We start from the raw sequence: 55,581 nt of genomic DNA, 5'->3' as shown, positions 1-55,581 counted from the left end.
TAGATCAACCCCTCAGGCAGCGAGAAGCGCTCGCGGAAACGAGCCAAGCTGTCGTTTTTGTCGGCCGCCTGCAAGCTTGCACGGTCGGTTCGAAGGGTGTGGGTGCTCATGGAGATTGTTGCCTTTCTTGACGTATCGAAAGGCCTGGCTCAAGCCGCAACCCCTCAATGCTGTTGGCTAATCATAGAATTATTCACCAATACATTGGTAGCGTGGTGAATAAGTGCTCAGATTCTAAGGAGAATTTCGTGTTGAATTCGGGAAGCATCAAGAACCATCACCGACAACAGAATACTGTTCGGCTCGACGACGCCGATCTGATCATCCTTCAGGAACTCAGCAAGGACGCGCGGACCCCCAACAACCTGCTGGCTTCCCGGGCAGGGATTGCCGCATCGACGTGCCTGGGTCGAGTCCGTGCGCTACAGGACGCTGGTGTCATTCGAGGGTTCCATGCAGACATAAACCCCCGACTACTGGGATTGCAGGTAACAGCAATGGTGTCAGTCATGGTTCGCCCCGACGCGCGGAACGAAATGCTGGAAGCAGCCAGGGCCTTGCAGGCGTTGCCGGAGGTGCAGGACGTTTTTGTTCTGGGTGGAACGCCGGACATTCTTGTCCACGTCATCTGCCAGTCGGTTGAAACCTTGCGGGATTTCGTTGCCCAGCACCTCGGGGCCAAGGCGGCGTTCGCCTCAACCCAAACCAATCTCGTTTTCGAGCATCTTTCCCCTGAGGGGTGACGGCGTCCCAACAAAAGCAGAACGCCTCGGCTTAGGGCGCGGCCTCCGCATAGATTCGCAGCGCCTTCAGGGTTCCGGATTCCGAATCGGCAATCGCGGCGAGTAGCTCGCCAACCTCATCCTCGAGTTCGGCCGCGGCTTCAACACTTACCAGGAGCCGAACCGTGGTTTGCCCCGATCCCTCCGAAAGCTCGTAGCTGTAAAGAACGCTGACGTCACCGCTGCCGGTCGCCAGCGTAATGGATTGCCCATCCTCCAACTCGGTGATAACGAGCTGACGTTCATGCTCCCCGGAGCGGTAATCAAGTACCGTCCCAGGGGTCGTCGTGAGCTGTTCAGCCTCCATCGAGTCGACGCCGGGCATCCATTTCGGTGCGGCCACCCAATCCGTGAGCAAGAACCAGACCCGTGTAGCGGGAACGTGAATCGACTCCTGAACGTCCAAAGCCTGAAAGCGTGTCATGGCCGAATCGTGCCACGAAGCGGCCGGGAATGAAACGCTTATCGTAAACGAAACTTCGCCCTCAGGATCGACCAATGGCTGACCAGACGGAATCCAGCGCGAACGATTTAAGGCCCGGCCAGCGCCGTTACCGAAACTCGCTGGCCCTTAACCCAAAAGTTGTCCGTGCAAACGCGATGTTTGCACGGACAACTTTCATGGCATTGCCGGCGAAAGGCTACTCGGCTTCGATGGCGGCAACCGCCAGCGGGTCAGAGTCGTTGAGGAAGCGGCCGATACGGTCGACTTCCTCGGTTTCGCCAATGGCTGCAGCGGCACGCTGCAGCGCGTACAGCGAGCGCAGGAAGCCGCGGTTGGGTACGTGGCGCCACGGCACTGGACCCTGCCCGCGCCATCCGGACTTGCGCAGGGAGTCCAGGCCGCGGTGGTAGCCAACGCGGGAGTATGCGTAGGACTCGACAAAGCGGCCCTCAGCGTGCGCCTCGTCGGCCAGCAGGGCCCAGCCCAGCGAGGAAGCCGGGAAGGCAGCGGCAATGTCCACTGCCTCGTCGCCGGCGGCCAGACGTGCGTTGACCTCTACCTCTTCGGGCAGCAGGGTTTCGGGGATGCCCAGCAGGTTTGCTCCAAGATCGGCCATGGTTACTTCAGGCTCTTTCCTGCAGAACCAAGCTGAACCGCGGCAGCGGCGATGCGGGCGGCCATCGACTCCTCGGCCTTGGCACCCCAGACGCGCGGGTCGTAGGTCTTCTTGTTGCCGATTTCGCCGTCGATCTTCAGCACGCCGTCGTAGTTGGCGAGCATGTGGCCCGCCACCGGGCGGGTGAAGGCGTACTGGGTGTCGGTGTCGATGTTCATCTTGATGACACCGTAGGAAACCGCATCGGCGATTTCCTTGTCGCTGGAACCCGAGCCGCCGTGGAAGACCAGGTCGAACGGGTTGGCCTTGCCGAGCTTGGCGCCTACCTGCTCCTGGATGTCCTTGAGGATCTCCGGGCGCAGCTTCACGTTGCCCGGCTTGTACACGCCGTGCACGTTGCCGAAGGTCAGTGCGGTGATGTAGCGGCCGTTTTCGCCGGAGCCGAGAGCGGCAACGGTGGCAAGGGCGTCCTCAACGGTCGAGTACAGCTTGTCGTTGATGGCGTTTTCGACGCCGTCCTCTTCGCCGCCGACAGCGCCGATTTCGACCTCGAGGATCTGCTTTGCCGCGGCGGTGCGCGGCAGCAGCTCGGCCGCGATGCGCAGGTTCTCTTCAAGGGTTTCGGCGGAGCCGTCCCACATGTGGGAGTTGAAGAACGGGTTGCGGCCGGCCGCGACCTCTGCCTCGGATGCTGCAAGCAGCGGGAGCACGAAGTCATCGAGCTTGTCTGCCGGGCAGTGGTCGGTATGCAGGGCGATGTTCACGCCGTAGCTCTTGGCTACTTCGCGCGCGAAGGCGGCGAAGGCCAGGGAACCGGTGACCATGTTCTTAATGGAGGCACCCGACCAGTAGGCTGCGCCACCGGTGGAGACCTGAATGATTCCGTCGGATTCTGCTTCCGCGAAGCCACGAATTGCGGCATTCAGGGTCTGCGACGACGTCACGTTGACTGCGGGGAAGGCGTATCCGCCGGCCTTCGCAGAATCAATCATGGCGTTGTACTGTTCCGGGGTTGCGATGGGCATACTGACTCCTGTGTAGATAAGGAATTGTGGGGAGTAGACCTCGTTGGCTACACCCATCCTATCGACACGTGACGTTGATCGCTTACGACATGACGGGTTGCGCCCAGTCATGTCGCGCAGGGCCGCCTCTCGGAAGCCGCTGCGAGCCTTTCCCGGCGCCCCCTTCGCTAGTCCAACTTGGCGGCGCGCCTGACTTGTTCCTCCAGAAGTGCGGCGATTCTTGCAGCCGAGAGCTTTTCCCTTTCCTTCAGAAGCGTTGCGATTTCCTCGTTGGAAAGCGCAGCGATTTCCTCGCTTGCCGCGCCGGCCGGAACCACAGGCTTGGCTTCGGGTTCGGGAACAACTTCTGCCGGCTTCTCGGCCGGCGGGCTGGACGGTCGCTGTGGCGCCACTTCCTTCTCCGGAGGTGCCGAAGTGGTTGGCGGAGCAGGGGCTGTGGTCTCCTTCGGAGTCTGCGTGGTTGAAACCGGCGGCTTCGTCGGAGTCTGCGTGCTCGAAGCCGGTGGCGTGGTCGGTGGCTTCGTCGGCGTTGGGCTTGGTGTTGGCTTCGGAGTCGTCGAAGGCTTGGTCGAAACCGGTGGCTCAACCGGCGGCGGCGTCGGCTTGACGCTGGGCTTGGGCGACGGAACGGGCGATGGCTTGGTGTCAGGCTTCTTTGTCGGCTTCTTTGTCGGCTTCTTGTCGTGGTCCTTCGCCGGCGGCTTTGGCTTGGATCCGGCATCCGGTGAAGCCTCATGAGGCTTCTTGGACGGTGCGTGCACAACGGGCTCCGGCGGCAAATCGATTTCCAGGTCGTGCCCGTTCTCGATCCCGTAATGAGGCGCACCGGTATTGCGGATCGGCTCGGCAGTGATCCTCGTATCGTGCGAATCAAACAACGGATTGGGCTGCCCCGGAATGCCGGGCAGGAAATTTCGGGGATCGTTCCACTGGCCATTCACGATGACTTCGAAGTGCACGTGGCAACCTGTGGAATTCCCGGTTGTTCCGCTCAACGCAATGATTTGGCCCTGCTTGATCTGGTCGCCGACCTTGGCGATCAACCGGGAATTGTGGCTATAGCCGGTCCTCACGGAATTCCCGTGGTCTAGGGTCACTCGCATTCCGGAATGGCCGGCCCATGCGGATTGAACCACGGTGCCGTCTGCTGCCGCGTAGACCGGGGATCCGCATGCGATTGCGTAGTCCTGGCCGATATGGACCTGGGTGCCGGCTCCGGTCGGATTGTGGCGCCACCCGTAGGGGCTGGTGATGTTCCTGGAGGTAACCGGGTGGATCAGCTGAAGCTGACCGGGCAGTATGCCCCGCACACCCAGGCGTTGTCCCGCCAGCATGAGGGTGCTTTGCCCACCGGCCCCGAAGACCGGGTTCCCTGCTGATTGGCCGATCTCTGCGCCTGCATTTGGCCCCGAAGCCAGTCCGCTGTCCAGGGCGGTGCTGGTGAATTCCAGCGAATCCCAGCTGATTGCGTCAACATCGCTGAGTAGCGAGACGTTTACGGGTTGAACGTATACGGCCGGGGCAACCGCATTTTTCGAGGAGGCCCCCGCTTCCAACGGCTCATCTGCAAAACCCAGACCGGGGGCGCCCGATAGCGTAACCGCTGCGGCAACAACAATGCCCAGGGTTGAAACCCTGGAAAGCCGGTTTTTTTGTTTGCTCTTCGGGTGCACACCCCGAGCACGATTTATTTGGTGCTTCCTCACGATGAAATCCCCCATCCTCATGTGAAACGACATGCTCAATGCAACGCAAATACAGAGGATGGATCATCGGTCGGAACCAGCCATTGGATCCAGCTTCCCCAGGAACTGAACACTTAGGCATTACCGTATCCGAGGTGCGCGGATCAGAGAATAGCCGGCAGGCCACTCTTTTGCGATTCGCCGGAAGAACAAGGTTTTCCCAAGCTTTAACCGACTTTTTGGTTAAATACGTGGCGACGGATCCAGGCGTGCATGGCGATGCCCGCGGCAGAGGCTGCGTTGATGGAACGGGTGGAGCCAAATTGCTCAATGGACAGCGTGGCCTCGGCCGACTGGTGGACTTCCTCGCTGAGCCCCGGGCCCTCCTGCCCAAAGACAAGCACGCAATTACGCGGCAATTCGTAGGTCTCAAGCTGCACGGAATCCGGGAAGATGTCGATACCGATGATCGCCAGCCCTTCCTCCTTGGCCCATGCCACGAAATCTTCGACTGTGGGGTGGTGGCGGACGTGCTGGTAGCGGTCGGTCACCATTGCTCCCCGGCGATTCCAGCGGCGACGACCGATAATGTGGACTTCCTTGGCCAGGAAGGCGTTGGCCGTGCGCACCACTGTGCCGATGTTCATGTCATGCTGCCAATTCTCAATGGCAATATGGAAGTCGTGGCGGCGCTCGTCCAGGTCTGCGATGATCGCGTCCATGGTCCAGTAGCGGTACTTGTCGGCAACGTTGCGCCGGTCTCCCGCTTCCAGAAGTTCATGGTCGTAGTGCTCTTCGGTCGGCCACTCACCCTCCCACGGGCCAACGCCCACTTCGGGGCGCTCCTCGAATTCGGGAGCGGTTTCGACGGGTACGGATGCGTTCGTTTCAGCGGCAGGAGTCACCACTCAAGGGTAGTCGTTCGCCTGCAGCCCTCGGCATCGCCCAAGTGAGACGGGTGCCAGGGCTCCTCATGCCGCAGGGCCCGGTGATGCCAAGGAACCCGCGGGCGGCACTCGGGCGTCGTGCCACCGGTGAGAGTTTTCGACGCCGTGGTGGCAAACTGGCGACAGCACCAAATTTTTGCGCCGGATATCCATCCGGCCACTGCATCCGGAGGATCCATGCCCATCATTGACAACGCGATCTACGTGCATGGGAAACGGGTCATCCATCCACCGGATTTGAGCTCGACCTTTGAATCGATGAAGGAGACCGGCGGAATGGGATGGCTCGGGCTGTACCGGCCGAACGCCCAGGAAATGCGCGAGGTCTCCGAAGAGCTGGGCCTCCATGAACTTGCCGTTGAGGACACCCTCGCCGGCCACCAACGCCCCAAGATTGACCACTACGGCGACCATCTCTTTGTCGTATTGCGCCCCGCACGCTATCTCGATGACGTTGAAAAGGTTGAGTTCGGGGAGCTCCACGTATACGTCGGGGCCGATTTTGTGGTGACTGTCCGGCACGCCGAATCACCCAATATCGGGGAGGTCCGCAAACGCATGGAAGACGAACGGGAGCTCCTGGCCATGGGGCCCGAAGCCGTTCTCTATGCGGTGATCGACCAAGTAGTCGATGAATATGAACCGGTTGCCGCAGGCCTGAGCATTGACATCGACGAGATCGAGGAGCAGTTGTTTTCCGGCGAGAACAACGTTTCCCGGCGCATCTATGAACTTTCCCGGGAAGTCATTGAGTTCCAGCGGGCCGTCGCTCCGCTCGATTCGGTGATCGAGCGGCTGCGCAAGGACCTCAAGCTCACGGATCTTGCGCCCGATGACGCACTGGAGCTGGACAGGAAATTCATCGACGTGCAGGACCACGCCATTCGTTTGGCCGAACGCGTCGCATCCTTCAGGGCCCTGCTTGCCAACGCGCTCTCACTGTCCTCAACCCTCGCTTCCCAGCAGGCCACCGAAGCCGGGGTGACGCAGAACGAGCAAATGAAAAAGATCTCGTCCTGGGCAGCGATCCTGTTCGCTCCGAGTTTGATTGGCAGCATTTACGGGATGAATTTTGCCCACATGCCGGAATTGCTTTTCACGTGGGGCTATCCCGTCGCACTGGGCCTCATGGTGGTGCTCAGCCTGGGACTGTTCGTTGTTTTCAAGAAAAACAACTGGTTGTGACCTATCCGCTTCACCACGCCGTTTGAACCTGAAAGACTTATCACCTCAGGTATTCCCCGAAAGGACCCCTAAAGTGCCAACGCATGAACCACGCACCGTGAATGACATCAACTGCTGGCTCACGGATATGGATGGGGTGCTGGTGCACGAAAACCAGGCCATCCCGGGAGCCGCCAAGATGATCGGGCATTGGGTCGCCACCGGCAAGCGATTCCTGGTGCTGACCAATAATTCGATCTACACCCCGCGTGACCTGCGAGCGCGGCTGTTGACTTCGGGGCTGGACGTTCCGGAAAAGAACATCTGGACCTCTGCCATGGCTACCGCGGAGTTCCTGCGCCGCCAGCGTCCGGGAGGCCGCGCCTTCGTGATCGGCGAGGCCGGACTGACCACGGCGTTGCATGACGCCGGCTTCATCCTGACCGACCAGGAACCCGACTACGTGGTGCTGGGTGAGACCCGCACCTATTCCTTCGAGGCGATCACCAAGGCGATTCGCCTGATCAGCGACGGTGCACGGTTCATCACCACCAACCCGGACGCCACGGGGCCGTCCCCCGAAGGGTTGCTGCCGGCCACCGGTGCCGTGGCCGCACTGATTACGCAGGCAACCTCCCGTGTTCCCTACGTGGTGGGCAAGCCCAACCCGATGATGTTCCGCTCGGCGTTGAACCGCATCGATGCGCATTCGGAAACCACCGCCATGATTGGCGACCGCATGGACACCGACATCATCGCGGGCATGGAGGCTGGCCTGCTGACTGTCCTGGTACACACCGGCATCACCCAGCCTGAAGATGTTGCGTCGTTCCCGTTCCGCGCGGACCTGGAGTACCCGTCCGTGGCCGAAATCCACGCCGAACTGATCCAGGGCACCAACGAAGACGGTTCCGGGATCGTCGCGGGTTCCAACGAGGACTAGGAAACCTTCTAAACGTCAAACTCTTATTTCTATGGCCGCGTCGGGTGTTCCGGCGCGGCCACGGTTTTTGCCTGAACCGTGGTGGATTTCCCCGTATGGGGATCGGCCACTAACCAATCAGAACCAGCTGGTCCGCAACGACGCGGCCGTCGTGGATGACGGTTCGGTCGTTGCCGCGGTCCATCACCGCACTGGTCACGGTCTCCCCCGCCAGCAGCACCAAGTCCGCGCGATCCCCCACTCGGAATCCCGGCCTGTCGGTCGTCGCACCAAGGCGGGACAACGTCCGGTCCATGATCGTGGCACCGCCCCAGGTCGCAATGGCCGCGGCATGTTCGATCAGCTCGTCCTGCCGCAGCCCGTGGGTGAATGCCAGCTGCCAGGTGCGCGAGAGCAGGTCGCAATCCCCGTAGGGACTCCAGTAGTCACGCTGGCCGTCCTCGCCCAGCCCCACGCGGATTCCCGCCTCGGTCATGGCGGCGAGGTTGAACTGCTTCCCGGAGGTCGTCGGGGCAACCGTCGCCCACGAAATATCCAGCGCGCTCATCCCCTCCATGACCCGCTCGGTCGCGGCGTCGGAGACGTTGCCCAGCTCGTAGGCGTGCGAGAGCGTGACTCGCCCTTCCATGCCCAACGCCCGGGTGCGCTCCATGATCAGTTCGGTGCTGAAATGCGCCAAGTGGCCGGGCTCGTGCAGGTGGATGTCGATATCCGCCTGGTACTTGTCCGCCAGGCCGAAAACGATGTCGAGGTGCCTGACCGGGTCCCGGTCCAGCTGGCACGGATCGATGCCACCCATGACGGTGGCACCCAGCTTCAGCGACTCTTCCAGGTACTGCACCGTCCCGGGCTCGAGCAGCAGCCCGGCCTGCGGGAAGGCCATGATCTGGACGTCGGCGCTTGCTGCGAATTTTTCCTTGGCGGCCAACACCGCCTCGAACTTTTCGAGCTTGCAGTCCGTATCGATCTGGGCGTAGCTGCGCACCCGCGTGGTGCCGCGGGCAATCATGCGCTCCAACGTCCCCGCCACGCGCTCCGGCAAGGAGATTTCGGCGTCCCGCCAGTTGTTTCGGTCGTTGAGCATCATGCCCCAGACGCCCGGTGCGCCGGTGTGTTCACGGAAGGGCAACCCGATCCGGGTGGAATCGAGGTGCACGTGGACATCGGAGAACGACGGCAGTCCCAGGCGTCCACGGCCATCGACGTCACCGGTTCCGGCGAGCGCGGGAACATGTGGAACGACGCGGCCGATGCGGCCGTCGGTGATCTCGATGTCCACCGGGGCCTGACCCCATGGCCGTACGTTGGTGATTAGCACAGTGCGTTCCCTTGTCTCGTCGGCAAACTCGATGTTCGGTAGCGACGCCGCACCGCGGCCACCTCGATGGGCGATGCCATGGAGAACGCGCAGGTGCGTGATCGCACTCCCTTGTCGCGTATTCGTTCCCAACTCTTCCATGCTGACATGGCCTAAGGCAATGCTGGAAAATGATCTCCCTGGCTTCCCGGGCCTCCCCGCGCCAGCCGTTAAAAACGAAAAACGCGTGTTGGTCTCTTCGCCCCCATAGCGAGAGACCAACACGCGTCGCCTTCAGGTGGCATGCTCTCCTCATGCCATGGCCCCGGCGACCCCTGGGAGTTTTTTAGGCGGGGCAATCCTCGTTGGCCGGTGCAGCCTTGGCCGCGGCAGCCGCCGCCCGCCGTTCGCGGATGTCGTAGACGATGCTGGCGTGGACCGCGTCGGTCAGCTTGTAGCGGGACATGACCAGGACAGCGAGGCCGGACATGACCATCGGGATGGCGCCCGCGGCGATCTGGATTCCCAGAATCGCTTGGTCCGACTGGACGGCCGCGGCCCCGTTGTAGCCGCCCCAGGCCAAGGCGTAGGCAGCCAACGCGCCGCCGATGGCCTGGCCGGCCTTGCGGGTGAAGGAGAACAGGGCGTAAACGATGCCCTCGGTGCGAATGCCTGTTTTCCATTCGCCGTACTCGACGGTGTCGGCCTCAAGCGCCCAGATCACGATGCTGACACCCGACAGGCCGAGGTTCACGACGCTGACGCCAACCACCGCCAGCACGCCAGCACCGGCGGGGGCCAACAGCACGGCCAAACCGCCAAGCATCATCACGCCACCGAACGCCATATACACGGTGTGCTTGCCGATCCGGCGCACCAGTCGCGGCATCAGAGCGCTGAGCACCAGTGCCAGCAGCAGCTGGATGCCGGAAGCCGCGGCGTAGAGTCCGACGTTGCCCATGACATCGCGGAAGTAGTACAGCTGCACCGTGCTCAGCGTCATCGAGCCGGCGAGCAGAACCAGCGAGCTGATGCAGAGCATCAACAGCGGAACGTTTCCCTTGAGCGTGGAGATGCTCTGTTTCAGTGAAACCTGGGCCACGTCGCGCTGGACCTGTTCCTTGGCGGTGAAGGCGCAGAACATGTACAGGGCGACGCCCGCCACAAGGAACACCACCGTCAGGGTCGTGAAGATCGGCTGGAGGTCCGTGTCGTTCTTCAGCATCGGGGCCACCACCATGCCCAGGACGGCACCGATCAGGAAGGCACCGATGGTGCGGGCGCTTCCGAGCTTCGCCCGCTCCGACGGATCCTGGGTCATGGCCCCGGCCAGCGAGCCGTAGGGGATGTTCACCAGCGAATAGGCCAGTCCCAGGGCCGCGTAGGAAAGGTATGCGTAGACAAGCGTTGCGTTGGCGCTCCACCCACCGGGCACGTGGAAGACGGCAAAGGTCAGCAACAGCAGCGGCAGCGAGCCAAGCATGATGAACGGGCGGAACTTGCCCCACCGCTTGGAGTAGGTCTTGTCGACCATGCGGCCGGCAAAGACGTCGGCGAAAGCGTCGAAGATCCGCACGACCAGCAACAGGGTGCCGGCCGCGGCGGCAGAAATTCCCGCCACGTCCGTGTAGTACACCAGCAGGAACATGGTTGCCGTGGTGAAGGCCAGGTTGTTGGCGGCGTCGCCGGCACCGTAGCCGATGATGCTGATTTTCTTCAGTGGTTTCATGATGGCTCCTAAGCCGTTTGCGTGTGCCGCAGGGCGCACGCCTGCTCGGTGACGGGAGCGCTCGCCAACAGAAGGCGGGTAGTACTCCGTGAACTTCTTGTGCTGCGGGTTATGCCCGCAGCGACTGGACAAGCTCTCGCTCCAGACTTTCCGCATTCTGGCTCCAGCGTTCACGCAAGACGAAGGCGGCCGCCTTGGGCTTGCGGTCACGGGTGAAGACGCCCTTCTTGTTGCCGTCCACGCGCATGATGCCCACGGAGGTCTGGAAGTCCGCAAAGTTCCAGACGTGTTCCCCGACCATGGATTCCACCCGGTCAAAGACCCGGTGGTACATCCTCAGGAAATCGGCCTGGTACTCCTCGCTCCACGGCGCGGACACCATGGAGTGGTTACCCGCCATCGTGTCCGCACCGTATTCGGTCATGATCATCGGTTTGCCGTGCTTGGCTTCCCAGGCACGCAATTCGGCCTCGAGTGCCTGCTCGGCGGCCTCGAGGTCACCGGTCTGCAGGTACCAGCCGTAGTAGCGGTTGAGCATGAGCACGTCGAACAGGTCGTCGATGGTGCTCTTGTCGGGGGTGTCGAACATGACGTTGACGTAGCCGATGGGTCGGGTCGGATCCAGTTCGCGGGCCAGCGTCGCCAACGGCTCGAAGTAGGCGCGGGCGCCTTCTTCCTGTGCGTTGGGTTCGTTGGCGATCGACCAGATGGCCACCGACGGGCGGTTCTTGTCGCGGCGGATCAGCTCTTCGATGGCCTGGCGGTGGTTGGCCGCGGTGGCCGCATCGACGGCACCCTCGGCATAGGTCGGGGTGGGGCCCCCGCCAAACACCGCACCGAACATGTTGTTCAGGCCCACGGCGGCGGTCTCGTTGATGACCACCAGTCCGTGGCGGTCGGCGTAGTCCATGACCTCTTCGGCGTAGGGGTAGTGCGAGGTGCGGAAGGAGTTGGCACCGGTCCACGCCAACAGATTGAAGTCGGCGACCATCAGGGTGTTGTTGTGGGCCTTGCCGATGGTGATGTGGTCCTCGTGCATGCCGAACCCGGTGAACTTGAACGGTTCGCCGTTGATCAGGAAGCGGTTGCCGTCCACGGCAACCGTGCGCACGCCGAAGTTCTCGGTGTAGGAGTCGACGAGTTCACCGGCGCGGTGGATCTCCACGAGAAGTCGGTACAGGTAGCCGGCGCCCGGCTTCCACAGGGTGACGTTCGGGATGTCCAGGCGACCGGAGGTGCCGGTTCCGGCGGCAACCTCGTTGTCGTCGGCGTCCAGGACCGTCAGGCGCACCTCTTCGGTTCCGGTGGCACCGGCCAGCTCGAGGGTGTAGTCGACGGTTCCGGCGGTTCCGGCGAAGTCTGTCACGATGGTGACGTCGTCAAGTGTGGTTTCGGGGGTCGAGTACAGCCACAGGCTGCGGTGCAGGCCGGAGTAGTTGTAGAAATCGTGCAGGTAGGTCTGTTTGTCCCGCCCGTTGGCGCCGGCCTCGACCTTGCCCGGGGGAATCGTCGCCTGGGTGAGCGTGTTGTTGACGGCGATGGTCAGGCGGAAAGTCTCGCCCGCGGTCACCAGGTCGGTGATGTCCGCACCGAACGGCATGTAGCCGCCAACGTGCGAGACCACCAGGGTGTCGTTGACGTAGACGTTGCCCTCGTGGGTGGCCGAGTCCAGGCGCAGGTTCACACGCTGCCCGTTCCAGCCGCGCGGAATGCGGATCTCGCGCTGGTACCAAACCCAACCCACGTGATCGCGGATTTCCGGTTCGGTGAAAACGTCGTTGTAGCTTCCCGGCACACCCATTTCCAACTCAGTGGAAAGTCGCTCGGCGAACCATTTCTCTGCATGGCCGCTACCCTCGTGGTCGACGCGGAAGGCATAGAGACCGTCCAGGTTGACCAATTCGCGGGTCGGGGAATTCTGCGGCTTAAGCATCGTTGCTTCCTTGCAATTGAGGGGGAAAGTGAGCTGGGCTACACCGAGCATGAGATTGAGTCTAGGAATGCGCAGATGCAGTAGCAATCAATTGCCATATGTTGCCTCGGCCCCCGCAACTATTCGTCATGCGGCTCGATGTGCTGCCATCGGCCGGCATGGATGCGGAGCCGGGGAAGTTGGTGTTTGTTGTTCCGGGGGCGTGGCGGTTCCGGGGGCGCTCAGGCACCAGTGAGGTCCGTTAAATGCTTCACGCCGGCACCCCCAAGGGTGCCGGCGTGAAGCTCGGAAAAGCTAGACTCGTGCGTCGAACTTGCCCTCAGTGACAATCCGGGAGTTCAGTTCGGCCAGGAACTGGTCTTCATCGAAGTCGAGTCCGACCTCGGAGCCGGTCCAGCTGGAGAGGTGGATGGCGTTGGCCAGGCGCACCCCGTTGATGCCGTCGGCGCCGGGCGCCAGCAGTTCGGTGCCGTTGAGGATGTGCTGGGCGAAGTTTTCCAGGACGCCCGCGTGCTGGGTTCCCCACTCGGAGGGGAACTCGATGGTTTCCTTCTCGTAGTAGTCCTCCGGATTCAGGCTCCCCGTGAAGAGCTTGAACACGTCCTCCATGCCCATGGAATCGCTCAGCTCGCGCTCTGGCTTCTTCAGGCGCGTGACGGTCGCGGTCTTGCTGTCTTCGACGACGATCTTGCCTTGGTCGCCCAGGATCTCGAAGCGGTCGGTGCCCGTGAGGTCGTGGGTCGCGGTGATGAAGGTTCCGGTGACGCCGTCGCCGAAGTCTGCCACGGCGGTGACCTCGTCCTCCACGGCAATGTCGCGACGGAAGCCGTAGGAGACCTTGGCGTAGACGGACTTCGGCACGCCGCAGATCCACTGCCACAAATCCAGCTGGTGCGGTGCCTGGTTGACCAGCACGCCGCCGCCTTCCCCGCCCCAGGTCGCGCGCCATTCGGACTGGTTGTAGTAGCCCTGCGGACGCCACCAGGTGGTGATGATCCAGTTGGAGCGGCGGATCGCGCCGATTTCGCCGTTTTCGACGATCTCCTTCAAACGCTGGTACAGCGGGTTGTTGCGCTGGTTGAACATGATGGCGAACGCGACCTGCGGGTTCGCCGCGGCCACCTCCAGCAGCTCGTTGACCTGCCCGGTGTAGACGCCTGCCGGCTTTTCCACCATGACGTTGACGCCTGCGTTGATGGCGTCGATGCCCATCTGCGGGTGCAGGTAGTGCGGGACGCAGGTGACAACCGCGTCGACGGTGCCGCTGGCCAGCATTTCCTCGTGGGTCTCAAACACCGGGATTCCGGGGTAGGTCTCGGCGGCGAACGCGCGGCGTGCCGGGTCGGTGTCGGCGATCGAGCCGATGCCCATGGACGGCACCATGCCGTCGGCAATGAACTTGGCGTACATGCCGCCCTGGGCGCCGAGGCCGATGATTCCCAGGCGGATGGTCTTGTTTTCAGACATTCGAGTATCTTCCTTACGTTGCCGGTTAGGCGGAAATGGTCGAGGTGTTTTCGGCGGCGAACAGCTCGCCGAAGCCGAGGCTGGTGAGGTTGTCGTAGGAGGTCTGCAGGGCTTCCCAGACCGTGCGGCCGTAGAGTTCGTCCTGCTCCACCAGCAGGTATTCGGCGCCGGAGGCGATCGCCGTCGGGATGATCGAGGCGAAGTCGAGGTTGCCCTCGCCGACCTCGGCGAATTGGACGACATTCTTGAACTCGGCCATGAAGCCGGGGAAGTCTCCTGCCTGCAACAGGCCCATGGCCGAGGCCGGCAGCTGGCCGATGCGATAGTCCTTCAGGTGCACCATGGCCGTCTTGCCCGCGTACTTTTCCAGGGTGCGCACCGGGTCGAGCCCGCCGCGCTGGACCCAGTGCACGTCGATTTCCATGCCCATGGCCGGGGAGTTTTCCGCAATGATGTCGAGCATGTACTTGCCCTCAAACTTCGCGAACTCGATGTGGTGGTTGTGGTAGTAGAGCTTCAGGCCCTGCTCGGCGAGGCGCTCGGCGTAGCCGTTGGCGGCCTTGGCGAAGTCGACCACGGCGTCGATCGAGGACATGGCGCCGAAGGGCAGCATGCCGATGCGCAGCAGTTTGGAGTCCAGGCGGTGTGCGTCATCGACGATCTTCTCGAAGTTCGCGGCCAGAGAGTCCCCCGGCATGCCCGGGGGCGTTTCCATGGCGACCGAGAGCGCCGCGATGTCCATGCCCAGTTCGCTTTGCGAACGCTCCAGCTCGGCGACGTTTTCAGCGGTCATGGGGATCTGCGAAATCTCCACCGCGTTGTAGCCGATGTCGCTGACCTTGCGCAGCGTCTCGAACGCCCCGACCTCAGCGAAGCTGTCCTTGAGCATCATTGCCTGTACGCCGATTGTGGCCATTGAGTATTCCTCCGTTGGTTGATGGACCCAGGGCCGGGTCCGGTGTTCGATGGGGGTTTCGCCTGCCTCAGGAGGCGATCGCCCCGGCCTGCTCGTGTTGTTGCCGCTGGATTTCCAGCAGTCGGTGGCGATCGGCCCGGCGTTGCTCCTGGCGGTCCGGGTCGGGCACCGGGGAAGCCAGCAGGAGCCGTTGGGTGTATGGGTGTTCGGGGTTCCGGGTGACGACCTCTGCCGGCCCCTGTTCGACGATCTCCCCGTGGTACATCACGGCCACGCGGTGGCTGATGTGCCGCACGACGTCCAGGTCGTGGGAGACGAAGAGGTAGGAAACCCCGGTATCCTTTTGGATCTGCAGGAACAGGTCCAGCACCCGGGCCTGTGTGGTCAGGTCCAGGGCGCTGACGGGTTCGTCGCAGACGATGAGCTTGGGCGAGAGGGCCAGGGCGCGGGCGATGGCCACGCGCTGGCGCTGCCCGCCGCTGAACTCTCGCGGCAGCCGGTGGATGGCGTCGGCCGGCAGGTTCACCTGGTCCAGCAATTCGCGCACGCGCTTGCGGGCGGCCGCCGGTTCCATACCCTGCACGCTGAGCGGCTCGGCGAGGATGTCGCCGATCTCCAGCGCCGGGTTCAGCGAGGTGTAGGGGTCCTGGAAGACCACCTGCAAATCCCTGCTCAGGGCGCGGCGTTCCTTCCGGGTGGCATGGCCGATGTCCTTGCCTTCCAGCATGATCTTGCCGGCGGTGACCGGGGCGAGCCCCAGCACCGCACGGCCCAGGGTGGTCTTGCCGGAGCCCGACTCCCCCACCAGGCCCAGGGTTTCGCCCCGGCCGATGCTGATGTTGATGTCGGTCAGCGCACGGAACGACTTGCCGCGAAAGCGCTGGCTCGGGTATTCGACCACCAGGTCTTCGACGCTGAGCAGTGGTGTTTCGGATCTTGCGGTCATGGCGTGCGGGCCTTTCCGGCGGACGGGACGAGCATGCTCATCGGTTCCTTGTTCTCCAGCATCGAGGACAGCAGGATCTTGGTGTACTCCTGCGTCGGGGTGCGCAGGATCTCCCGCACCGGGCCTTCTTCGACCAGCCGGCCGTTCTGCATGACCACCACACGGTCGCAGAGGTCCGCAACGACGCCGAAGTTGTGGGTCACCATGATGACCCCGATGTCCAGCCGGTCGCGTAGCTCGCGCAGCAGGTCGAGGATCTCGGCCTGCACCGTCACGTCCAACGCGGTGGTTGGCTCGTCGGCGATCAACAGGTCGGGTTCGCAACTGATGGCGCCGGCGATCAGCACGCGCTGGGCCATGCCGCCGGAAACCTCGTGCGGGTAGGCGCCGAAGGTGCGCTCCGGGTTCACGATGCCGACGTCGCCCAGCAGCTTCAGGGCCCGGGCCTTGGCCTCCGCCTTGGAGATGCCCAAGATCCGCACCATCGGGGTGACCAGCTGGTATCCGATGGTGAAGGCCGGATCCAGGTTGCTCATCGGCTCCTGCGGGATGTAGGAGATGCGCTTGCCGCGCAGCTTGGTCAGCCGGTCCTGGCCCACCGTCGTGTCCCCCGGGGCGACGGTGTAGTTGCCGTCGAACTGGATGGATCCGGCCACGATCCGCGCGGTGTCCGGCAGCAAACCCAGGATGGAGAACGCGGTCTGCGACTTGCCGGACCCGGATTCGCCCACGATGCCCAGTATCTCGCCGCGGTCCACGTGGAAGGAGACGTTGTCAACGACCTTCTTGACGGACCCGTCGGCCTGCGGGTAGCCGACCCCCAGGTTGGTGACCTTGACCAGGTGGTGCTCGGTTCCCGAATCCACTGCCGCAACGTTCTTGCGGTTGGTGCGCACCGGGGTTTCCGTTGGCCCGGTCTTCGGGGCCTGGGGGATGCGGCGGGCCTTGATCTTTTCGCCGTCCTCGAGCGCATCGCGGATGGCGTTGCCCAGCAAAACCAGGCCGCCGATGGTCAACGCCATGGCGAAGGCCGGCCAGAACAGCAGGGTCGGCTTGAGGTAGACGTTCTTGAATCCCTCGCTGAGCATGACGCCCCAGGTGGCCTTGGACGGGTCGCCCAGGCCCAGGAACTCAAGCGCCGACTGGATGGAAATGGCAACACCGGCAATGGCCGCGGTCTGGATGATGATGGGCGCGCGGACCACCGAGAAGATGTGCCTGGCCATGATGCGGCCGTCCGACAGGCCGGAGACCCGCGCGGCGTCGACGTACAGTTCGTTGCGGACCGACTGCACGGCGGAGCGTGTCAGCCGGAAGTAGGACGGGGAGAGCAGCACGCCGAAGGCGATCATGGCCACCCACACCGAGGGGCCGAAGGCCGCACGGATGGTCAACAGCACGATCAGCCCGGGAAGGCTCATCAGGATGCCGACGATCCAGTTGGAGACGCTCTCGAAGAGCCCCGCGTAGTATCCGGCGATCAGGCCCGCGGGCAGGCCGATGGCTATGGCCACGGCCGCGCACAGCAGCGCCGAGAGCAGCGTGAGTTGGCCGCCGAAGAGGAGCCTGCTCCAGACGTCGCGCCCGGCACTGTCGGTGCCCATGATGTTCACGCTGTCCGGTGCGGCCAGCGTCTTGGCGATGTTGGCGTAGTTCTGGTCGAACGGGGCCAGCATCGGGGCCAGCGCCGTGAGCAGCACGACGACCAGCAGGATGGCGATGGCAATGATGCCCATCGGGTTCTTGAACAACCGGCGCAGCGCCGTCGAGCGGACCACCGTGCCGCTCTGGCCCGTGGGTGCCGCTGCCGCCGGGGCTGCCGGGGCAACCGGGGCCAGTTCCTCCGCGGTCTTGACGGATTCACTCATGAGACACGCACCTTCGGGTTGAGCCAGCCGTTGAGGATGTCGACCAGCAGATTCACGATGATCACCACGACGACCGTGTACATGACCACGCCCATGACCACGGGCAGGTCCGATTGGCCGGTTGCCATGACCGCGAGCGGGCCCATGCCGGGCAGCGCGAAGATCTGCTCGATGATGACCACGCCGCCGAGCATGCCGATCAGCTGCAGGCTCAACACGGTCAGGCCGGCGGGGGCCGCGCTGCGCAGCACGTGCTTGAAGAGGATTTCCCTCTCGCCGATGCCGCGGCTTCGCAGCGTGCGGACGTAGTCCTTCTCGAGCTGCTTGATGACGGCGCTGCGGATCTGCTGCGCGCCGCCGGTGACCCCGTTGATCAACAGGGCGATGACCGGAAGGGTCATCGAATAGACCCAGGCTGCGGGGCCCGATCCTGGAGAGATGGTGCTGGTGGCCGGAAAGAGCCCCGCCTGGATTGCCAGGAAAGTGACCAGAATAATGCCAATGACAAAGCCCGGGATCGAATCTCCGATCACGGCGCCGATCTGGACGAGTCGGTCGACCCAGCCCCGCTTCACCGCGGCCAGCACCCCGACCAGGGCCGCGATGATCGCGATGAGGATCATCGCGGTGAACACCATGGTCATGGTGACCGGAATGCGGGTGGCCAACGAGTTGGCCACGGGCTCCGAGGTGAACCAGGATGCGCCCAGGTCCCCGCGCAGGGCGTTCCCCAGCCAGCCGAAGTAGCGCAGCACCAGGGGCTGGTCGAGACCGAGCTCCTGCTCCTTGAGTGCGACCTGCTCGGCGCTGGCTGCATCGCCAAGGATGTTCCTGGCGATGGACCCGCTGGAGACATACAGCAGGACGAATGTCAGGACAGACACGGCGAACAGCACCACCGCTCCGCTGCCCAGTCGTTTGGCAATAAACGTGATCACGATGGTCCTACTTGGCCGGCGAGTAGTTGTAGATCGACGGGACGGCCTGCTGGGTCTGCGGGACCACGTCTACCTTGGCATTGTGGTAGTACATCTGGTTGACGCGGAACAACGGGGCGAACCAGGCGTTCTCCACGACGTACTTGTTGACCTTCTGCGCCAGTTCCGGGGCCTTGTCGCCGCCGTTGCGCACCGCATCGATGTCGGCCTGCAGGTCCGAGGACGTGTTCTTGAACGGGTTGTAGAGCGCCTGGGTGGAGACGATCTGGTCGATGGCCACGGTCGGCTGGCCCTGGAAAAGCGAGAAGTACATGCTTGAGAACTTCTGCGCCGCGATATCGCTGGTGAAGGTGTTCGTCAGGGCGGCACCGACGTTCAGGGTGATGCCCACGTCGGCCAGCTGCTGCTTGACGACGGAGATCTGGGTCTGGAAATCTGGGATGCCGGGGACCTCGAGCGTCAGGCCGTTCTCGTAGCCTGCCTCCTTGAGCAGGGCCTTGGCCTTGGCCGGGTCGTAGGAGTAGTAGTTCTCCAATTCCTCGGTCCAGGCGCCGCTGGCCTTGCCGAACGGCTGGGAGGTCGGGGTGCCTTGGCCGAGCAGGACCTGGTCGAGGATGGTCTTGCGGTCGAAGGCGTAGTTGATGGCCTGGCGGACCCTGACGTCCTTCAGTGCCGGGTTTGCCTTGCCGTCGCGGTCGAAGAGGATCAGGCCCTGCCAGTCGACCTCGTTGGCAGCGAGGATCATCTTGGCACCCTCGGCCTGCTTGCCGGTCTTGGGGTCCAGGAGCGTGGCGTCGACCTGGCCGGAGACCAGGGCGTTGGTGCGTGCGGTCGGGTCGGTCAGGACCTTCAGCGTCAGCTTCTGGTACTTCTGCAGGTCCTTGTTCCAGTAGCCCTCACGGGCGGTGAACACGGCCTGCGAATCCTTCACGGTCGCCGCCTTGTCCATGACGTACGGGCCGGAGCCAACAGGTTCGGTCTTGATGCCCTCGGTGCCGAGCGCCTCCGGGCTGCCCATGAGACCGGCGGCCTGGCTCAGGAAATACTCGAGTGCCGGATCCGCAGCCTTGAGCTCGATGTCGATGGTGTCAGCATCAACGACCTTGACGTCCTCGACGGACTTGAGCTGTGCCATCTGCGGACCGTTGGCCTCGCGGAAGTGGTCGAGATTGGCCTTCGCGGCGGCGGCGTCGAAGACCGCACCGTCGCTGAACGTCACGCCCTCGCGAAGATCGACGGTGAGCTTGGTGTTCTCCGTGTTGTACTTCCACTCCGTGGCCAGCATGGGGCTGAGCTTGCCGTCCGGATCGCGCAGGATGAGCGTGTCGTAGGCCGCCTGGTAGGGCTGGAGAAGATGGCCTACGTGCGCCTGGGCAGGATCCCACGAACGTACGTCCTGGGTCGTTCCGATGGTCAGCGCGGCGGAGGCTGCCTGCGGTGCGGTACCGGAGGCTCCGGCACCGCCGCTGCAGGCCGTAAGCATGAGCGCCGAACCGATGACCGCCGCGGTGGCTGTCGTTTTGGGACCAAACTTCATTGTGGGGCTCCTCTGAGTCCAAATTCCGTTGAGAAAGAAGAAGGGTGATTTAGTGGCGTGCGCCACATCCTGATTCAGCGTATGGAGCACCCATGGGGGTGGCAATTGGTTGGCAAAAGTTTCACTGGACCTGCCGCGATCCGTGTGATGGCGCGGAAAAACACCCCCGCACGACAATGGTCCGCGGGGGTGTTGCCGACCCCGGCCTCACGAGGTGAGTGCGGGATCAAACGAGCTCTGGGAGTAGAGGTCCTTGACGATGCGCAGTGACTTTTCGGCCTCGAAGGCGTCGATCCAGAACGGCTCCGGGCCGTCGAGGTTGGCGTAGAAGTCGGCGATGAGCAGGCCGTGTGAGGCGCCCCAGTAGTCGCGTCCGCCGGAGTCCCCGGCAGCCTCGCGGATGACCTCGACCCGTCCGTCAGCGTGGGTGATCGTCAGGTCCCCGCGCAGCGACAGGCTGGCCGTTTCGGTGACCACGTCAAGGGTGACCGGCGCGTTTTCGGCATTGGCCAGGGTCGCATAGAAAACACTGGCCGCGCCGCCGGCATGGGTGGCGGCGAACTCGGCGGTGTCCTCGACCTCGATCGCCCCACCCAGGGAGCGGTTCGAGACGCTGCCGCTGACCGATTCCACCTCGCCGACCAGCCATTGCAGCAGGTCAACGGTGTGGATGGCCTGGTTCATCATCAACCCGCCACCACCCTCGGCCCAGGTTCCGCGCCACGGACGGTCACGGTAGTATTCCGCCGTTCGGTGCCACATCACCGTTGCCGATGCGCCGCGAACCGCACCCAGCGTGCCGCCGTCCAGCAGGGAGCGCAGGGCTCGGGAGGTCGCGTTGTAGCGGTTCTGGAAGCAGACCCCGAGCTTGGCGTCGCTGCGCCGGGCCGCCTCGACCAGCTTGCGCCCCTCCTCAAGGGTGTGCGCCAGCGGCTTTTCGACGATGACGTTGATGCCCCGCTCGAGCGCTTCGATGGCCATGGCCGCATGCTGGTCGTGCGGGGTGCAGATGTGGACCACGTTGGGCCGCTGCACCTCCAGCAGTTCCCGGTAGTCGGCGTATCCCGGAACCCCGTGCGCATCCGCCGCGGCCCGCAGCCGTCCGTCGTCGGTGTCGCTGACGCCCACCAGCTCGACGTCGAGTCCCTTCAACGCGCCGAAGTGGACGCTGGACACGTCTCCGCATCCGATGACTGCGGCTCTTTTCATGGCTGGATCCTCCGGGTAGGTGCAAGTGGCGTGGGGTGGGTGTGTTACCGGCCTACGGGAACGAAGCTGACGCCGTTTTTGGCGGCCAGGGTCGCAAAGGCACGTGCCGCTTCCCCGAAGGCCACGGGCCCGGAGAATCCACCCAGGTGGTGGGCCTCGGCAAGGTGCGGCTCGAGGGACGCGAATCCGGTGTAGCCGTCGGCGACCAACGCGGCGATGGTCTCGTCGAGCTCGCCGTCCCCCTGGCCGGAGGGAACCACGGTGCCGGTGGCCGCGACGGCGTCCTTGACCTGGAAGTACTCGAGGTACGGGCGCAGCATGGCGTAACCGTCGGTGAACGGCTTGTTGCCCACCTGGACGAAGTTGGCGTTGTCCCAGGCCACGCGCAGCGCCGGGGAATCCACGCCCTGCACGATGTCCAGCACGCGTTCGGGGGTGTCCCCGTAGATGTCCTTTTCGTTTTCGTGCACCAGGATCACTCCGGCTGCCTGCGCTTCGGCGGCCAGGGCGGCCATGCGTTCGATGACGGCGTCGCGGATGTCGTCCTGGCTCTGGTCCTCGCCGCGGTAGAAGGAGAAGACGCGGATATAGGGGGCATCCAGGGCCTTGGCGACCTTGATGATCCGGCGCAGGCGCCCGACCTCGTGCTCGACGGGAAGGGACACGTCGACCTTGCCGATGGGCGAGGCCACGGCCGAGACCTTCATGCCCTTTTCCTTGAGGATCGCGGCCAGCTTGGCCGTCGTCTCGTCGTCGAAGTCGGCGACGTTGACGCCCCAGGCCGAACGGATCTCGATGTGGTGGGCCCCGAGGGCGAGCAACACGGTGGCCTGGACCGAGGGATCGGGGTCGATTTCATCGCCGAACCCGGACAACACCCAGGTTGCTGCGGGGGTTGTGGATTCCGGGGAAAGCTCGGTGGTTGTTGCGGTCATGTCCTGATTGCCTTTCGTGGAAGTTCACGGGGAAAGTGTTCGGTGATGCCAGCGACCCCGCACCCCTGGGTTCGGGGTGCGAGGTCGGGCAAGGGCTCAGGCCGCGGGCAGTCCCGCCAGCCATGCGGAGGCCTGCACGGTGAGGTTCTCCGGGTTCGCGGCGATGTCCAGCACCACGGCCGCCTCGTCGGAACCCAGCGGTTCAAGCGTGGCCAGCTGCGATTCGAGCAGGCCCACCGGCATGAAATGGCCCGGGCGGGCACCCATGCGTTCGGCCAGCAGCTCGGGAGTCCCCTGCAGGTGGACGAAAACCGTTCCGGGCGCTTCGGCGCGGATCAGGTCCCGGTAGCTGCGCTTGAGCGCCGAGCAGGCAATGATCAGTGATCCCTGGCCGTGGGAACCAAGCCGTTGGCCGATTTCACGCAGCCACGGTTCACGGTCCTGGTCGTTCAGGGGGTGGCCCGCCGCCATCTTGTCAATGTTGGCCTGCGGGTGCAGGGAATCCCCGTCAAGGAACACCGCTCCCTCCGCCGCGGCCAGCAGTTCGCCGACCGTGGACTTCCCGCATCCGGAGACGCCCATGACGACGATCTTGTCCGGGATCCGCGCCTCGATCTTCACGGTGGAGTGCCCTGCCGGTTCAATGGTCGGCGCGCTCACCAGTCGTGGACCGTTCCGTCAATCAGGCGATTGTAGGGCAGGTAGGCCTGCTGGTACGGGTGGGACAGCGCTGCTTCCTCGTTGAACTCGACGCCCAGGCCGGGCTTGTCGCCCGGGTGCAGGTAGCCGTCCTTGAACGTCATCGACTGCTCGAAGACCGTGTTGGTGGCGTCGGAGTGCTGCATGTATTCCTGGATGCCGAAGTTGTGGATGGACAGGCCCACGTGCAGCTGGGCGGCGAAGCCCACCGGGGAAATGTCGGTGGGACCGTGGAAGCCGGACTTCACCTGGTACTGCGCGGCGTAGTCCATGACCTTTTTCAGCGGGGAGATGCCGCCGAAGTGGGTGGACGCGGCGCGCACGTAGTCGATGAGCTGTTCCTTGATCAGCGACTGGAAGTCGTAGACCGTGTTGAAGACCTCGCCGATGGCGATCGGGGTGGTGGTGTGCTGGCGGACCAGGCGCAGGGCCTCCTGGTTTTCGCCGGGGGTGCAGTCCTCGAGCCAGTACAGGTCGTAGGGTTCCAGCGACTTGCCCAGCTTGGCGGCCTGGATCGGGGTCATGCGGTGGTGGCCGTCGTGCAGCAGCGGGATTTCGGGGCCGAATTCGTTGCGCACCGCCTCGAAGACGGTGGGCAGGTGGCGCAGGTAGGCGCGGGTGTCCCAGTCTTCTTCCTGCGGGAAGGCGCCGCGGCCGGCCGGCTCGTAGTCGTAGCGTTCGCCCGAGGCCTGGGTCTGGGCGGCGACGCCGTAGACGGCCTTGATGCCCGGGACGGCGGTCTGCACGCGGATGGACTTGTAGCCGAGTTCCAGGTGTTCGCGGATCGAGTCGAAGAGCTGCTCGGTGTCGGTGCCCGAGGCGTGGCCGTAGGCGCGCAGGCCGTTGCGCGAGGCGCCGCCCAGCAGCTGGTAGACCGGCATGTTCGCGGCTTTGCCCTTGATGTCCCACAGGGCCATGTCCACCGCGGCGATGGCGGCCATGGTGATCGGGCCGCGGCGCCAGTACGAGGAGCGGTAGAGGAACTGCCAGGTGTCCTCGATGCGGTGTGCGTCCTTGCCGATCAGCAGCTGGGCGACGTGGTCCTTGAGGTAGGAGGCCACCGCGAGTTCGCGGCCGTTCACGGTGGCGTCGCCGATGCCGACGAGCCCGGATTCGGTGGTGACCTTCAGGGTGACGAAGTTGCGTGACGGGCTGGTGACAAATACTTCTGCCTTGACGATTTTCATGGCTGCCTTTCAGATGAAGCGGTACGGCTGCGTATCGACGAGCCGGAGAAGGGAAGATTTTTAGGCGGTGAATTGCCCACGCAGGGCATGGACTGTGGCGACCAGGGACGTATCGTCCCCGACCCCGGTCTCAAGAACGTCCAACAGCGCCGAGGTCTGCTGCGGGGAGCCGGGACTGATCGCTGGATCCGCCAGGATCTTTTCCAGGGCATCGGCGTTCGCGTCGGCGACCGGGGCTCCTGCGGAGTGCTGCGCTGCCAGCTGGTCGCACCACGCGGCCACCAGCCGCAAGGCCGCATGGCCGTCGCGTCCGGCAGCAGATTCGGCACGGAACACCGGCAGGGCGCGTGCAGCAAGCTTGATGGAACCGTCCGTGGCGATCTGCGCCAGGAAGTGGGCGATGCGCGGGTTTTCGAAGCGTTCGCGCAGGGCACCGCGGTACTCGGGGACCTTGAGCTCGGGCTCGCCCAGGTGTGCCGAGGCGGCGTCCCAGAATTCCTCGACCCAACCGGAGACTGCCTGGTCGGCCAGGGCCTCGGCAACGGTGCTGTGCCCGCGCAGCTGTCCGGCGAAGGACATCAGCGTGTGGGCGCCGTTGAGCAGCCAGAGCTTGCGTCGTTCGAAGGCCTCGAGGTTGTCGACGAATTGGGCCCCGGTCTTTTCCCATGCCGGACGCCCGGCCGGGAAGTCACCCGAAAGGACCCAGGAGGAGAAGGGCTCGGTGACCACCGGGGAGACGTCGCGGAATCCGGTTTCGGCGGCGACGGTGTTGCGGTCGGCCTGCGTGGTCCGCGGGGTGATCCTGTCGATGGAGGTGTCGACAAAGGAAATGTTTGTTTCGATCCAGCGCGCAAGCATCACGTCGACCGCCTCGGCAAAGCCAAGGATGCCGGCGCGGGTCACCGCACCGTTCCCGGGAAGGTTGTCGCAGGAGACGATGGCCAGCGGCCATCCGTCCGCTGAGCGCCGCGCCGCCAGGCCGACCACGAGGCGAGCCGCGGTGGTCGACAGGGCCAGGTTCTGGATTTCGGCAAGGTTCTTCGCAAAGACCCCGGCGTCGTAGCCCGCCCGCAGGATCGCCAGGTCGGCGGACACCTGTTCGTCGGCGAGGTTCAGCGTCGGTTCGGCGCTGCCCGGGGCCATCTTGTAGCCGGCCTCGGTGATGGTCAGCGTGACGATCGCCGTTGACGGGCTGGCCAGAGCGGCGATCAGTGCCGCGGTGTCGGCGCCGTCGTGGGCCTCCACGATGGAGTCGATGACCTCGAAGCTGTCGCCGTCGGCGCCGCGTTCGATAAGGGTGAAGAGCCCGTCCTGGGCCGCGAGTTCGGTGGCGGCTGTGGCGCTGCGCCCGGTGAAGGCGACGATCCCCCAGCCGTCGCCGGCCTTGGCCGTGTACCAGGCCTGGTGGGCGCGGTGGAAGGCGCCCAGCCCGATGTGCACGATCTTGGCCTCGGCGGCGGGTGCGGGGTGGGTGGTGCGGTTCAGTTCCCGGACGGCCACGGTCTCGATACTCACAGCTTGAATGCCCTTCGCGGTGCGCCGTCGACGACGTCCACGATGATTTCGTGGGCGCGTTCCTCGGTGATGCGGTGTTCGGCCACCATGCGGGCCAGGAAGGATGCCTCGATGCGACGCGAGGCGTCGTGCCGGGCGGGGATCGAGCAGAAGGCCCGGGTGTCGTCGATGAAGCCGGAGGAGCGGGAGAAACCGGCGGTTTCGGTCACCGCGGAGCGGAAACGCATCATGGCATCGGGTGCATCGAGGAACCACCAGGGTGCGCCGATGTACACGGACGGGAAGAAGCCGGCCAGCGGGGCGATCTCGCGGGAGAACACGGTTTCGTCGATGGTGAAAGGGATGAAATGGAAGCCCTTGGCGGTGCCGAAGTCCTCGAGCAACGGCTGCAGCCCGGTGGCGAAGTCGACCGAGAAGGGGATATCGTGCCCGGTGTCCGGGCCGAACTTCTTGAGCGTGGAGGTGTGCGTGTTGCGGTGCACGCCCGGGTGCATGGTCATGACCAGGCCGTCCTCGACCGCCATGGCGGCCTGCTGGTACATCATGTGCGCCTCGAATGCGTAGGCCTCGGCCATGCTTGCGGTGCCGGCGATGCCCCTGGCGAAGAGGTTCGCGGCCTCGTCGCGGGAAAGCCTGAGCGTTGCCGCGGAGTGCGAGCCGTGGTCCGAGGACACGGCCCCCTGCTCGACGAAGTAGCGGCGGCGGTTGGCCATGGCGCGCAGGTAGCCGTCGTAGCCGGTGGCCCCGTCGCCGGCAGCCTGGATCAGCGCGTCGGCCTTCTGTGCGAAGCCGGCGCCCCAGAACTTGATGTACGCGTCGGGGCGGAAGGTCGGCAGCACCCGGGAGGTGAAGGTCGGGTCCGCGGCCAGGGCGCGGTGCGCGTCCAGGGTGTCCAGGGGGTCGTCGGTGGTGGCAAGCACCTCGATGTTGAAGGAACCCATCAGGGCGCGCGGGCGGAAGTCCGGCTCGTCGATCCTTGCCTGCAGCGTCTTGAATGTCACCTCCGCGGTTTCCTCGCGGATGTCCAGGTCGTCGAGGCCAAAGACGTCGACGAATTCCTGGCGCAGCCAGTAGCCGGAGGCCGTGCCGTCGAAGAGGTCCCAGTTCTGGCAAAAGGTCTTCCAGGCGTCCAGCGCGGTGACCTCGCTGGTGCCGCCCACCCGGAGTTGCTCCAGGGGAACGCCGTTGGCGTGCAGCAGCCGGGTCACGTAGTGGTCAGGGCTGAGCAGCATGGCCGTCGGGTCGGGGAACGGGGTGTCGTTGGCGATCATCGCCGCGTCGACATGGCCGTGCGGCGAGATGATCGGCAGCGATTCGACGTCCGCATGCAGCTCGCGGGCGATCTGGCGTACGGCTGGATCGGCTGGCAGCAACCGATCCGGATGATTGGCGATGGATGAAGGCATGTTTACATACTGGACAGCGCCCATGCCACCGGCAACAAGTTGCCATGAGTTGCCTCGCCCGCCCACGGCGGGCACCCGGCACCACGGCGCATTTTCTGCTCCCGAATGGTCCCCTTCGGCAGGACTGCAGGGAATGCCCGTCTTGCCGTTGCTCCCGGGCCAGGTAGGGCTGGATTGTGTCGATGACTCTCGATTCAACCGGCAGGAAGGCCGCCCAATTCAACGAGCAGCGTCTGCCTCCACTGGGCCGGGATATCCCGTGGCGGGACCTACCGGAGCATTTCGGGCCTTGGAAGGCCGTGGGGAATCGACGACGCCGCTACGCACCGAGGCACATGGACATGGGACTGCCGACCCAATAAGCAGGCTCTGGTTAAACAACGTGGTGCCGGGCTCAACGAGGTCGTGAGCCCAGCACCAGATTGCAGGTAGTCGGTTTCCTCCCGCGCTACCGCACGGGGGCACCGGGGCCGAGCGGAATACCCAGCGCCCACCATGCGAGGAACAAACCAAGCCACACGACGAACATGATCAACGCACACGGCAACGTGAAGGAGATCAGAGTACCAATGCCCGCCTTCTTGTTCAGCGTCTGGAGATAGCCCACGCAGAGCACGAAGCTGGTGCTCATCGGGGTGATGGAATTGGTGCACGAATCGGCGATTCGGTACAGCGCCATCGTGGTGGCAGGATTCGTCCCGAGCAGCATCATCATCGGGACGATGACCGGTGCCACCAGCGCCCACAGGGCCTGGCCGGAGGTGATCAACAGGTTGAGGACCGCGATGCACACCACCACGATCAGGAACAGGCCCACGCTGTTGATCCCCAGGCCCTGAATGGCATCGGAACCGACCACCGCCACCACGGTGCTGATCTTCGTGAACTTGAACAACGCCAGGAACTGGGACACGGCAAAGAACAGGACGATCAGCGGCGCAATCGAACGAACGCCATCGGCCATGAAGCGGGGGATGTCGGAAGCGGAGTCAAGTTGCCGTGAACCGGCGGCGAAGGCCGTGCCCAGAACCAGAAAGAACAACGACAGGAAGAACGCGATACCGTCCAGGAACGGGGATTCCAGGAACTCCCCGCCCTCGCCGCGCAACGGTGATCCCGCGGGAATGACGGCCGCGGCCAGCAGCGCGAGGAATGCCACCGCCGAGAGTCCGGTGGTTCGCAGTCCACGGCGTTCCTGCTGGTCGGAGAGCAGGGCGCTGGGACCCATGGCGGACATTGCCGCCGTGTCGGCCTGCTGGGTGTCGACCACCAGGGTGTGCTCACGCTTCTTCAGGATCAGCTCGGTGACCAGGGTGACCGTAACCGCCAACACGATGGCGGAGACCGTGGTGAAGTACATGTTGTCCGTGGCGCGAACGGTGACATTCTGATCGATGATGTGGGCGGCTTCGGTGGCTACCTGCGCGAAGACCACATCGCCGGGGGCGATCAGCGGATTGGCATCCCCGGCGGCATTGATCGAGACGAAGGCCACGATCATGCCCAGCATCGGCGAGCGTCCCACGGCCTTGAACGCCACGGCGCCCAGCGGAATCAACACCACGTAGGCGGAGTCGGAGAGGAACTTCGATAGCGCGCCACCCAGTGCCACGGCGAACACCACGGAGCGCGGCGACACATTGCTGAGCGCACGCCGGGCGATGACTTCGAAGAGTCCGGACCTGTCTGCCACCGCGACGCCCAGCATCACGATCAGCACCGTGCCCAGCGGCCCAAAGGTGACGAAGGATTCCTCCGCGCCGGTCAGCAGGGTGCGGATGGCCTCGACACTCAACGCGTTGTTGACCCCGACAGTCTCTCCCGACGCAGGATCCGTGACGTGCACCCCGGCGCTGGATAATATCCAGCTGGCCACGGCGAGCACGCCGAAGAGGATCCAGAACAGCCAGAACGGATGCGGCAGTGCGTTTCCTGCCCGTTCCACTCCGGCAAGCAGACGGAGCCCTAGCGACTCACTGCGTCCTCCGATTTTGGTGATGGTCATGGATCCTCCAGTAGTGCGGTAGCCCTGAGCCATGGGGTACTCAGTGGCGTGGGAATCGATAACCCCACCGGTGATTTGTATTACATGCACTGCATTGCCGGGCGATGATTAGCCAATTTCCGACAATCGTTCCTGAAGTTGCGGTGAGGATTTGGCAACCATCCTCCGGGGCACCTAAGGCCAACGTGATCAGGGCGCGGCAATGGCCCGGCCGGTTTGCCGCCTTTCGGAAGCATTCGGTTGGCGGGCAGAGGTCATCGGGTCAGGGTGGCCAGCAGGTCCGGGCCCATCCTGAGCACCGTGGCGGTGTCGATGCGGTGGTAGACCAGCTTTCCGTGGCGGTCCGAGACCACCAGACCCGCTTCGCGCAGCACCCGCAGGGATCGGGAGATCTGTGCCGCGGGCTGGCCGAGCCTGGCCGCAAGTTCGGAGGTCGTCATGGGCTCAGCCGAGATGTGCCGGAACAGCTCCAACCGGGAGTCGGCACTGAGCGCGCTGAGCCTGTCACGCATCTGCTTGATCTGCAGGAGTTCCTCCTGCCGGGTCTGCGCCGAAAAATGGACGATGACCGGGTACCCGGCATTGTCCTTGACCGTGAGGTGGTTGCCGATCCAACGAGAGGGGATCAGCAGCAGCTCGCGCTGGTCCATCTTTACCCGGCGTTGCTGGAGTTTGTCGAAACGGACCTCAGAGGTTCCAAGGAACGCCTTGGCCGTGACGCTGAGCGAGGCAATCGTCGCGATGGGGTCGGCACGGTTCAGCTTGCCTGCGAGCTGGGCTGCGGCGCGGCCGATGGTGAGGGCGAGATCCTCCCATTCCTTCCTGAAGAACGAACTCCAGCAATCCGAGCAAAATCCGATGATCCTTCGCCTGAACTCCTCCGGATCCTCGAGCAGTTGTTCGGCCAGCTCGAAGCGGCCCAAGGATCGCGACCGGCACGTGTCCAGGAACTCCCGACGGATTTTTTCATCATGCAGCAGTTCCGAGGCTGCCGGGAGGTCCTTGCTGTAGCCGCGGATGGCTTCGGCCGCCATGGAGACGAACACCTCGAGCGGCAGGGCTGCCACGCCAGCGAGTTCACGGTCAAAGGTCTGGTTTGATTCGGTGCCCACCGGGAAGAAGAAGCGTGCGCGGAACCGCGCCCACAGGGGCGAGAGGGCGTTGAACTCCGCGATCATCCGGTCATCCAGATTCCGCGCGATGGCCTGAACTTCTGCGGACGATTCGAAATGATGGTCCGGCTCGGCCCATACGTGGAGTACCGCCATCAGCTCGGCCAGTGGGGAAACCGATACCCGCAGGTTGTTGGTGTCGAATCCGGCAAATTGAAGTGCAATGGCCATGAGTCCTCCTCTGCCATGCCGAATGTGTTGCGAACAATTGGCTCAATTCCGCCAATTGTCGCACGGGGCGCCAGTTCACTGGCTAACTTCTCATGGTGGAAGACTCCGCCGGCGCAACTGAGAGTAACACCGGGAATTGAAAAACTGAGGAATGAGGTCGCAGTTGACTAGTTACATCGATGAGAGATCCTTGCTGTCTGAGGACGCGGGCCATCCGCAGGAAATCATGGTTGAGATGAGTGATGGATTCAGGCTTGCCACCGACGTATACCTGGGCGACGCTCGCGAACAGCCCCGGCCCGTATTGTTGGAGCGCACACCCTATGGGAAGCGTTTACGCCGGGATTCAGACCAGTCAATACATGACCAACCGATACCGCTGCCGTCCGAGATCGCCGATTTTTTCGTCCGACGAGGCTATGTCGTGATCCGTCAGGACTGCCGCGGCCGAGGTAACTCGGAGGGCGAATTCGTCAAATACCTCAACGAGGGACAGGACGGGGCAGACACGATCGCCTGGATCAAAGCCCAGCCCTGGTGTGATGGGCGTGTGCTGATGAATGGGGTTTCCTATTCGGCCCATGTGCAAACGGCTGCGGCGGCCTTGGCCCCCTCCGGCTTGGCCGCCATGTTCATGGACTCGGGCGGATTCTCCTCGGCCTATGAGGTGGGCATGCGCATGGGCGGAGCCTTCGAACTCAAGCAGGCAACCTGGGCTTTTCGCCATGCGGTGCGAAGTCCGGCAGCGGCAGGCGATCCCGTTATCGCTTCCGGGCTGGACGCGCTGAACGTGGCGGACTGGTTCCACCAGACGCCGTGGCGGCGGGGCAGCTCACCTTTGAGCCTGGCCCCCGATTATGAAGGCTACCTGCTGGAGCAGTGGGCCCATGAGAACTTCGACGACTACTGGGCACAGCCCGCGATCTATGCCCGCGGTTCCTACGACAAGTTTCCCGATGTGCCAAGCTTCCACATCTCCAGCTGGTACGACCCCTATATTGCCTCGGCCATCGAGAATTTTCAGCAGCTCGGAGATCGCAAGTCCAGTCCGTCTTACCTGCTGTTGGGCCCCTGGACCCATGGGAAACGCTGCCAGAGCTACGCAGGGGACGTCGACTTCGGCACGGCGGCATATTTTGACGGCAATCTTGCTCCGTCTTATCTGGACTTTAGGGCTGATTGGATGGACGAGGCCCTGGGACGGAACACGGGTGCCGTGCAACGGGCCGCTGTCACCTATTTCCTGATGGGTGGCGGCAGCGGCAAGGCCACGGCCCAGGGCCGACTGGATCATGGCGGCCGCTGGGAACACGCGGCCTCGTGGCCTCCGGAAAACGCGCAAAAAGTCACCCTGTACTGCTCGCCAGAAGGAACTCTGCTTCCCGAACCGGTCGCACAGGACACCTCTATCACCTACGCCTTTGACCCGAACAACCCGGTTCCCACCATCGGTGGCCAGGTCACCAGCGGCGAACCGGTCATGCGCGGCGGGGCCTACGACCAGGTGCCCAGCGACGAAATCTTCGGAGCCAGCCAGCCGCACCTACCACTCAGTGCCCGGCCCGACGTTCTGGTATTCCGCACGCAGCCCCTGCAGGAGCAAGTGAGCATCGCAGGTGAAGTGACCGCGGAGATCTTCCTCTCTTCCTCGGCCAAGGACACCGACCTGACCATCAAGCTGATCGACGAGTACCCGCCGAGCCATGACTTCCCTCAAGGTTTTGCCATGAATCTCACCGAAGGAATCCGGCGGGTGCGTTATCGCAATTCCTTCACCGCACCTGAATCAATGGAGCCCCACCGGGTATACCGCGTCACGGTCGCAGCACCTGCGACCGCAAATCTCTTTGCCGCAGGCCATCGGATCCGCCTTGATGTTTCATCGAGCAACTTTCCGCGCTTTGACGTGAACTCAAATACCGGCGGGACGATTGCCACCGACAGGATCAAGATCGTGGCCGAAAATACCGTTCACATGTCGAGTGACCATCCGACATCGCTCTCCCTGCACGTTGTGTCCAGCTAGGGACATGAAGTGTCGGGCCGTGAGGCTCGGCGGCGCCGGAACCCCCGCTTCATAAGCGTGTGCCGCCATGGAAGCGAATCGTGGGTCGCCGGGCCCGCGCCCGTTCCCGGGAATCCCGGGCGGCTTGCTCTCGTTGACCTACCGCTCGGCGGTGGTCGTGCAGGCGGTTGCCATCCGGAGCGCTGCGATTGCCGCATGAGGAGACACGCCCTAGGCCCGGGGGCGGCCCGTCGATCCCCGCACCGCGAGCCGGGTCGGCAGCACCACGGGGCGGTCGGGCACCGCTGCGGTGCCCTTGGCAATGGCCAGCAGGTTGCGCACGGCCGTGGCACCCAGTGCGTGCAGGGGTGCCGCCACGCTGGTGAGTCCCGGAACCACCAGTCGGGCGTCGCTTGAATTGTCGAAGCCCACGACGCTGATGTCCCCGGGGACGTCGAATCCGCTCGCCTGGGCATGGCGCATGAAGCCGATCGCCAGCTGGTCGTTGTAGGCGAGCACCGCCGTCGACCGCGTCGCCAGCACCTGGTCGGCGATCGCGACGCCGCCGGCCATGTTGGGAACGCCCGGTTCGAAGAGCGTCACCTTCACGCCGAGTTCGGCTCCGATTTCCTTCAGCGAGCGCCAGCGCATGCCGTGCGCCCAGGATGCCTCGGGGCCCGCCAGGTAGGCGATGTCCCGGTGCCCCAGTTCGCACAGGTGCTCCACCGCGCGGCGGACCCCGCGCAGGTTGTCCGTCACCACGCTTGCCACGCCGTTAACGCCGCGGTTCATCACGAGCGTCGGTTTTTGCTTGGCCATGGAACGGATCGCCGCGTCGGACATGCGCGAGCTGCTCAGCACGATCCCGTCAACGATGTCCATAGCCCGTTCGATGGCCTCGCGCTCGATGATTCCCGATTCCCGCGAGTGGGCGAGCAACATGGTGTAGTCGTTCTTGGCCGCTTCTTCCTCGGCGCCGCGAATCATCTCGAAGTACACGGGGTTGGAGATGTCGGCAACCACCAGGGCGATGATTCCATGACGCTTCCGGCCCTCCTCGAGCGGGCGGCGCATTTCAACGGAGCGGTAGCCCAGCTCCTTGGCGACCAGGCGGATCCTCTCCGCGGTGGCGAAGCTGACCCGGCCTGGACGCGCGAAGGACCTCGACACGGTCGATGCCGAGACGCCCGCAACACGGGCTACATCGTAGATAGTGACGGACTGCTTTGCATCCTCGGTTGATCCCATCTTTCCAGTGTCGGACCCCGCGCCGTGTTTTGCGAAGTCCGTGGCAACTCTTGGCAACAAATGCCATCCAGCCCGGAATTGTGCATCCCGCGGCTGGGTCCGCCGCCGGGCTGCCGACGTGCCCTGGCACTTGCCGCTAGGGCTGCGGGTGCTCGGGGTGCAGTGGCGAATGAGGTGCACTCATCTGGTGCAGCAACCGGTGCACCCCCGGGTGGGTGAGGGTCCAGCGGCGGTAGCGGCCGTCCGCCCGCACCACCACGACCCCGGCCTTGTGCAGGACGGCCAGTGCCTGGGTCACGGTGTTCGCGCCCAGGGAGGTTGCCGCGGCCAGCTGGATCACCGAGGAATCCGGGGCCGCGTGCATGGCGATCAGGATCTTCATCCGGGTCGCGTCGGCGCACAGGGCAAAGACGTCGATCCACTCGGGCATCGAATCCTCGGACTGGGCGACGGCCTTGGCCCCGATCTTGCTGTGTTCGGACTCGGGCATTCTCCCCACCCCCTCGGTAGTTTCCGGGTTCACCGGCGTGACACGTCACCGGCGTCATGTGTCTGTTCGGACAGATGTACAGTAGGAGCATCTCCCCCGGACCACCGTTCCCAGAAAGGACCAACGACTGCCGTGCGCAATTTTCGATACGCCATCCCGATGGTGGCGCTCGTCCCCATATTACTTGCCTTGACCGCCTGCGCACCGGCGTCACCCACCCCCGCGAACGATGCCGCACCAGCGGATTCCCTGGCCTTGCTCACCGCGGCGCTGCCGGAAACCTTGAACCCCTTGGCGGGTTTCGACAGCAACGGCACGGGCAAGGTCAACGAATCCCTCTTCACGCTGCAGGGCCCCGCGGACAATCTTCCGCGGATCGTACCCCTGCTGGCGGCGGCCGAACCGGAGCTCTCCGCGGACGCAAGCACGTGGAAAGTGAGGCTGCGGGAGAACATTGCGTTCAGCGACGGTTCGTCGTTCGACGCGGACGACGTGGTTGCCAGCTACCGGGCCATCCTGGACCCGGCGAGCGCATCACCGATCTCCGGAACGCTCTCCAACCTGGAGAGCGTCAAGGCCTTGGACGGACACACCGTCGAGTTCCGGCTGCACGAATCGCAGGTCTCCTTCAAGACGGCATTGCTCATCGGCATCGCGCCCTCCGAAGCGATCACGGAGCACCAGCTCGTGGAGGAATCGGCGTTGAACCGCACGCCGATCGGCACCGGGCCCTACGTGGTGGATTCCTTCAATGCCTCGCGCCTGGTACTCACCGCCAACCCGGAATTCCGCGACGGGGAACCTGCAGTCAAGAAGGTCACCTACGAGGCCGCCCCGGACGACAACGCCCGCGCCCAGCGCATGATGGGTGGCGGATTCGACGGCACGGTGCTGCCGCCCCGGCTTGCCGCCACCTTCGGCGCCAACCCCGACTTCGAGCTGGCCATGGCGACCTCCGCGGACTGGCGCGGGCTGTCCCTGCCCGCGGACAACCCGCTGACCAACGACCCCGCGGTGCGACTGGCGCTGAATCTCGGCGTCGACCGGAAGGCCCTGATCGACGGGGTGCTTGCCGGCGCCGGACGGCCCGCACACACCTTCGTCCCCGCCGAGTACGGCGATGCGTACGATCCCGACGCCGTCTTTGCCTACGACCAGGCGCGCGCCGCCGATCTCCTGACGCAGGCCGGCTGGCTGCCGGGGCATGACTCCATGCGCTCCAAGGACGGCCAACCCGCGGCATTCACCCTCATGTACAACCCGGGCGATACGCTGCGCCGGGACCTGTCCCTGGCGTTCTCCGCGCAGATGCAGCAGCTCGGCATCGACGTGGGCGTCGAGGCCGCAACCTTCGACCAGGCCGAACCGCGGATCGGTACCGATGCCCTCATGCTCGGCGGCGGGGACACCCCGTACGACGTGGACACCCAGCTCTACAAGATGCTGCATTCCTCCTACCCCGCGGCCGGTGCCTACTACGACAACCCCGGCAGGTTCGCGGACCCCGCCATGGACAAGTCGCTGGAGGCCGGCCGCACCTCATCGGATCCGGTGAAGCGCGCCGCCGCCTACCGCGCGGTGCAGCGCCTCTACGTCGCCGAACCGTCCATGGTGCTGCTGGCGTTCATCGACCACAGCTACGTGCAGCGGACCTCCACAAGCCAGGCGTGGCAGGGCACCGGGACGCTGCTTGAACCGCATGACCACGGCACCGCGTGGGGTCCCTGGGTGAAGGTCGGGCAGTGGGTTCCGCGCCCATGAGTCGATCCGGCACCGCTTCCGGAGCCCGGGGTGCAACGGCGACCCTTTCGGCGCGGCGGTCGCGCATCCCGGAGGCCTGGGCACTGGTTTGGCGCCGCACGCTCGTGGCGGTGCCAGCCACGGCGGCCGTCACCGCGGCCGTGTTCTGGCTGGCCTCGATCGCGCCGTTCAACCCGCTGGCTTCCTACCTCGGTTCCCGCTACGAGCAGGCCACGCCCGCCGAAAGGGCCGCGCTGGCCCACGAGCTGGGCCTCAACGATTCCTGGCACGCGGTGTGGGCACGCTGGTTTGCCGATGCCCTGGGCGGGGATTGGGGCACCTCGCGGCTGTATGGCCAACCCGTGTCTGAGGTGATCGCCGAACGCCTTCCCTTCACCGCCCTTCTGGCGGGCCTCGGCCTGTTCACCGCAGTGGTCCTCTCCATGGTGCTGGCCCTGGCCGCCGGACGCCGTCCCGGCGGGATCGTTGACCGGCTGGCCCTGCTGCTGGTCCACATCGCCCAGGCGGTGCCGCCCTTTGTGCTGGGGCTGGTGGCCATCGCCGTCTTCGCCCTCGGCCTCGGGCTGCCGGCCGGCGGCGCCGCGGCAGGCGGCAGCGATCCCACCGTGCGGTCATTGGCCGTGCACCTGATCCTTCCGGTGGGCGTGCTGGCACTGACCCAGTTGCCCTGGCTGGTGCTGAACCTGCGCGCCTCGGTGATCGAGGCCCTGGACTCGGACGCGGTGCTGGCCGCGCGGGGCCGCGGGCTCGGTGAATCCACCATCCTGCGCGCCCACGTGCTGCCCGTGGCGCTGCTTCCCTTCATGACCGTGATCGGGTCCAGGCTGGGCGAGCTGGTCACCGGCTCGCTGCTGGTCGAGGCGGTGTTCTCCTGGCCCGGGTTGGCCTCGGCCACGATTGCCTCGGCGGTGGCCGGCGACTTCCCGCTGCTCGCGGCCGTCACCGCGTTGACCTGTGCGGCGGTCTTTGCCGGGTCGATCCTGGCGGATGCTTCCTACGTGCTGGCGGATCCGCGGGTGCGCGATGTCTAGGCCCAAGGTGCTGCCCCTGGCCTTGCTGGCGCTTGCGGTGCTCTACGCGATCCTGGTTCCGTGGCTGCACCCGCTGGATCCGCGTGCCGTCGACCTTGGCCGGGTGCTGCAGGCGCCCTCAGCCGCCCATCCCTTCGGCACCGACCAATTGGGCCGGGACGTGTGGATCCGTTCGGCCCAGGCGCTGCGACTCTCCCTGCTGCTGGCGCTGCTCGCCTCGGCCTTCTCCACGGTGCTGGGCGTGGGCGTGGGAATGCTGGCCGCATGGCGCGGCGGCTGGGTCGACCGACTGGCCATGCGTCTGGTGGACACCACCAACGCGTTGCCTCACCTGTTGCTTGCGGTGGTCATCGTGGCGCTGTGGCGCGGAGAGTGGTGGGCCATCGTGCTCTCGATCGCCCTGACGCACTGGACCCAGGTGGCCCGCATCGTGCGCTCGCGGTTGGTCAGCGAACGCTGTGCCGACTACGTGGCGCTGGCCAGGGCCTCCGGAGCCGGCACCAGCGCTGTGTGGTTCACGCACCTGCTCCCGGCGGTGGCCCCGCAGGCCGCCATCGCCCTGGTGCTGCAGCTGCCGCATGCGATCTGGCATGAAAGCGCGCTTTCCTTCCTGGGTGTCGGGCTTCCGCCGGAATCCGCGTCGCTGGGACTGCTGCTGGAGGATGCCCGCGGCGGGCTGCTGTCCGGGGCCTGGTGGCTTTTGGCGTTCCCGGCCGGGCTGTTGGTGCTGGTCAGCTGGTCCACCGCCTCCCTGGTCGACGTTGCACGGATCCCGAGGTTCGGCACCTTCCGGTCCTTCCGTGGTTTCCGACCGAAGCCCGGTTCCCCCGTTGTTGCCCGTCCCGGCGCCCCGGCGAAGGGCGGTTCCGCCGCACTGGAGGCCCTCGATCTGGATCTGTGGCTCCCGAACATTGACCATCGGGATTCCAAGGGCCCGGCGCGCACACAAATCCTGCACCGCATCGACTACCGGGCGCAGGACGGGTGCATCAACGTCATCCTGGGCAGGTCCGGGGCCGGCAAGACCATGCTGCTGCGCACGCTGTCCGGACTGCTTCCCGCAGGGGCCGAACACCGCGGAAGCATCCTGGCCGACGGGCGGGAAATGGACGCCAAGGATCTGGCCGCCGCACGCGGAACCACGCTGGCCTACGTTCCGGGTTCGGCGGGGACCGCGTTGAACCCGGTGCGGTCCGTCGCCGCGCAGTTGCGGGAAATCCTCAGGGCGGCCGGCCAGCCGGCGACCGCGGTCCAGATACATGCAGCACTGACCGAGGTGGGCCTGGATCCCGGACTGGCGCAACGCCATGCCCACGAGATCTCCGGTGGCCAGGCCCAACGCGTGGTCCTGGCGCTGGGCCTGGCCACCGGCGCCAACACCCTGCTGATCGACGAGCCCACCTCCGCGCTGGATGCTGCAACCGTACAGGTCATCGAGCGGGTGCTGTGCGCCCGGGCCACGGCGGGTCAAACGATCATCATGGTCACACACGACATCGGGCTCGCTCTGCGCCTTGCCGACCACGTGGCGGTGGTGGAGGCCGGGCGGATCGTCGAGGCCGGCCCGGTGGAGGCCGTGTTCGGCGCACCCACCCACGAATTCACGAGAACGTTGCTGGGGGTCGGCGCATGACACTCGGACTTGAACTTGAAGACATCGCGTTCGTCCACCCGACGGCCAATCCGCGCGGCAGGGCTCCGCGGCGGGTGGCATCGTTGCTGGGCGGGGTTTCGTTGAGCGTGCCGGCTGGGGAATTGGTGGCGCTCAACGCGCCCTCTGGCGCCGGGAAATCGACCCTGCTGCGCATCGCGGCGTTCATGCTTCCCGCGGCGTCGGGAACCGTCGGCATCAACGGCACGGCCTTCGGGCCCGGGGCCAGGGTTCCGGCGGCAACCCGGCGGGACATCGGTGTGGTGCTCCAGTCCCCGCGCGCGGCGGCGGATCCGCGGCTGCGGCTCGAGGCCCTGGTCTGCGCTCCGCTGTCCTTCCGGGACGGGTTCGCCCGTCCGCGGCCCAAGCTCCATGCGGAGCGGCTGGTCGAGCTCGCCGAGCTGGTGCAGCTGGACCCGAGCCTGCTGCGGCGTTTCCCGCATCAGGTTTCCGACGGCCAGCTGCAGCGCGCCATGGTGGCCCGCGCCCTGGCGCTGGATCCCTCGGTGCTCATCTGCGACGAACCCACCGCCCAGCTGGACGCGCACACCACCAGGGCCATCCTTGAGGTGCTGGCCGGGCGGGCCGCCGCGGGGACCGCGGTCCTGTTGGCCTCCCACGACCGCGCCGCCACGGCGAGGTTTGCCACCTCCGAGGTGTCGCTGGGCGACATCAATACAGCGTCCGGCGAATTCGCCTGAGGCCATCGGCGGGAAATCCCGGCGGGAACCCGCAGTGGGGATCCCGCCCTATTGCTTGCGCAGGTTCAGCGGCTTTTGCCCGCGCAGGTGGTGGCGCAGGTCGTCGATGACGGCCTTCATGACGGCGTTGATGGACTCGGTGGAGTTCGACAGCGCGCGCACGGCCACCCCGGGGCCGGGCAGCAGGCTCAGCCCGAGGTGCACGTGGTTCCGTTCGTCCCCCGCCACCCGGTACGCGAGCTCGCGCAGCCGCTCGACGTCGGCCTGGCCGAGGCGCGCGTCGATGGCCAGCAGCATTCCCACGTGGGTGTAGTCCTGCAGGAAGAGCAGCGAGTCCAGGGAATCCTCCCCGGGGCGCACCAGCAGGTTGTCGAGCACGGCCAGCCGCCCGCCGACGCTGACCTCGGTGCGCAGCCGGACCTGGTCGTAGCGGAAGAGCTTGCCGTCCGGGCTCCACCCGGGGGTGAGCACCTCGCAGAGCAGCAGGCTGGCCTCCGGGTCCATGTCGATGCGCGTGTACTGCCGGTAGTCCGCGCCGCGGTAGGCGATCAGCTGGTCCGGCACGTACTCCAGCACCGAGCCGGCCCCCAGCCGCACCACCATGTCCTGGCGCACGTGGGAGCCCGGGGTCTTGTACACCTTGGTCGCCGACTGAGTGGTCAGCAGCAGGCTGGTTTGGTCCTCGACGTTGACCTCGATGCCGTAGCGGTCACCGCCCAGGAATCCCCCGCCCGGGTTCACGATCGTGTAGCAGACCTGCGCCGTGTCATCGAGGTAGTGCGGCCGCAGGATGCGCAGGGCACCCTGGTGGTACTGGCCGGTCGCGATGCCCCGCCCCGTCCGGTTCGCCACCGCGAGGCGCAATTCGCCCACGAGTTTTTCGCCGGCAAAGGGCGAGGCGCCGAGGCCCGGAATGGAGAATCCCGCGGGCACGGTTTCCCCTAGCCCAGGTCAAGCATGAGCACCTCATGCTTGAGCCAGTCGATGACCGCATCCAGTCCCTCGTCGGTCTTGAGGTTCGTGAAGCAGAACGGGCGGTCCCCGCGGAATTCCTTGGAGTCCCGCTCCATGACCGACAGGTCGGCACCCACGTACGGGGCCAGGTCGGTCTTGTTGATGATGAACAGGTCCGACTTGATCATGCCCTGGCCGGCCTTGCGCGGGATCTTCTCGCCCTGGGCCACGTCGATGATGTACACCGAGAAGTCCACGAGTTCCGGGGAGAACGTGGCGGACAGGTTGTCGCCGCCGGATTCGACGAAGATGACCTGCAGGTCCGGGTGCTTGGCCTTGAGCTCCTCGATCGCCGCGGAATTCATCGAGGTGTCCTCGCGGATGGCGGTGTGCGGGCAGCCGCCGGTCTCGATGCCGATGATGCGGTCCAGCGGCAGCACGCCGTTGGCCGCCAGGATCCTGGCGTCCTCGATGGTGTAGATGTCGTTGGTGATGGCGGCCATCGAGATCTCGCCGTCCAAGCGGCGGGTGATGCGCTCGATGAGCTGGGTCTTGCCGGCGCCCACGGGGCCGCCGATTCCAATGCAGATGGGTTCCATTTTGACTCCTTGTGTCGAGTGTCGAGTGTTGCTGAGCCGCGCTGCGGTCCGGTGGCCCGCCTAGGCACGGCCTCAGGACATGAACATGCGGGCGCGCAAGTGTTCGTGGCGCATCTGCGCGATTTCCAGGCCGGGGGCCGCGGCGCCCAGGTCTTCCTCGCCCAGGCCGAAGATCGTTTCCACGGCGTCCAGGACCGGTTGGTGCATGGCCCGCAGCACCCGCTGGCCCGCGTCCTGCCCGATCGGGATGCCGCGGATCGCGTTTTGCGTCATCGAGGTGACGGTGGAAAAAAGGTACCCGGCGATGGTGTCGGCACAGGGCGCGCCGGCCCCGCGGGCGCACAGCGCGAAGGCGATGCCGGGGTGCCCGGAGCACAGGCCCGAGGCCACCTGGTCCCTGTAGCTTTCGACGTCGTCGGTGGGGAACACGCTGGTGGCTACGTGCAGCATGCGGGCACCCATCTTGACCCCGGCCTCGCGGATCTGCCGCGGCACCGCGGCCGCGTGCACCAGCTGGTCCACGCGGCGCACGGCGGCCGCGTCGGTCGCCTCGTAGGCCAGGCGCACGGCCAGCCCGTCGGTGTAGCAGAGCGACTGGGCCAGGAACTTCTCCAGCCAGCGCGTGAAGGTCTCCTCGTCGTGCACCTGGCGGGTTGAGAGGTAACTTTCGAGCCCCATCGAATGGCTGAAGGCGCCGGTCGGCAGCGCCGAGTCGGTCAGCTGCATCAGCGTGAGCAGGTGGCCTGCGGCGCCGGTCCTAGTGGGTGTGTTCGGCATGGCGGAACGGCACCGGCATCACGCGCTCTTGGCGCTGGTAGTGCGTGCCGTGGTGCTTCAGGAAGTCCTCGACGGTGTGGTCGTACTGCACCACCATGACCTCCGCGGCGTAGTCCGAGCCCGCGTCGAAGAACTGGGCCTGCAGGTGCCTGTTGCCCAGGGCGTGGGCCACCTGCCCCATCTCGAAGATGCTGGTCGGGGCGATCACCAACACGTCGGTGGGCAGCACCGAGATCGTGATGATTTCCTTCTCGTTGCGCAGCAGGATGTCCCCGTCGCACAGGTCCGGGCCCGGCGCCAGGCGGATCCCCAGCTCGCGGCCGTGGTCGGTGGTGACGCGCTGGATGCGCTTGACCAGGGCCGAGCTGGGGAGCACCACTTTTTCCTCGTGGAGCTTCTCCAGCTCCTGAACAGGGATGTCGCGCTTGTTGCCGACGAGCTGTTCGATGATCATGAAACTCCTTGTGAAAATGCCGTTTTTAGAAGAGGAAGTAGCGCTGGGCCATGGGCAGCACGGTCGACGGCTCGCAGGTCGCCTCGACCCCGTCGACCGTGACGACGTAGGTCTGCGGGTCCACCTGGATGTCCGGGGTCTCGCCGTTGAACTTCAGGTCCGCCTTGGTGAGCGTGCGGATCCCGTGCACCGGGCGGATCACCTTGCGCAGGCGCAGGCGCTCGGGGACGCCCTCCTCGATGGCCGCCTGGGACAGGAAGGTGATCGAGGAGTGGTGCACCGCGGTGCCCAGGGCGCCGAAGTTCTGCCGCAGCGTGCGCGGCTGCGGGGTGGGGATCGAGCCGTTGGAATCGCCCATGATCGACTGGGCGATCAGCCCTCCCTTGATCACCATGTCCGGCTTCACGCCGAAGAAGGCGGGGTCCCAGAGCACCAGGTCGGCGAACTTGCCCTCCTCCACGGATCCCACGGTGTCAGCGATGCCGTGGGCGATGGCCGGGTTGATCGTGTACTTGGAGATGTAGCGCTTGAGCCGGAAGTTGTCGCCGATCTCCGGGTCCTCGGGGAACTTGCCGCGTTGGCGCTTCATGGCGTCGGCGACCTGCCAGGTGCGCAGCACCGTCTCGCCGATGCGTCCCATGGCCTGGGAATCGGAGGAGGTCATCGAGAACACGCCCATGTCATGGAGCACGTCCTCGGCCGCGATGGTCTCGGCGCGGATGCGCGAGTCGGCGAACGCAACGTCCTCCGGGATGTCCGCGTTGAGGTGGTGCGCCACCATGAGCATGTCCAGGTGCTCGTCCACCGTGTTGACGGTGTACGGCAGAGTGGGGTTGGTGGAGGCCGGGAGCACGTTGGGCAGCCCCGCCATGCGGATGATGTCCGGCGCGTGGCCACCGCCGGCACCCTCGGTGTGGAAGGTGTGGATCACGCGGCCGTCGATGGCCGCGATGGTGTCCTCCACGAAGCCGCATTCGTTCAGGGTGTCCGCGTGGATGGCGATCTGCACGTCGAACTCGTCGGCGATCTTCAGCGACATGTCGATCGAGGAATGGGTGGATCCCCAGTCCTCGTGGACCTTCAGCCCGATCGCGCCGGCACGGATCTGTTCGGCGAGCGGGCCGCGCGCGCTGGCGTGTCCCTTGCCGAGGAACCCGATGTTGATGGGCAGGTTCTCCACGGCCTGCAGCATCCGGGAAATGTGCCACGGGCCGGGCGTCACGGTGGTTGCCTTGGAGGCATCCGAGGGACCTGCGCCGCCGCCGATGAGCGTGGTGACGCCGGAGGCCAGCGCCACGGGGATCTGGTCGGGGCTGATGAAGTGCACGTGGGTGTCGATGGCCCCGGCCGTGAGGATCTTGTGTTCGCCGGCGATGATGTCCGTGGACGCACCGATGGTGATGTTCACGCCGTCGGTGATGTCCGGGTTGCCGGCCTTGCCGATGCGGAAGATGTGGCCGTCGCGCAGGGCGACGTCCGCCTTGTAGATGCCGGTGTAGTCGAGCACCACCACGTTGGTGATGACGGTGTCGGGGACGTCCTGGTCACGGGTCAGCTGCCCGTTTTGGCCCATGCCGTCACGGATGACCTTGCCGCCGCCGAAGACCACTTCGTCGCCGTAGTTGGTGTGGTCGTGCTCGATTTCCAGGAACAGGTCGGTGTCCGCCAGCCGGATGGCGTCCCCGGTGGTCGGCCCGTACATTTCCGCATAGTGCTTGCGGCTCATCTCGAAGCTCATTTGCCACCCTCCGTTTCCTGATCGTCGTGCGCGGCCTCTTCGCTGCCTGCAGCGTCTTGTTCCTCGGCCTCGGCCGCCGCCTTCTTGACGTCCGCGGGGTGCGGCGGGTGTGATTCATCGACCTCGTCGACGCCGAAGTCGGTGTGGAAGCCGACGGACTCCCCGCCGAGGTTCGGCAGGTCGATGTCGTATTCGGCGACCAACTCGGGTTCGGTCTCCGGGTTGATGCCGGCGGTGCCGCCGATGGCTGCGGTTTCCACCACCGGAATCGTTTCGCCGATCGGGCCGTTGACCCTGTCCTGGAAACCAAAGACATGGCGCCGTCCGGCGAACTCGACCAGGTGCACGGTGCGCGCGTCGCCTGGTTCGAAGCGCACGGCGGTGCCGGCGGGGATGTCCAGGCGGAAGCCGCGGGCCGCCACCCGGTCCAGGTCCAGCTGGGGATTGACCTCGGCAAAGTGGTAGTGCGAGCCGACCTGGATGGGCCGGTCGCCATGGTTCACGAGGTTGAGAATTCGGGTTTCAAGCTCCCCATTGCAGACAACGGGCTCGTCACGCAGGATGTATTCTCCCGGTTTCATGGTCACTCCTCGTTAACGAATGGGGTTGTGGACGGTGACGAGTTTGGTTCCGTCCGGGAACGTTGCCTCGACCTGTACATCGTGGATCATGTCGGCGACGCCTTCCATGACCTGCTCCCGGGTGAGGACGGTCGTGCCGAAGCTCATCAGCTCGGCGACGGTGCGTCCGTCACGGGCTCCCTCAATGAGTTCGAAGGTAATGATTGCCACCGCTTCAGGGTGGTTGAGCAATAGTCCGCGGGACTGGCGCCTGCGCGCGAGATCTGCGGCGACAACCACCATGAGTTTTTCGTGCTCACGCGGGGTCAAATGCATCGAGGGCTCCTGGTCTACACAGCTTTTGAATAGTGCACCACCCGTTATCTGCAACCGGCCAATAAGAGCCGGGAGGTCCGTGGATAGGGCAAGAATAGCAGAGGAAAAGGTCCAACAGTCAACCAATTAACCCGCGCAATGTCCGGCTTTCCATACGCCCGCATTTTCCGCAGCGACATGGGGGGAAAGCGGCGATGCAACCCGTCAGGTTTTTGGCAGCTTTTGCGCCAGCAATGACTCCAGCCCGGCAACCCACCGCAGCTGGAAGTTGCTGGTGTGGTTCGCCCGGAAACGGGCCATTCCATCGAGCACGAGTTCGGGTGTCCACATACCGTTCCGAACCAGCGCCAGGATCTGCCGATCGATGCGGTCCTCGCTGGCCGGGTCGACCTGCCAATCGAGCGCCGCGGCCCCGAGCGAGGGCCTGACCTCCGCATCAAAGAGACGGGGCAGCGTGATGGTCGCCAGGTCCGGCGCCGCCGCAAACAGTGCCGCCCGCTCGCGCGGTTTGCTCCAGCGCAGGGTGGAAAGCAGGTTGTTCACGGTGCCGTCGCCGGTGGGGGCCGGGGCATGCCCGCGGGCCACCCAGTCGAACATCACCCCGTAGGGGCCGGTCTTGTCCCAGTTTTTGGGCGCGCGCTGGTAGTTCTCCCCCAGCCGTTCGACGATTGCCGGCAACTGGGTCGGGAAGATCCTGGGATAGGCGTTCTTCAGGACGTCCCGGGGAATCGCCACCAGATCCGCGGCCCGCATGGCTCCAATGCACGCGGCGTGGGCGCAGAGCGCGGCCTCATGGTGCTTCCCGAGTTCCCCGACCCAGTGCCCCTCGGGTGACCGTGCCGCGTGCGGGGCCGCGGAAATCAGCCGAAACAGCCTGCCCAGCTGCTGATTAACCGAAAGGACCCCGGAGCGGTCGGACTCGATGAGTCCGAGCACCGCTTCGAGGTCCCCGCGCCGGACGGCCGCAACAACGGGCTCGTCCGACCATTCCATGGGAAGCAGGCCTTAGAGGCCCAGTTCTTCCTTGCCGAAGACGTAGAGGTACGGCACGCCGGCCTCTTCTTCGATGCGTTCCTTGGAGCCAGTGTCGCGGTCGACGATGACTGCAACGGCTACGACGTTGCCGCCGGCCTTGCGCACGCCCTCGACTGCGGTCAATGCCGAACCGCCGGTGGTGGAGGTGTCTTCGAGAACCACGACGTTGCGGCCCGACACCTCCGGACCCTCGACCTGGCGGCCCATGCCGTAGGACTTCTGTGCCTTGCGGACAACGAATGCGTCGATGGCGCGGCCGGCCTGGCCCGCGGCGTGCATCAGCGCGGTGCCCACCGGGTCGGCGCCCATGGTCAGGCCGCCGGCATTGGTGAATTCGATGCCGGCCTCGTCGAGCATTTCCAGCATGACGGAGCCCACCAGCGGTGCGGCCTCGTGGTGCAGCGTGATGCGGCGAAGGTCAATGTAGTAGTCGGCTTCCTTGCCGGAAGAAAGGATCACCTTGCCGTGTACTACGGCGAGTTCCTTAACGAGTTCAAGCAAGCGGGCGCGAGCGGCAGTGTTGGTCATGGCTCCAATTCTAGTTTGTGGGCAACGATGCTTGCATCCCGCCGCGGCCGCACACCGTGTCCGTGCACGTCACCCGATTCTTCGGCACCGGAAGGCGATCCAGAAACTGGCTACAGACAGGCGAGCGGTTGCGGGGCTAGGCTGAGGCCATGAACGATCTTCGCCCCTTGGGTTACTGGCTCAAATTGGTTGACTCGCTCATTTCTGAGCAGTTCGCCAATTCCCTCGAAGAGCATGGCGTCACGCGCCGCCAATGGCAATTGCTCAACGTCTTGTCCCGTGGCTCCGCCACCGGCGGTGAACTCACCGCCGCGCTCGCCCCGTTCTTCGGGGAGGCGCAGGCCGAAGACGAACCCACAAGTCCCTCGGAGCATCTGGCAGAGCTGGTTGAATCCGGCTGGGTTTCCGAACAGGGCCACACCTTTGCGCTGACCGAACGCGGCGCGGTGTCCCTGGACCGTCTCACGGAAATCGTCGACGGGATGCGTGAGGAATCGAGCGCGGGAATCAGTGCCGAAGACTACGCAATCACCGTGAACTCCCTGCAGCGGATGGCAACAAACCTAGGCTGGGACCCGAGCAAGCCCCCGGCCGACGCCTGACAACGGTTTCCCAAGCCCTGTTGAATCGTGTTGCCGGTTGTTCCGCCGCGCCCGAACCCAAGCACGCTAGGCTAGGTGAATGCGCGAATTACAGGCCCTGATCATCAAGGAAATGGGCGTCAAGCCCCTCATCGACCCTGCTGCAGAGGTGCGCGCCCGCGTCGATTTCCTGAAGGAATACCTGCTTGCCACCGGCACCAAGGGATTTGTCCTGGGCATCTCCGGTGGACTTGATTCGACGCTTGCCGGGCGCTTGGCCCAGCTTGCCGTCGAAGAGCTGCGCGCCTCGGGCGCGAGCGCCAAGTTCATGGCCGTGCGGCTGCCCTACGGCGAACAACTCGACGAGGCCGATGCGAAGGCCGCCATGGACTTCGTGGCGGCGGACGTTGAACGCACACTGAACGTTCAGGCCGGCGTCGACGGGCTCGAAGAAGCCTTCCTTGCCGCCGCTGGCACGCCGATTTCCGATTTCAACAAGGGCAACATCAAGGCCCGCATGCGCATGATTGCCCAGTATGCGTTGGCCGGGGAAGAGAACCTGCTGGTGCTCGGGACCGACCACGGAGCCGAGTCCGTCACGGGGTTCTTCACGAAATTCGGCGACGGCGGTGCGGACATCCTCCCGCTCTTTGGGCTGAACAAGCGGCAGAACCGCGAACTGCTGCGCCACCTCGGCTCGCCCCGGAGCCTGTGGGAAAAGGTTCCCACGGCGGACCTGCTCGACGGCCAGCCGCTGCGCACCGACGAGGACGAGCTGGGCATCAGCTACAAGGACATCGACGACTACCTTGAGGGCCGCGACATCCCGGAGGACGCAGCCAAGAACCTGGAGGGCAAGTTCCTGCGTTCGCGGCACAAGCGGACCACACCCGTCACCATCTTCGATTCGTGGTGGAAGGCCTAGGCCGTCTCGAATCGCGCCTAGGCTAGATGCGTGGAAAACATGGAAAACGCAACAGCTCCCGTGATCTCGCCGGAGGAAACCTTGCCAACGCCGGAACCGGATTATCCCGTTCCGACCGGGGAATTGGTTCAGCCGATCATCTTGTTGGTGGACCGCGAGGATCCATGCGCCGAGGACCAGGGAATCGCCGCGGCCGCACTTGCCTCGGTCGGGGCGCTGCTTGCGAATCCACGCCACCCGTACTGGAAGCCCTGGGCCCAGGGTGCATTTGCCAAGAGCGTCCGCCGGGCGGACGCCAAGATGTTCGCGAAGGTCGCCGGCGAATTCCCCGACCACGCATTGGCCGAGATCGGGGACGCCAAGGCCCTGGGCTTTGCCCCGATGCAGGCGGATTCCTTGCCGAAGCGCTTGGCCAAGCTGCAGGTTTCGGGGACAACACTCCCGGCAGGCGGCACGGGTGACCCAACGAGCGTGCGGATCGCACTCAATGATTCGCTGGGCATGAGCACCGGCAAGGCCGCAGCCCAGGCAGCCCATGCACTTTTCGCCTGGGTGTTGGAAGGAGAACCGCGCGACGTCGATAAATGGCGCGGCGACGGCTGCGGGTTGTCGGTCGAGCGCCTCGGCGCAGCGGAATTCCGGCGCCAGGCACGCGAGGCAACGGGCCCGGTGATCCATGATGCGGGCCGAACCGAGATCGATCCCGGCTCGGCCACGGCATTCGTGAAGATCGGCTAGACGAAGGCAGAAATCCCGGTCACGGCCCTGCCGACGATTAGTGAGTTGATTTCGTAGGTTCCCTCATAGGTGTAGAGGATTTCGACGTCGCCGAACAGCTTGGCCATTTCGTGGTCGGTGGTGACCCCGTTGCCGCCCAGCAGTGCGCGCCCCTTGGCCGCCGATTCCCGGGCCAGCCTAGTGGTGGTCGACTTGGCCATTGCCGCTTGGACCATCTCCAGCTGGCCCTTGTCCTGCAGGCGGGCCACGCCCACCATCAGGGAAAGGCTGGCCATGGCATTGCCCAGGATTTCCGCCAACGGCAGCTGCACCAGCTGGAACTCGGCGATTTGCCGGCCGAACTGCTCGCGTGCCAGCGCATAGTCCCTGGCGATATCGAAGATTCCCAGTTGGACGCCGGCTGCCTGCCAGCCAACCCATGCCCGTGAATGCATTAGCAATTCATTCGCCTTGGCGAAGCTTGTCGCGCCGGGGAGCCTGTTGGTCTCAGGCACGCGGACGGAATCCAATTCGATGTCGGCGTTCTGCATGATGCGCAGGCCGATCTTGTTGCCGATCTTGGTCACGGAAAAACCCGGGCGGTCCGATTCGACGATGAATGCCTTGATCTGGCCGTCGCCGGTGTCCCGCGCCCAGACCAGGGCGAAGTCGGCGATGGTGCCCGACCCGATCCACCGCTTGGAACCGCTGATCACCCATTCCCCGCCCTCACGCGTTGCAGTGGTTGACAGTCCACCGGCGACGTCCGAGCCGTGGTCGGGCTCGGTAAGGGCGAAAGCGCCAAGTGCCGTGAAATTCGTGAGCCTGGGCAGCCACCTTGCCTTCTGCATCTCCGACCCGAACTCGTGGATCATTCCGACAATCAGTTCGTTGTGGATCCCGACCAGCGCCGAGAGCGAGACGTCCGCGCGTGCCGCCTCGACGTAGACCAGGCCCTTGAAGAGGTCGCTGCTTCCGTCGGTCTGGATGCCGCCGAGCCCGAAGGCGGCCATTTCCGGCAGCAGGTGGTGCGGGAATTCCTCGCGGTTCCAATAACCGACGCTTTCCGGGCGCACCCTGTTCTGGAGAAAGGCGCGGATTTCCTCGAGCCGTTCGCGTTCGGACTCCCCCAGCAGTTGCCAGGTGTGCATCAGGTCCGCCTCGGGGTAGGGCAACGGGCGGGTGCGCATCGTGTCGATGCCGCCTGCGTCATGGCCGTGTTCAACGCTCAAAGGCACGGTGGGACTCCCTTGCTTGTTTCCTGTTCGGAGGTTGTCGAGGCACCCTTCCAAACGCTTGGATATCCAAGTATATTTGCGAGTGACGTGAATCACTAGGGCTTCCTACTAATTGCTTTCCGTGCGAAAGGCAGCAATGACAATTACCGAAGATTTCCGCGCCGCACGCGACCAGCTCCTTGGGCTGCGCACCAACTACGAGCTGGCCCGCACGGAATTCCGGTGGCCCAGCTTCACCGAGTTCAACTTCGGCCTTGACTGGTTCGATGCGGTCGCCGCCGATCCCGCACGGGCCGACGCCAACGCACTGGTCATCGTGGAAAAGGACGGAAGCTCAACGCGGCGGACATGGGCCGAACTCTCCTCGCGCTCGAACCAGCTCGCCAACTGGATGAGGTCGATCGGCATGGCCCGCGGCGAGAAAATCATCGTCATGCTTGGAAACCGCGTGGAGCTGTGGGAAATCATGCTGGCCGGAATCAAGCTGGGCGTGGTCCTGATTCCCACCACCACGCAGATGACCCGACCGGACCTGCAGGACCGGGTCGACCGCGGAGACGCCCGTTGGGTCTTTGCCGGCGCATCCGACGCGGCCAAATTCGACGAGGTCGCGGGCGACTACCGGATCGTGCACGTCGACGGAGGCGCACCGGAGGCCGGGTTCAACTACCCCGACAGCCACCGGGCGGACGTCGAGTTCGTGCCCGGGGCGCCCACGCTGGCGGACGAAACCCTGTTGCTGTACTTCACCTCGGGGACCACCTCGAAGGCCAAACTCGTCGAGCACACGCACACTTCCTACCCGGTCGGGCACCTAAGCACCATGTTCTGGATCGGCCTGGAACCCGGCGACGTGCACCTCAATGTTGCCTCCCCGGGGTGGGCCAAGCATGCCTGGAGCAACTTCTTCGCCCCGTGGATCGCCGAAGCAACGGTTTTCCTCTACAACTACGACCGCTTCGACGCCAAGTCGCTCATGGCCCAGATGGACGCCGAGTCCGTCACCAGCTTCTGCGCGCCTCCCACCGTGTGGAGAATGCTCATCCAGGCCGACCTGACAGCCCTGAAGAACCCGCCAGCAAAGCTGGTTTCGGCGGGCGAACCCCTGAACGCAGAGGTCATCGACCAGGTCCACCGGGCCTGGGGGCAGACGATCCGCGACGGGTTCGGCCAGACCGAGTCCACCGTCCAGACGGCCAACCCGCCGGGCATGCCCATCAAGATCGGCGCCATGGGCAGGCCGATGCCCGGCTACGACGTGGTCCTCGTGGACCCGAACACCGGTCAGGAAGGGAACGAGGGTGAAATCTGCCTGCGCCTGGATCCGCGCCCGCTGGGGCTGCTGAAGTCCTACTACGGGGACCCGGAAAAGACCGCCGACGCCTTCAGGGGCGGCTACTATCACACCGTTGACATGGCCGAAAAGGACGAGCAGGGAATCATCACCTACGTGGGCCGCGGGGACGATGTCTTCAAGTCCAGCGACTACCGGCTGAGCCCGTTCGAACTGGAATCGGTGCTCATCCAGCACCCGGCGGTGGCCGAGGCGGCGGTCGTCCTCTCCCCCGACCCGCTGAGGCTCTCGGTGCCCAAGGCCTTCGTGGTGACGGCCGAGGGATACGAACCCTCCGCCGCGTTGGCCGAGAGCATCCTGCGCCACTGCCGGGAACAGCTTGCCCCGTTCAAGCGGATCCGCCGGCTCGAGTTTGCGCAGCTGCCCAAGACCATTTCCGGCAAGATCCGCCGCGTGGAATTGCGCCACAGCGAGGAGCAGCGGCACGGGGCCGACGCTCCGGCGGACTTCCCGGGGATCGAGTACGACGAGCGCGACTTCCCGTCACTAAAGTCCTAGCCGCGACCGGCTTCGGTAAACTTGGGCAACACTTTCACCCCGGAGGGAACATGAGCCAGCCGTTACCGCGCGACCCCATCCTGGACGCCCAGCTCAACTGGGAGCGTCGCGGGTGGGGCGACGTGGCAGAACCCATGGCGGCGATCACCGCGCTGATGCGTACGCAACAGATCATCCTGCAGCGCGCGGAAACGGTGCTCAGGCCCTTCGGGCTGACCTTTGCCCGCTACGAGCTGCTGGCCCTGTTGAGTTTCGCCAGGGACGGCGCGTTGGCCATGAGCAAGGCCAGCGCGCTGCTCCAGGTCCATGCCACGTCGGTGACCAATGCGGTGGACCGGCTCGAGGATGCAGGGCTTGTGGCCCGCACCAAGCACCCCACGGACAAACGCACCACGCTGATCGCACTGTCGGACAAGGGCCGGGAGCTCGCAGCGGCGGCAACCGAGGAGCTCAACAGCCGCGTCTTCGCCGACTCGGGATTCTCCGACCGGGACATCGGGACGCTGATCCGCATTTTTGCCAAGTTCCGCCGCGACGCGGGAGATTTCGGGCAGCCCGAGGAATCCGCGGGCGCCTAGCCCCCTCCGTCGCCGGTCGCCCGTTCCGCTTCACACAGGTCGCTCCTGACCTGCAATTATGCAACTCGATGGCTTAACTCGACGCGCCGAGAAACCCCGCATCCACCCCATTTCGTGACCGCGCTCACATACTTTTACATAGGACATCCCATGTCGTATGTCCTGATCGAATCAGCCCCAAGATGATTCTGTGTGAAAGGAATCCGCACACCATGACACATTCCACCCATCGTTCGCGCGCGTCCCGGAAGGCCGCCTGGCTCGGTTCACTGGCCGCGCTCAGCCTGATCATCCCGGTGTCGACCGCGGGCGCAGCGTTCGCATCGACGGCCATCCCCGGCGCCGACCCCACGGCCGCCCCGGGAAGCTTCACCGAGCAGAACCTCGCCGCCGACCGCACCTCAAACAACTGGTTCTACCGCATCCCCGCCCTCGCCCACCTGGGCGACGGCGTCGTGCTGTCGTCCTGGGACGCGCGCCCCGGAAGCGCGGCGGACGCACCGAACCCCAACACCATCGTGCAACGCCGCAGCCTCGACAACGGCAAGACCTGGGGACCGCTGACCACCATCGCCGCGGGCCACATCGCCGATGCCAGCGGACCCAAGTACGGCTACTCCGACCCCAGCTACGTGGTCGATGCCGAATCCGGCAAGGTCTTCAACTTCTTCGTCTACTCGAAGGACCAGGGCTTCCACGGCAGCGCCTGGGGCAACGACGACGCCAACCGCCAGGTCATCAGCGCCGCGGTCGTCGAATCCACCGACGGCGGCCTTACCTGGAGCGAACCGCGCCTGATCACCGACGTCGTGAAGCCGGGCTCCGGCTCGACGCCCACCGCCGGAGCCGTGCGCAGCATGTTCGCCACCTCCGGCCAGGGCATCCAGCTCACCCGCGGCGAATACGCCGGCCGGCTCATCCAGCAGTACGCGGGCGACGTGCAGCTGGCCAACGGCTCGCGCACCTACCAGTCCTACTCGGTGTACTCGGATGACCACGGTGCCACCTGGCAGCGCGGCGAATTCACCGGCAGCGCCATGGACGAGAACAAGGTCGTGGAACTCTCCGACGGCCGCGTCATGCTCAACTCCCGCGATTCGGGCAACGGCGGCTACCGCAAGGTCGCCATCTCCACCAACGGCGGCGAAAGCTACTCGGAGGTCAAGCAGGACAAGAACCTGCCGGATCCCACCAACAACGCCCACGTCACCCAGCTGGTCCCGGGTGCCGAGGCGGGCAGCAAGGACGCCAAGAAGCTGCTCTACACCGGCGCCAACTCGCAGACCGGACGCGAAAACGTCTCGGCCCGCGTCTCCTGCGACGACGGCGCCAGCTGGCCCGGACTGCGCACCATCCGCCACGGATTCTCCGCCTATTCCTCGTCCACGGCCCTGGCCGACGGCAGGTTCGGCGTGCTCTACGAGGGCAACTACACCGACTCCATGCCGTTCGCGTCCTTCGACGAGGAATGGCTCAACTACGTCTGCGCACCGCAAGCGGCCGCGGACTTCACCGCAGACGCCGGCGCCACGCACAAGCTATCGGTGACCATCACCAACCAGGAAGACACCGCGCTGGACGGCGCGCTCACGCTGGCCGCCACCCAGAAGTTCGCCTCAAACACCGTCGACGTCGCCAACCTTCCGGCCGGCGAATCGCGCACCGTCGAACTCGACGTCAAGGTTCCCGTCACGGCCAACGGCAAGTACCTGCTGCAGACGGTCTTCACCGCCACCGACGGCGCCACCGCCCAGGGCAACGTCCGTGCCACCATCACCGGCAAGGAAGTCACGGGCATCGAGGTCTCCGGCAACCGCACCGACACCGCCCGCGACCTCGCAGCCAACCCCTACGCCGCAGGTGACTTGCTGCCATACGCGTTCAAGGTGGCCAGCGCCTCGAACATCGCCCAGTGGGTGGTGCCCACCGAGGGCAACTTCGCGCCGTTCGCGGCCAAGCCCGTCGGCGAGGCCAGCCCCGCCGGCAACTGCCGCTACGGCAACCTCGGCGCCGGAACCTCATACACCTGCTCCACTCCGCGCCACACCGTGACCGCCGGCGAGGTGGCCGACGGCTTCTTCGTCCCCACCACCAAGTGGACGGTCGGCCGCATCAACGCCAACTACGACGTGGTCAACAGCTACGACGTGGTTGGCGACGAGGTCGACCTGCTGGCACGCGCGCCCCGGCTCGAGGCAACGGCCGGAACCCCGGTCCTGCAGGATGTCGATGCCGACTCCTACGCCTCCGTGGGCGATACCGTGTCCCACGTGGTCACCCTGAAGAACGCCGGCAACGTCAGGCTGACCGACGTTGCCGATGCCGAGCTCATCGCCGGCGAACTGGCCGTGGGTTCGTCCACCGACTACACGGTCAAGCACACCGTCACGGCCGAGGACCTGGCCGCGGGCACGCTGGCCGCGCGTTCGATCGCGTTCAGCGCCGCCAACGGCGCCACCTCCGTCGAGGCATCGGCCGCGCTCGGCGAATTCAAGCTCCCCGTCGCCCCGGAGGAGACCGCAACCAGCGCCCCGGCCAAGGCAGTGCTCTCCCACAACAACGGGCGGGACACCGGCCTGAAGGACGGCGACTTTGTGGTCAGCATGGACCTCCGCGGCGGCAGCAATGCCGCCGTCTTCACCCTGTACGAGAACGGCGTGAAGATCTCCACGCAGAAACTCAAGGCCAACACCCCCGGGGCCCAAAAGGCCACGGTCACGGTCGAGGGCAAGACAAACGGCACCTACCGCTACCGCGGGGAGCTGGCCAACGCCGCGGGAACCACCAAGACCGCCACGCTTGTCGTGAAGGTGAAGGACGCGAATCCCGCCCAGCCGGTCATTGACCTCGAGGGCGCAAAGTTCGCGCAGGACTACACCCTCACCACCAACCTGTGGTGGGGCACCAACGCCACCAAGTACACGCTGTATGAAAACGGCACGGTCGTTGACGAGCAGACCCTGACCGCCGCGACGCCGGCGGCCCAGAAGGCAAGCACGTCCTTCGTCGACAAGGCGCCCGGCACCTACAGGTACACCGCGGTGCTCGGCAACGCGGCGGGTTCCACCGAGAGCAAGACCCTGGTCGTAAAGGTCAGGTAGCCACGGCCCGCGCAACAAAACGAAGCCCGGCTCCGGGGAGGATTCAGCCTCCCCGGAGCCGGGCTTCGCGCGTCCGAACCTACCGCCGGCTAGATGATTGATTCCAAGGGATGACTACGCGGGCAAGGGTGTCCAGACTCGAGGTGTAATCACCAACATTCGAACCTGGAGAGTTCTGATGGAC

Annotated in this window: 48 protein-coding genes and 1 pseudogene; 15 read left to right on the top strand and 34 right to left on the bottom strand. The window is 65.1% G+C overall.

Annotated elements, in window-relative coordinates:
• Nucleotides 1-248 precede the first annotated feature (248 nt).
• Entirely contained in the window at nt 249-743 is a 495-nt protein-coding gene (locus ACIQLF_RS20930) for an Lrp/AsnC family transcriptional regulator (RefSeq protein ID WP_400302888.1), read from the top strand.
• A gap of 31 nt (nt 744-774) precedes the next feature.
• Here the strand turns inward: ACIQLF_RS20930 and ACIQLF_RS20925 are convergent, their stop codons facing one another.
• The 5 genes from ACIQLF_RS20925 to ACIQLF_RS20905 all read right to left on the bottom strand — a co-directional run bounded on the left by ACIQLF_RS20925 (nt 775) and on the right by ACIQLF_RS20905 (nt 5,386).
• Nucleotides 775-1,206: an SRPBCC family protein gene (locus tag ACIQLF_RS20925; protein WP_400302886.1), complete on the bottom strand. Its 432-nt coding sequence runs from the start codon at nt 1,204-1,206 to the stop codon at nt 775-777.
• A 217-nt stretch (nt 1,207-1,423) separates the two neighbouring features.
• On the bottom strand, nt 1,424-1,843 hold the full coding sequence (locus tag ACIQLF_RS20920) for a DUF3151 domain-containing protein (RefSeq protein WP_400302883.1): 420 nt from the start codon (nt 1,841-1,843) through the stop codon (nt 1,424-1,426).
• A gap of 2 nt (nt 1,844-1,845) precedes the next feature.
• The gene (gene fbaA / locus ACIQLF_RS20915) at nt 1,846-2,868 is read right to left on the bottom strand and encodes a class II fructose-bisphosphate aldolase (protein ID WP_400302880.1); all 1,023 of its coding nucleotides are present in this window, start codon (nt 2,866-2,868) and stop codon (nt 1,846-1,848) included.
• Nucleotides 2,869-3,035: 167 nt separating this feature from the next.
• The gene (locus ACIQLF_RS20910) at nt 3,036-4,424 is read right to left on the bottom strand and encodes a peptidoglycan DD-metalloendopeptidase family protein (RefSeq protein WP_400302877.1); all 1,389 of its coding nucleotides are present in this window, start codon (nt 4,422-4,424) and stop codon (nt 3,036-3,038) included.
• A gap of 356 nt (nt 4,425-4,780) precedes the next feature.
• Entirely contained in the window at nt 4,781-5,386 is a 606-nt protein-coding gene (locus ACIQLF_RS20905) for a TrmH family RNA methyltransferase (RefSeq protein WP_400302900.1), read from the bottom strand.
• 291 nt (nt 5,387-5,677) lie between these two features.
• Between ACIQLF_RS20905 and ACIQLF_RS20900 the strand changes: the two genes are divergently transcribed.
• The gene (locus ACIQLF_RS20900) at nt 5,678-6,685 is read left to right on the top strand and encodes a magnesium and cobalt transport protein CorA (protein WP_400302874.1); all 1,008 of its coding nucleotides are present in this window, start codon (nt 5,678-5,680) and stop codon (nt 6,683-6,685) included.
• Between the two features lie 127 nt (nt 6,686-6,812).
• Entirely contained in the window at nt 6,813-7,607 is a 795-nt protein-coding gene (locus tag ACIQLF_RS20895; RefSeq protein WP_400302897.1) for an HAD-IIA family hydrolase, read from the top strand.
• Nucleotides 7,608-7,716: 109 nt separating this feature from the next.
• Here ACIQLF_RS20895 and ACIQLF_RS20890 read toward each other — a convergent pair whose 3' ends face one another.
• The 17 genes from ACIQLF_RS20890 to ACIQLF_RS20810 form a co-directional block, all read right to left on the bottom strand.
• Nucleotides 7,717-8,925: an amidohydrolase family protein gene (locus ACIQLF_RS20890; protein ID WP_400302871.1), complete on the bottom strand. Its 1,209-nt coding sequence runs from the start codon at nt 8,923-8,925 to the stop codon at nt 7,717-7,719.
• Between the two features lie 325 nt (nt 8,926-9,250).
• Nucleotides 9,251-10,633: a glucuronide transporter gene (uidB, locus tag ACIQLF_RS20885; protein WP_400302868.1), complete on the bottom strand. Its 1,383-nt coding sequence runs from the start codon at nt 10,631-10,633 to the stop codon at nt 9,251-9,253.
• 109 nt (nt 10,634-10,742) lie between these two features.
• On the bottom strand, nt 10,743-12,566 hold the full coding sequence (gene uidA, locus ACIQLF_RS20880) for a beta-glucuronidase (protein ID WP_400302866.1): 1,824 nt from the start codon (nt 12,564-12,566) through the stop codon (nt 10,743-10,745).
• Between the two features lie 294 nt (nt 12,567-12,860).
• Nucleotides 12,861-14,033 carry a Gfo/Idh/MocA family protein gene (locus ACIQLF_RS20875; RefSeq protein ID WP_400302863.1) on the bottom strand — a complete coding sequence of 391 codons (1,173 nt, stop codon included), beginning with the start codon at nt 14,031-14,033 and terminating at the stop codon, nt 12,861-12,863.
• Nucleotides 14,034-14,058: 25 nt separating this feature from the next.
• A complete protein-coding gene (locus ACIQLF_RS20870) occupies nt 14,059-14,949 on the bottom strand; it encodes a sugar phosphate isomerase/epimerase family protein (protein ID WP_400302860.1) in 891 nt (296 codons plus the stop codon).
• 67 nt (nt 14,950-15,016) lie between these two features.
• Nucleotides 15,017-15,895 (bottom strand): ATP-binding cassette domain-containing protein, encoded by an 879-nt coding sequence (locus tag ACIQLF_RS20865; RefSeq protein ID WP_400302858.1) that lies wholly within the window; start codon nt 15,893-15,895, stop codon nt 15,017-15,019.
• Entirely contained in the window at nt 15,892-17,763 is a 1,872-nt protein-coding gene (locus ACIQLF_RS20860) for a dipeptide/oligopeptide/nickel ABC transporter permease/ATP-binding protein (RefSeq protein ID WP_400302856.1), read from the bottom strand. The genes ACIQLF_RS20865 and ACIQLF_RS20860 overlap by 4 nt, the downstream gene beginning before the upstream one ends.
• Nucleotides 17,760-18,701: an ABC transporter permease gene (locus tag ACIQLF_RS20855; RefSeq protein WP_400302853.1), complete on the bottom strand. Its 942-nt coding sequence runs from the start codon at nt 18,699-18,701 to the stop codon at nt 17,760-17,762. Before ACIQLF_RS20855 ends, ACIQLF_RS20860 begins: the two co-directional genes overlap by 4 nt.
• A 7-nt stretch (nt 18,702-18,708) precedes the next feature.
• On the bottom strand, nt 18,709-20,238 hold the full coding sequence (locus ACIQLF_RS20850) for an ABC transporter substrate-binding protein (RefSeq protein WP_400302851.1): 1,530 nt from the start codon (nt 20,236-20,238) through the stop codon (nt 18,709-18,711).
• A 207-nt stretch (nt 20,239-20,445) separates the two neighbouring features.
• Complete coding sequence (locus ACIQLF_RS20845; RefSeq protein WP_400302848.1) at nt 20,446-21,447, bottom strand: Gfo/Idh/MocA family protein; 1,002 nt, start codon at nt 21,445-21,447, stop codon at nt 20,446-20,448.
• Between the two features lie 44 nt (nt 21,448-21,491).
• Complete coding sequence (locus ACIQLF_RS20840; RefSeq protein WP_400302846.1) at nt 21,492-22,382, bottom strand: sugar phosphate isomerase/epimerase family protein; 891 nt, start codon at nt 22,380-22,382, stop codon at nt 21,492-21,494.
• Between the two features lie 96 nt (nt 22,383-22,478).
• A complete protein-coding gene (locus ACIQLF_RS20835) occupies nt 22,479-23,042 on the bottom strand; it encodes a gluconokinase (RefSeq protein ID WP_400302843.1) in 564 nt (187 codons plus the stop codon).
• Nucleotides 23,039-24,268 carry a D-mannonate dehydratase ManD gene (gene manD / locus ACIQLF_RS20830; RefSeq protein ID WP_400302840.1) on the bottom strand — a complete coding sequence of 410 codons (1,230 nt, stop codon included), beginning with the start codon at nt 24,266-24,268 and terminating at the stop codon, nt 23,039-23,041. The genes ACIQLF_RS20835 and manD overlap by 4 nt, the downstream gene beginning before the upstream one ends.
• 60 nt (nt 24,269-24,328) lie before the next feature.
• On the bottom strand, nt 24,329-25,783 hold the full coding sequence (locus ACIQLF_RS20825; protein WP_400302837.1) for a mannitol dehydrogenase family protein: 1,455 nt from the start codon (nt 25,781-25,783) through the stop codon (nt 24,329-24,331).
• Nucleotides 25,780-27,189 carry a glucuronate isomerase gene (uxaC, locus tag ACIQLF_RS20820; protein WP_400302835.1) on the bottom strand — a complete coding sequence of 470 codons (1,410 nt, stop codon included), beginning with the start codon at nt 27,187-27,189 and terminating at the stop codon, nt 25,780-25,782. Before uxaC ends, ACIQLF_RS20825 begins: the two co-directional genes overlap by 4 nt.
• A gap of 448 nt (nt 27,190-27,637) precedes the next feature.
• Nucleotides 27,638-29,194: an AbgT family transporter gene (locus ACIQLF_RS20815; RefSeq protein WP_400302833.1), complete on the bottom strand. Its 1,557-nt coding sequence runs from the start codon at nt 29,192-29,194 to the stop codon at nt 27,638-27,640.
• A 254-nt stretch (nt 29,195-29,448) separates the two neighbouring features.
• The gene (locus ACIQLF_RS20810) at nt 29,449-30,537 is read right to left on the bottom strand and encodes a DUF5937 family protein (protein ID WP_400302830.1); all 1,089 of its coding nucleotides are present in this window, start codon (nt 30,535-30,537) and stop codon (nt 29,449-29,451) included.
• A 163-nt stretch (nt 30,538-30,700) separates the two neighbouring features.
• On the opposite strand from ACIQLF_RS20810, the gene ACIQLF_RS20805 reads away from it, so the two are divergent.
• Together ACIQLF_RS20805 and ACIQLF_RS20800 are read left to right on the top strand one after the other, a co-directional pair.
• The gene (locus ACIQLF_RS20805; RefSeq protein WP_400302827.1) at nt 30,701-32,563 is read left to right on the top strand and encodes a CocE/NonD family hydrolase; all 1,863 of its coding nucleotides are present in this window, start codon (nt 30,701-30,703) and stop codon (nt 32,561-32,563) included.
• 67 nt (nt 32,564-32,630) lie between these two features.
• Complete coding sequence (locus ACIQLF_RS20800) at nt 32,631-32,762, top strand: hypothetical protein (protein WP_400302824.1); 132 nt, start codon at nt 32,631-32,633, stop codon at nt 32,760-32,762.
• Between the two features lie 11 nt (nt 32,763-32,773).
• On the opposite strand, the gene ACIQLF_RS20795 is transcribed toward ACIQLF_RS20800, so the two are convergent.
• Together ACIQLF_RS20795 and ACIQLF_RS20790 are read right to left on the bottom strand one after the other, a co-directional pair.
• Entirely contained in the window at nt 32,774-33,790 is a 1,017-nt protein-coding gene (locus ACIQLF_RS20795; RefSeq protein ID WP_400302821.1) for a LacI family DNA-binding transcriptional regulator, read from the bottom strand.
• A 136-nt stretch (nt 33,791-33,926) separates the two neighbouring features.
• Nucleotides 33,927-34,280 (bottom strand): ArsR/SmtB family transcription factor, encoded by a 354-nt coding sequence (locus ACIQLF_RS20790; RefSeq protein ID WP_400302819.1) that lies wholly within the window; start codon nt 34,278-34,280, stop codon nt 33,927-33,929.
• A 132-nt stretch (nt 34,281-34,412) separates the two neighbouring features.
• Here ACIQLF_RS20790 and ACIQLF_RS20785 point away from each other — a divergent pair, with 132 nt between their 5' ends.
• From ACIQLF_RS20785 to ACIQLF_RS20770, 4 genes are read left to right on the top strand one after another with little or no spacing between them, the layout of a single operon-like run.
• Complete coding sequence (locus ACIQLF_RS20785; RefSeq protein ID WP_400302818.1) at nt 34,413-36,041, top strand: ABC transporter substrate-binding protein; 1,629 nt, start codon at nt 34,413-34,415, stop codon at nt 36,039-36,041.
• Nucleotides 36,038-37,072 (top strand): ABC transporter permease, encoded by a 1,035-nt coding sequence (locus tag ACIQLF_RS20780; protein ID WP_400302815.1) that lies wholly within the window; start codon nt 36,038-36,040, stop codon nt 37,070-37,072. The genes ACIQLF_RS20785 and ACIQLF_RS20780 overlap by 4 nt, the downstream gene beginning before the upstream one ends.
• A complete protein-coding gene (locus tag ACIQLF_RS20775) occupies nt 37,065-38,705 on the top strand; it encodes an ABC transporter permease subunit (protein ID WP_400302812.1) in 1,641 nt (546 codons plus the stop codon). The genes ACIQLF_RS20780 and ACIQLF_RS20775 overlap by 8 nt, the downstream gene beginning before the upstream one ends.
• Entirely contained in the window at nt 38,702-39,424 is a 723-nt protein-coding gene (locus ACIQLF_RS20770; RefSeq protein ID WP_400302809.1) for an ABC transporter ATP-binding protein, read from the top strand. The genes ACIQLF_RS20775 and ACIQLF_RS20770 overlap by 4 nt, the downstream gene beginning before the upstream one ends.
• A 48-nt stretch (nt 39,425-39,472) precedes the next feature.
• Here the strand turns inward: ACIQLF_RS20770 and ACIQLF_RS20765 are convergent, their stop codons facing one another.
• The 9 genes and pseudogenes from ACIQLF_RS20765 to pyrE all read right to left on the bottom strand — a co-directional run bounded on the left by ACIQLF_RS20765 (nt 39,473) and on the right by pyrE (nt 46,405).
• A complete protein-coding gene (locus ACIQLF_RS20765) occupies nt 39,473-40,357 on the bottom strand; it encodes an urease accessory protein UreD (protein WP_400302806.1) in 885 nt (294 codons plus the stop codon).
• Nucleotides 40,358-40,365: 8 nt separating this feature from the next.
• A complete protein-coding gene (gene ureG / locus ACIQLF_RS20760) occupies nt 40,366-40,977 on the bottom strand; it encodes an urease accessory protein UreG (RefSeq protein WP_400302803.1) in 612 nt (203 codons plus the stop codon).
• A gap of 72 nt (nt 40,978-41,049) precedes the next feature.
• Entirely contained in the window at nt 41,050-41,754 is a 705-nt protein-coding gene (locus tag ACIQLF_RS20755; protein ID WP_400302801.1) for an urease accessory protein UreF, read from the bottom strand.
• A complete protein-coding gene (gene ureE / locus ACIQLF_RS20750; protein ID WP_400302798.1) occupies nt 41,735-42,208 on the bottom strand; it encodes an urease accessory protein UreE in 474 nt (157 codons plus the stop codon). The genes ACIQLF_RS20755 and ureE overlap by 20 nt, the downstream gene beginning before the upstream one ends.
• Before the next feature lie 25 nt (nt 42,209-42,233).
• Entirely contained in the window at nt 42,234-43,946 is a 1,713-nt protein-coding gene (ureC, locus tag ACIQLF_RS20745) for an urease subunit alpha (protein WP_400302796.1), read from the bottom strand.
• A 278-nt stretch (nt 43,947-44,224) separates the two neighbouring features.
• Nucleotides 44,225-44,527, bottom strand: a pseudogene (locus ACIQLF_RS20740) (urease subunit beta); the annotation flags it as partial.
• 12 nt (nt 44,528-44,539) lie between these two features.
• The gene (locus ACIQLF_RS20735) at nt 44,540-44,842 is read right to left on the bottom strand and encodes an urease subunit gamma (RefSeq protein WP_400302793.1); all 303 of its coding nucleotides are present in this window, start codon (nt 44,840-44,842) and stop codon (nt 44,540-44,542) included.
• 204 nt (nt 44,843-45,046) lie between these two features.
• Entirely contained in the window at nt 45,047-45,835 is a 789-nt protein-coding gene (locus tag ACIQLF_RS20730) for a hypothetical protein (RefSeq protein WP_400302791.1), read from the bottom strand.
• Between the two features lie 12 nt (nt 45,836-45,847).
• The gene (gene pyrE / locus ACIQLF_RS20725) at nt 45,848-46,405 is read right to left on the bottom strand and encodes an orotate phosphoribosyltransferase (RefSeq protein ID WP_400302789.1); all 558 of its coding nucleotides are present in this window, start codon (nt 46,403-46,405) and stop codon (nt 45,848-45,850) included.
• Between the two features lie 149 nt (nt 46,406-46,554).
• On the opposite strand from pyrE, the gene ACIQLF_RS20720 reads away from it, so the two are divergent.
• The 3 genes from ACIQLF_RS20720 (at nt 46,555) to ACIQLF_RS20710 (ending at nt 48,649) form a co-directional block, all read left to right on the top strand.
• Nucleotides 46,555-47,007, top strand: coding sequence for a MarR family winged helix-turn-helix transcriptional regulator (locus ACIQLF_RS20720; protein ID WP_400302787.1), 453 nt, complete (start codon nt 46,555-46,557; stop codon nt 47,005-47,007).
• Between the two features lie 79 nt (nt 47,008-47,086).
• The gene (gene nadE, locus ACIQLF_RS20715; RefSeq protein ID WP_400302785.1) at nt 47,087-47,911 is read left to right on the top strand and encodes an ammonia-dependent NAD(+) synthetase; all 825 of its coding nucleotides are present in this window, start codon (nt 47,087-47,089) and stop codon (nt 47,909-47,911) included.
• A 39-nt stretch (nt 47,912-47,950) separates the two neighbouring features.
• On the top strand, nt 47,951-48,649 hold the full coding sequence (locus tag ACIQLF_RS20710) for a peptidyl-tRNA hydrolase (protein ID WP_400302895.1): 699 nt from the start codon (nt 47,951-47,953) through the stop codon (nt 48,647-48,649).
• On the opposite strand, the gene ACIQLF_RS20705 is transcribed toward ACIQLF_RS20710, so the two are convergent.
• Nucleotides 48,646-49,818, bottom strand: a complete 1,173-nt coding sequence (locus tag ACIQLF_RS20705; RefSeq protein ID WP_400302891.1) for an acyl-CoA dehydrogenase family protein — start codon at nt 49,816-49,818, stop codon at nt 48,646-48,648. The genes ACIQLF_RS20710 and ACIQLF_RS20705 overlap by 4 nt on opposite strands.
• A 184-nt stretch (nt 49,819-50,002) precedes the next feature.
• Between ACIQLF_RS20705 and ACIQLF_RS20700 the strand changes: the two genes are divergently transcribed.
• The 3 genes from ACIQLF_RS20700 (at nt 50,003) to ACIQLF_RS20690 (ending at nt 55,397) form a co-directional block, all read left to right on the top strand.
• Nucleotides 50,003-51,718: an AMP-binding protein gene (locus ACIQLF_RS20700; protein ID WP_400302782.1), complete on the top strand. Its 1,716-nt coding sequence runs from the start codon at nt 50,003-50,005 to the stop codon at nt 51,716-51,718.
• A 50-nt stretch (nt 51,719-51,768) separates the two neighbouring features.
• Nucleotides 51,769-52,296, top strand: coding sequence for a MarR family winged helix-turn-helix transcriptional regulator (locus ACIQLF_RS20695; RefSeq protein WP_400302779.1), 528 nt, complete (start codon nt 51,769-51,771; stop codon nt 52,294-52,296).
• A 212-nt stretch (nt 52,297-52,508) separates the two neighbouring features.
• Complete coding sequence (locus ACIQLF_RS20690) at nt 52,509-55,397, top strand: exo-alpha-sialidase (RefSeq protein WP_400302777.1); 2,889 nt, start codon at nt 52,509-52,511, stop codon at nt 55,395-55,397.
• Nucleotides 55,398-55,581: the final 184 nt, after the last annotated feature.

The organism is Paeniglutamicibacter sp. NPDC091659 (genome assembly GCF_044756805.1).
Lineage (GTDB): Bacteria > Actinomycetota > Actinomycetes > Actinomycetales > Micrococcaceae > Paeniglutamicibacter.
The sequence above is the reverse complement of the archived record's forward strand: the minus strand, read 5'-3'. Positions and strand labels throughout refer to the sequence as shown.

Bases quoted from the DNA above. Each gene is read 5' to 3' on its own strand.
- ACIQLF_RS20925 (WP_400302886.1), bottom strand. From the start codon at position 1,206: ATGACACGCTTTCAGGCTTTGGACGTTCAGGAGTCGATTCACGTTCCC.
- ACIQLF_RS20920 (WP_400302883.1), bottom strand. From the start codon at position 1,843: ATGGCCGATCTTGGAGCAAACCTGCTGGGCATCCCCGAAACCCTGCTG.
- fbaA (WP_400302880.1), bottom strand. From the start codon at position 2,868: ATGCCCATCGCAACCCCGGAACAGTACAACGCCATGATTGATTCTGCG.
- ACIQLF_RS20900 (WP_400302874.1), top strand. From the start codon at position 5,678: ATGCCCATCATTGACAACGCGATCTACGTGCATGGGAAACGGGTCATC.
- ACIQLF_RS20895 (WP_400302897.1), top strand. From the start codon at position 6,813: ATGGATGGGGTGCTGGTGCACGAAAACCAGGCCATCCCGGGAGCCGCC.
- uidB (WP_400302868.1), bottom strand. From the start codon at position 10,633: ATGAAACCACTGAAGAAAATCAGCATCATCGGCTACGGTGCCGGCGAC.
- uidA (WP_400302866.1), bottom strand. From the start codon at position 12,566: ATGCTTAAGCCGCAGAATTCCCCGACCCGCGAATTGGTCAACCTGGAC.
- ACIQLF_RS20875 (WP_400302863.1), bottom strand. From the start codon at position 14,033: ATGTCTGAAAACAAGACCATCCGCCTGGGAATCATCGGCCTCGGCGCC.
- ACIQLF_RS20870 (WP_400302860.1), bottom strand. From the start codon at position 14,949: ATGGCCACAATCGGCGTACAGGCAATGATGCTCAAGGACAGCTTCGCT.
- ACIQLF_RS20865 (WP_400302858.1), bottom strand. From the start codon at position 15,895: ATGACCGCAAGATCCGAAACACCACTGCTCAGCGTCGAAGACCTGGTG.
- ACIQLF_RS20860 (WP_400302856.1), bottom strand. From the start codon at position 17,763: ATGAGTGAATCCGTCAAGACCGCGGAGGAACTGGCCCCGGTTGCCCCG.
- ACIQLF_RS20850 (WP_400302851.1), bottom strand. From the start codon at position 20,238: ATGAAGTTTGGTCCCAAAACGACAGCCACCGCGGCGGTCATCGGTTCG.
- ACIQLF_RS20845 (WP_400302848.1), bottom strand. From the start codon at position 21,447: ATGAAAAGAGCCGCAGTCATCGGATGCGGAGACGTGTCCAGCGTCCAC.
- ACIQLF_RS20840 (WP_400302846.1), bottom strand. From the start codon at position 22,382: ATGACCGCAACAACCACCGAGCTTTCCCCGGAATCCACAACCCCCGCA.
- manD (WP_400302840.1), bottom strand. From the start codon at position 24,268: ATGAAAATCGTCAAGGCAGAAGTATTTGTCACCAGCCCGTCACGCAAC.
- uxaC (WP_400302835.1), bottom strand. From the start codon at position 27,189: ATGCCTTCATCCATCGCCAATCATCCGGATCGGTTGCTGCCAGCCGAT.
- ACIQLF_RS20815 (WP_400302833.1), bottom strand. From the start codon at position 29,194: ATGACCATCACCAAAATCGGAGGACGCAGTGAGTCGCTAGGGCTCCGT.
- ACIQLF_RS20810 (WP_400302830.1), bottom strand. From the start codon at position 30,537: ATGGCCATTGCACTTCAATTTGCCGGATTCGACACCAACAACCTGCGG.
- ACIQLF_RS20800 (WP_400302824.1), top strand. From the start codon at position 32,631: ATGGAAGCGAATCGTGGGTCGCCGGGCCCGCGCCCGTTCCCGGGAATC.
- ACIQLF_RS20795 (WP_400302821.1), bottom strand. From the start codon at position 33,790: ATGGGATCAACCGAGGATGCAAAGCAGTCCGTCACTATCTACGATGTA.
- ACIQLF_RS20790 (WP_400302819.1), bottom strand. From the start codon at position 34,280: ATGCCCGAGTCCGAACACAGCAAGATCGGGGCCAAGGCCGTCGCCCAG.
- ACIQLF_RS20780 (WP_400302815.1), top strand. From the start codon at position 36,038: ATGAGTCGATCCGGCACCGCTTCCGGAGCCCGGGGTGCAACGGCGACC.
- ACIQLF_RS20775 (WP_400302812.1), top strand. From the start codon at position 37,065: ATGTCTAGGCCCAAGGTGCTGCCCCTGGCCTTGCTGGCGCTTGCGGTG.
- ACIQLF_RS20770 (WP_400302809.1), top strand. From the start codon at position 38,702: ATGACACTCGGACTTGAACTTGAAGACATCGCGTTCGTCCACCCGACG.
- ureG (WP_400302803.1), bottom strand. From the start codon at position 40,977: ATGGAACCCATCTGCATTGGAATCGGCGGCCCCGTGGGCGCCGGCAAG.
- ACIQLF_RS20755 (WP_400302801.1), bottom strand. From the start codon at position 41,754: ATGCCGAACACACCCACTAGGACCGGCGCCGCAGGCCACCTGCTCACG.
- ureE (WP_400302798.1), bottom strand. From the start codon at position 42,208: ATGATCATCGAACAGCTCGTCGGCAACAAGCGCGACATCCCTGTTCAG.
- ureC (WP_400302796.1), bottom strand. From the start codon at position 43,946: ATGAGCTTCGAGATGAGCCGCAAGCACTATGCGGAAATGTACGGGCCG.
- ACIQLF_RS20735 (WP_400302793.1), bottom strand. From the start codon at position 44,842: ATGCATTTGACCCCGCGTGAGCACGAAAAACTCATGGTGGTTGTCGCC.
- ACIQLF_RS20730 (WP_400302791.1), bottom strand. From the start codon at position 45,835: ATGGAATGGTCGGACGAGCCCGTTGTTGCGGCCGTCCGGCGCGGGGAC.
- pyrE (WP_400302789.1), bottom strand. From the start codon at position 46,405: ATGACCAACACTGCCGCTCGCGCCCGCTTGCTTGAACTCGTTAAGGAA.
- ACIQLF_RS20720 (WP_400302787.1), top strand. From the start codon at position 46,555: ATGAACGATCTTCGCCCCTTGGGTTACTGGCTCAAATTGGTTGACTCG.
- nadE (WP_400302785.1), top strand. From the start codon at position 47,087: ATGCGCGAATTACAGGCCCTGATCATCAAGGAAATGGGCGTCAAGCCC.
- ACIQLF_RS20710 (WP_400302895.1), top strand. From the start codon at position 47,951: ATGGAAAACGCAACAGCTCCCGTGATCTCGCCGGAGGAAACCTTGCCA.
- ACIQLF_RS20705 (WP_400302891.1), bottom strand. From the start codon at position 49,818: ATGCGCACCCGCCCGTTGCCCTACCCCGAGGCGGACCTGATGCACACC.
- ACIQLF_RS20700 (WP_400302782.1), top strand. From the start codon at position 50,003: ATGACAATTACCGAAGATTTCCGCGCCGCACGCGACCAGCTCCTTGGG.
- ACIQLF_RS20695 (WP_400302779.1), top strand. From the start codon at position 51,769: ATGAGCCAGCCGTTACCGCGCGACCCCATCCTGGACGCCCAGCTCAAC.
- ACIQLF_RS20690 (WP_400302777.1), top strand. From the start codon at position 52,509: ATGACACATTCCACCCATCGTTCGCGCGCGTCCCGGAAGGCCGCCTGG.